Consider the following 55,363-nt stretch of genomic DNA (forward strand, 5'->3'; position numbering starts at 1 on the left):
TGCTGGACCTGCGCCGGATTCAGCTTGATTCCAGCGCCGCCGACTTCCGCATATAGCCCGATTTTTTCTGTTTCTGCCTGCGATTTTCCCTCCGGACCGGATGATGCGCCAGGGGTCTGGCTCCCGGTACCGTCCAGTCCATTAACCCAGTCCACACCCACCGCGTCGAGTACCGCCCACAATTCCTCATCACTTGCGTCGGGTCGCGCCAAACGCAGGTTGGAGGCAATAGTTCCGGTAAACACGTGCTGTTCTTGCGTGACCAAAGCGACTTGCTGATGCAGCTCGCTTTCGGGCAAGTCCACCAGCCGCACTCCCCCAACTGTCACGGACCCGCTGGTGGGCGGGTGAATGCCCGCCAGCATACGCCCAAAAGTGGACTTGCCGGCACCCGATGGTCCGACAATCGCCAACGTTTCACCACTGCGAAGTTCCAGAGACACTTCGTGCAGCACATTATGCCCCGCGTGGTAGGCGTAGCAAACGTCCCGGGCCACTATCGCGGGCGCACCGGCGGGCGCGTGGGCACTGGCTTCCCGGTCCGGCTCGACTTGTGCGACACCAAAAATTCGCGCCAGCGAAGTGTAAGCTTCCATGGAAACGTCTACCCAAAAAGTCGCCTCCCACACCGGTCCACGCACCTGATAGGCATAGAGCGCAATCGTAGAAACAGCCCCGATAGTCAAGGCTCCGCTGGGCACCAACCAGGCTCCCAGCAACACGATAACTATCAAGGGAGACAGCGTGGCGCACACAATTCCCAAGAACAACCAGGAACGCATCCAGGTACTGTAGCGCTCCTGACGCCAGATTTCGCGAATAATGACATCGAGCTGAGCAATCCGTTTCCCCGACAGCCCCAGAGCGTCCACCGTATCCGCCTGATCCAGAGTTTCCGCTACCGAACCGGACAAATCCGCCCAAGACCGGGCTGAGGACCGATAGGCGGGAACGGTCCGCGGTAAATACCACGCCATCAGCGGCCACACCCCTAGCGGTCCAATGAGCAGCACAAATGCCAATTGCGGGGAGGCCAGAAACGCCGCCACAAACGTCACCACCAACGTTGTGGTAATCATCAGAATCGCCGCGATACCCTGGCGAATCATGAATTGCAGGCGTTCAACGTCTCGCGTGGTGCGCCCCACCAAGTCCCCGGTGCCCGCACTTTCCACGGTCGACAGCGGCAGGTGAATGACAGAATCGACCAGACCATCACGCAGGTGGGCAAAAATCCGTTCGCCCATCACCCGGGCGCGATATTCTGCCAAGAACGAACATATCGCCGCCACCGCGACCACTACCAGGGCAATCACTATTTGTTGACCGACCCAGTCGCGGCTGGCTGCCCCGGCTTGAATACGATCAATGACGCGCCCCAGCAGCCACGGGAGGGTCACTCCCGCCAGGGACGACAACAGCTGCAACCCCACAACTGACCCAATTGCGCCTCGATAGTCGTGAATCAGGTCTTTGACCCCACGCACCACCCGTTTTCTGCTGGCCAAGGGCAGTTTCATGACGGCTCACCACCACTGAGCACCGAGCGGTTGATGATAGCCAGGTACGAAGCGACTGCGGGATCCCCCGACCGAGCTCTTTCCCGAAGTTCCCGGTGCGAGCCACGGACGATTTCCCGCCCCGCCTCGTCGAGCACAATGACTTCATCACAATGCTCCAGCACCAGCACTGACACCGAGACAATGACGGTGGTTTTCCCGTGCCGCGCTTGTGCCAAACGCTGAGCTACCCGCGATTCCGTGTGCGAATCGACCGCGGAAGTCGGCTCAATAGTCACCAGCACCGCCGGATCTGCAGCTACCGCGCGAGCTAAGGCGACGCGTTGGCGCTGACCACCGGACAGAGTGCGCCCTTTTTCTGCCACTGCCCCGTCCAGACCGCCATTCACAGATTCCACCACATCATCGGCATCTGCCACGTGCAGCGCTGCCAACCATCGCGAATCGTGCTCATCATCTTCGGGAAAGATGAGCGAGTCCTCCTGCCGGGTCGCGTTTTCGATGACGTCACGCCATACGAGTTCGCGCACCCCCTTTTCGCGAGGTAACGGCGAGTTGACCCCTCGCACCTGATCCCGCAAAGTTCCGGCAAAAAGCTGCGGGTCGGTGTCTGACAGTAGGATGGCGCTGCGCACGAGGTCGAGGGGGAACGTCCTCACGTCGGTTCCATCAATCAAAAGGGTCGGTTGCGCGCTGTCTTCTTGGCGTGCCAACCGCCGGGCGGTCGCCGCGCTGGTGTCCGGATTGGCGCAGACCAGACCGGTAATCAAACCCGGCTTCACCGTCACCTCACTAACTGTGTCGGTGAGATAGGACAAGGCAAAATCCTTTTCCTGCCACTGCGCTGGCGATGAGGCAGTTTGGGGCGATGTATCTCCGGAAACATCCACCAAATCCTCGCTCACCAGGGAGGCAACGCCTTGAATTCGCGCGAGTTTGCGAACCCCGACCCAAGCTCTGGTGAATTCTTCCAACGACCGGGTGGCGACCACGATGGGGTTGCGCAAAAATTGTGAGAACCCAAAGAAAGCAACCAAACTGCCTACTGACAGTTCATTGTGAAAGTACAGAATCGCCCCGATACCCACCACCAGAGCGGTAAACAGCATGGGTATGACCGAACGCAACACGCCCAGCAACGCCGCGGGCAGGGCAACCCGAATCCCCGCGTCACGCACCCGAGACGATTGTTTCTGGTAGTGACTTCCGAACACGTCCTCACCGCCGATGCCGCGCAGGACCCGCAGCCCCGCCACCGCATCAGCCGAGATTTCCGTCAGTTTGCCCTGCTCATCGCGGTTCTCGGTTTGTCGCCGCTGCAGCGGTTTGCTCAACAGTCCTATCAGCAGCGATACGATGGGTAACCCGATTAGTACCATCCAAGCCAGCGGCGGTGAAGTGCGAAACATAATGACCAGAATCATGACGGCAGAGAGAATAGCGCCCACCATTTCGGGGAACCACAGTGCCGCACGGCCAATCCGGTCCACATCTGTCAGCATCGAAGTGACTACATCACCAGATTCCAGTTCCCGGTTCACAGCGCGCCCATCTAGGGCTAACTTTCGACCGGCTACCCGCGCGGGAGTCGCCACCGCGGTCATCTGGACTGCAATCTCCGTGAGCTGTCCCGCCATTTGGGTCACCGCCACGCCCAGGATAACCAGGCCGAGAACCACCAACCGAGTCCAGATTTCCCTGGTCAAGCCATGTTCTAGACCTGTATCCAGCACCTTTCCCAGTGCCCAAGGCACACTGACCGACAGCGCATAGTTCAGTCCTGCCACCAGGGAACCAAGCGTGAGCACGCCGAACATAGAACCAACGAGTTTGCGGGCATAGCGGTGAGGATTAGCGGGGTAAACGTCAGGTTCGCCCTGGGGGCTGCCCAGCGGCCAGCGCCATGTGCGAGGGGTTCTCAGCAAGGGCGGCAACGCGACGTGTTCTTCGGCAGCATGACGCTGCAAAATAACGCGTGCGCGGGCAGTATCTTCCATTTACGCAGTCTCTTCGGTGCCGCTGCCAGGGTACGTAATTGAGCTCAGGGCATCGAGAATTTTGGGGAAATCCTGGTGCAAGGTGGTCCAGGCAATGCTGGCGTCTAATTCGTCTACAGTTTGCATCAACCGGTATCGCAGCTCGCAGAGGATTGCCCACGGGATTTCCGGGTTGACTTCCTTTACATCGGAATGAATTTTTGCTGCCGATTCCACCAGTACCGAGATAGAGTGATACGCCGCGAAACGTGACTGCACCCCCGCCGGGGTCTTGGCAAAATACGCCTTTGGGTCACCGGTGGCGATGCCCATGCCTACGTCCAAAGTCCGAGACATGTCATCCACACGCCACCGGGCAGCCGAGACATCGTAAGGGAAGAAAGACTTGTGGAATCCCCACTTTTGAAAATAGGGATATTCTTCAATCTCACGAGGCGAAAAAACATTCCCGGACCGGTATAAATCCACCAGTAAAGGCTCGAACTTAGTTTTTTCATCAAGCCGCGTAACTTCGCGAGGAACTCGGTCGACCTTGGCATTGCCCAATCCGGTATCAATAGACAGGTAGACCGTGGTGCTCAGCTCGTTCTCGAGTTCATTTTGCAAGCCAACCAAATCCAGCATTCCTAGGGGATTCGTGGTGCTAACCAAGAAATCAATCGGGGTAAACGCATCATCTTGACCGGTAGAGACAGGTCCAAACAAGAAAATCTCATCATAGCCGTGCCGCGAAAAAATCCCGCGCACCACATGGCGTTTCATGCCCATCAGGGTGTGTGCCGGGACGCTTACCGCTTTAGCCAAAGCGGTTTCCTCGGCTTCAGAAATACGCCGCTTATGGTTTTCAAAAGCGCTGATATGGGATTGTGGAACTCCGGACATGCCTGCCAGCTCCGCCTGAGTCAAGCCCAGCACGTTGCGGCGCAGCCGCAAAAAAGCGCCGGGTCGGAAATCGCGTAGCGCCATAAATTTCTGTTCCATGCGATAATTATACTCCTGAGGTGTATATAAGGGAATAGTTTTGTTAGCGGAAAAACACCGCTAACGTGTGCCCTCGAGAAATCAGAGATAACGTGCCAGGAAATCGCGGGTTCGTTCCCGTTGCGGATGTTGGAACAGCTGTTCCGGAGCGCCTTGTTCCGCGATGACACCGTCAGCCATGAACACCACGTTCTTGCTGACAGTACGGGCAAACGCCATCTCATGCGTCACCACCAGCATCGTCATGCCTTCCTGAGCCAGCTGTTTCATCACCGCAATGACTTCGCCGACCATTTCCGGATCCAGAGCTGAAGTCGGTTCGTCAAACAACAGCACCTCCGGATCCATCGCCAGGGCACGAGAAATCGCCACCCGCTGCTTTTGCCCACCGGACAACTGCCGCGGTTTCGCGTTTAAGAACGGACTCATCCCGACTTTATCCAGGTAGTGCAACGCTTTTTCTCGCGACTCCTCCCGAGAACGACCCAAGACTTTCATCTGACCAATCATGCAGTTCTTAAGCACCGTCATGTTGTTGAACAGGTTGAAAGATTGAAACACCATCCCCACTTTGGATCGATACTTCGCCTTTTTCATGGAATGGTCGAGGATGTCCGTCCCGTGGTACAGAATCTCGCCCGAAGTGGGAGTTTCCAACAAGTTGATGCAGCGCAGCAAAGTCGATTTCCCAGAACCTGACGCTCCGATAATGGATGCCACGTCACCAGGACGCACCGAAAAATTAATATCTTTGAGCACCTCGTGAGTGCCAAAAGACTTCGAGAGGTGGCGTACCGTGATGATTTCGTCACTGGTGTTGTCAGTCGTGTTCACTTCACTCATGAGTGCTGTCCTCCCTCGGTACCTGCTGGTTTACCTGTTGCTGGTTTCTTGGCAGGCTTGACTTTTCGTGCCTGACGTTTGGCAGGGTCACGGAAAGTGTAGTTTCCAGCAGCCATCACCAGCTGATCTTCGTTCATTAACTCGTAATCGCGCTGTTCCTGTCCCTCCGCACCGGGCAAGAGTTCGTAGGCATCGTCTCCGTCAATCTTCTTTTCCAGCTTCCGCAACAGGAAGGAGGACAGCAGAGTCAACGTCAAATATCCCACCATCTCGATAGTAGCGGAAGGGAAGTACTTGAAAACAGCACCCGACACCATCTTGTGCACCGAGAAAAACTCCGAGAAACCGATGATAAACATGACCGAAGTGTCTTTGATGTTGATGATGAAATTGTTGCCGATTTGTGGCAGCAAGTTCCGCAACGCCTGGGGCAAGATGACATAGAGCATGGTCTGGAAGTGAGTCATGCCTATCGCCCTGGCTCCTTCGGTTTGTCCCGGATCCACGCTGATGATGCCACCGCGCACGGATTCGGCGATGTAAGCACCGGTATTGATGGAAACAACAAAAATCGAGACGCCCCACATGGATTGGAACTGCAACGCATTATTCGTGAAGTAGGGCAGACCGTAGTAAATGAATACCGCCTGCAAAATCATCGGGGTACCCCGGAATACTTCCACATAGACGCGGATGATTCCCCGAATAATCGCCAAAACAACTCGCTTGAGCAAGGGATCGGTAGAAGGGTGGGGAATCGTATTCAAGATTCCGCAGGCAAACCCAATCACGCAGCCCAGTAAGGTGGCGATAATCGCCAGCAGTACCGTGTTGACGATACCCGTCAAGTACACGCCACCGTACTTATTCAGCAGGGTTACTATGTCCTGCCACAGTGTCCACAGCATTTTCTCTCCTGACGTGTTTCAGTACCGCGGGGGATTAATCCTCTTGGGGCTGAATCTTCACCGCGTCTGCCATCAGGGCATCGAAGTCTTTGGCAGTCTTGCCCGACAGAGCTTTGTTGATGGCGTTCTTTAGGGCAGTGTTGCCTTTTTTGACGGAGATACCGATGTTAACGTCCTCATCCGAAACTTGGAAGTCATCACCGTCATCAGGGAAGTCCAGAATCTTCATATCCGGGTATGCCGCGATAGCACCTTGACCGGTGGGCATATCGGTAACCACGTAATCGACTTTGCCGGTTTCCAAAGCCACCAGCATCGCAGGCGCAGATTCTGCGGGGGCTTGCCGCTTGGCATCTTTAATTTGGGGAATCAAGGTGTCGTACCAAACAGTGCCAGTTTGGCTGGTGGTCCGACCTCCCGCGAGGTCAGCTAAACCTTTCGCGTTGGCAAACTTGGAATTCGCTTTGGTCAGCACGACGATGCGGGCGTACAGGTACGGTCCGGCAAAGTCCACAGTTTCTTCGCGCTCTTTAGTCATGGACTGACCCGCAATCGCGGCGTCGATTTCACCGGATTGCACCGCTGGAATCAGGGAATCCCACTCCAGCTGTTTAATTTCGAGTTTCCAGCCGTTGGCGTCTGCAATCTGTTTGGCAGTCATCACGTCGTAGCCATTAGCGTACAAAGCGGAATCTTTGATGGGCACCGCATCGTTGGATTTATCGGGTTGTGCCCAGTTATAGGGAGCGTAAGCAGCTTCCATACCGACGGTGAATACTCCGTCTTCCAAACCGGGAATTGCGGTGTCTCCACCAGATGCAGCTGGGGAACCAGCTCCACAGGCGGCGAGGGAAAAGGCCGCAGCTAACAGTGCTGCACCACTCAGTATCTTGTTCATCATTAGTCCTTTCAATCGTTGCAAACAACTTTCGAAAGCTCGAACATGACACCAAAAATGGGGTCATGCTCCATGACCCCATACATTTGCGCGTATGCGTCATGACAGCTCTCCGCGATAGCGACAGTCGAACGGATATTTTCCGTTCGCCCGGATGTGAATCTTTGGGAACGATTCACATCCTCGGCAACCTCCCCTTTCGCTTCCGGGCATCCCTATGGGATTTCCCCGCCCTGTCGGAAGTTAATGATGTTGGTTGCGCCTCCGTCATGCTTTATCGCTCTCCAGTCTAAGGCTCCGGAGCGAAAGGTGCAAAAAAGTTAGTAAAATTCGAAGTTCCGCTACCGTTAGCGTCTCTCTCAGGCTCGATTGAGCGGTTCGGCGTCCTCGACCGATGCACAAGTTCGGTGCGACCGGTCGCCGGTAGGTTACTGCCGGGTGATGTTGAGTTTATCTGTTGAACACCTTTCGGTGATAATTGACACGTGAACGCTTCCCTGATTCTTTCCACTCTCGCCCAAGCATTGGTGCTCTTTGCGGTCACTAACATCGACCACTTGATACTGCTGACTTTATGGTTTGTCCACGGTCATCAGCGCCCCGGCACAACGTTGCGTATCTGCGCAGGTCAATACCTCGGTTTCAGCGCTATTTTGGCAGCCACCGTGATCCTGAATCTGATATCCGGTTTCGTCATTCCCGAAGCTCAGTTGCATCTGTTGGGTCTGATACCGCTGATTCTGGGAGTTAAAGCTGGCATTGGGGAAATTTTGGAACGCCGGGAGTCGAACGATTCCAGGGACGCACAGTCAGCCGAATCAAGGCTGGAAGGCAAACCTGTCAGTGTTGGCGCGGTCGCCCTGGTCACCATCGCGAACGGAGGCGACGAAATCGGTGTTTATCTGCCGGTTTTTGCCTTGTCGGCCTGGTGGCAAGTCGCTATGTTCTGCGCGGTGTTTCTGGTGCTGGCTGGTGCGCTGTTGGCTCTGGCGTGGTTCATTACCGGACGTTTAGGGCTCGCGGAGGTTCTGGAACGATTCGAGGCGGTGCTCTTTCCGAGTGTGCTTATCCTGCTCGGGGTGCTCATCCTCGCCGGATGGCTCTAGGCGGCACATGTTTATCCGTCCAGCTTTGTGTCCCCAGCGCAAACCACTTCCAGCACCTCTTTTATCCACAGAGATGCGGAAGCAAATGTTTCTGCCGCTGGACAATGCCATAAAAATTGAAAAGGTGCAAACGAATCGATGGCGCCAACTGATAGTGGAATCGTGTGACAGCTTGATTCCATCATACGTGGCGCGGCTCGGCAAGCGTCAGCGGCGGATGTTCAGCGCGATACGCGTTTACGGGGGCATCCGGATCGGGGTAACCCATCGCTAACCCGGTGATTAGCCCGTAATCTTTGGGGATATGAAACTCCTTATCAACTGGCTTCCGCCAGGTTGCGAGAGTTCCAATCGCGACGGTGCCGAGCCCCCGATTTGCAGCTGCCAGCATGAGGGTAGACAGCATCAGCCCGGTATCTTGAGCGGAAAAGGGCAGTAACGCACGGTGTACGAACACGAAGATTCCCACCGGGGCCTGGAACATTTCGAGGTTTTGGCGCAGCTGCTGGACTCTGCCGGTTTCGTCCCCGCGTTCAATCCCCAGGTGTGTATAGTAGCGTTTTCCGTTCGCTACCTGACGTTGTCGCAGCTCAGGAGGGTATTTGCCCCAGGTTTTAAAGTCGGCTTGGGGCAATTTTCCCTCCCATAGCGCTCGCAGGTAAGCACCGAGTCGACCGCGCAGCATTCCTAATCCAGTTTCCGCATGACTGGCATAGTCCGCGCGGATGCGTTCCAGACGCTCCCCCGTAGCTACTGCCAACACGTATCCGCGTGTATTTGACCAGGAGGCACAGTGGCGGGCGTCATTCAAAACGGCTTGTAAAACCTCAGGCTCGACGGGCTTATCAAGATAAGCCCGCACACTGTAGCGAGCTTGCAGCAGTTCAGAAAAATCCACGTTTGGTAGTCTATCCAGAAAACTACACCAGCTCTATAGATAAGGCTTACCTAAGTATGTTTTACTCAGAGTCCCAACCATGCCCCCTGGGGTCTGTTGGCGTAAATCTCACGATAGAAATCTTGGCGTTCCAACTTCGCAGCAGCAGCCTCATCCAACAGAACCTTAACATTGTTGTGCAACTGCAGAGCTGAACCCGTACAAGAGATAGAAACCGGACCTTCCACCATGTCCCGAACCGCGGCAGCCTTATTCGCACCAGTAGCCAGAAGCACAATTTTTCGGGCTCGCAAAATGGTGCCAACGCCCTGCGTTAACGCGTGAGTAGGAACCTTGTCGATGTCGCCGGAAAAGAACCGGGCATTATCGCGGCGAGTTTGGGCAGTCAGCACCGCGGGATGCGTCAAGGAATTCAGAGACGTACCCGGCTCATTGAAGGCAATATGACCATCCACCCCGATACCCAATATCTGTATATCAATTCCTCCGGCGTCTACAATGGCTTGTTCGTAGCGACGACACTCCTCTAACAAGTCAGCAGCCAAGCCGTCCTCCCCATATACCTGATTAGGGTCTATATCTGTGATGCTAGCAAACTCGCGGCGAATAAAATTGTGATAAGCCTCGGGATGATCTTGAGGCAGCCCCACATACTCATCTAGCTGGAAAGCCTTAGCGTGACGCAGGGATAAACTTCCCGTCTGCACTCGAAGCGACAGCTCCTGATAAATCGGCAGCGGACTAGAACCAGTCGCCACCCCCAGTACCGCAGCAGGATTGTCCGCATAAACCTCGCAGATTGCCTCCGCCGCAACGACTGCCAATTCCGCCGCGGTTGGTTTAATGATGATTTCCATAATGATTACCTTCCGTTGCTCCCCGCTATCCCGCTAAGTCTCCCATGACGTCTCACCGCACCTGCTGACCACGGCGAAACACCTGCTGCACCTGCAGAGAGCTCGACTCAACCACCAAATCCGCATAGGCTCCCGGCGCCACTATCCCGATGTCCGTCCTGCCCAACACCGCCGCAGGTCGAGCCGTGGCAGCATGCAGCGCCAACCAAATATCCACTCCTGCGGTATAGGTCGCAAAACGAACTGCCCGCGACATAGTCAGGGTTGAGCCAGCAATAGATCCGTTCGATTTCAACCGCGCCACCGCGTCACGCACTTCTACCTCCAGGGGTCCCAGCAGGTAATCCCCGTCAGGTGCGCCCGCGGCCGCCATCGCATCAGTAACCAATACCGTGTCGCGCCCTTTGGCAGCAAACACAAATTGCACGGTGGCAGCATGGGAATGCACCCCATCAGCGATGAGCTCTACCGGTAATCCCGGTGTTTCCAAAGCCGCCACAATCGGACCGGGCTGGCGATGATGAATCGGCCTCATCGCGTTAAACAAGTGGGTGACATTTTGTGCGCCACTGGCGAGGGCAACTTTCATCATGTCATAGTCAGCGTTCATATGCCCAGGGGCAGCAATAATTCCCTGCGACACCAACCAGCGCACGGCTTGTAACCCGCCACGACGCTCGATAGCGAGAGTGACCATCTTAACCGGACCGGCTTGGCAGAGGCGCTGTACTTCGTCCAAAGCCGGGTCGCGCAGCAGCTGGGGGTCATGGGCGCCCTTGTATTCCTCTGCCATCCACGGCCCCTCCAGGTGAACACCCAAAATTTCGCCGGCATCATAGAGCGGAGTCAACTCCCGAATCTGGGATTCCAAGTGGTCCAAAGTGTCCGTGACCAGGCTCGCCATGATAGAGGTCGTGCCCTCATAAAGGTGGGTAGCAATGACGGTACGGGCTGCCGCAACTCCGTTCGTGAAAGCCTCTCCCCCGCCACCGTGCGAATGAATGTCTACGAATCCAGGAGCAAGGATTGCCGACCCAAAGTCTACGTCAGCCCGGACTTGCGCGACCGCCGGTCCGCTGAAAACCTCCACGATACGGTCATTTTCCACCCGCACTGCACCGGGTCCCAACACTTGGTTGCCATCGAATAGCGTGTCTGCGCGGTAAATCGTCATGTTGTTCCACTTTCCTCTCAGTTTGTCCTCATGGTGAGCTATGCTCTGTCTCGCCTGCCTTCCCTACGAATCAGGACAGGCAGCGACCCCAGCCACAACTGACTGAACCACCGCGGCAATGACGTCAGAGCGTCGCATCGGCTCTCCCAGAGGATATTCACCAACGTTACCTAGGGCATAATCTTCATGTCCACCTCTTGCAACACATGGACGTGGTGAGTACGGAAGAACAGATTTAATCCTGAACTTTCAGACCACACAATCAATAATCGACATTTTTGCAACATCGCAGCACCTCATGTTGGATTCAAGCGCACGGGATACTCCCGCAGGGTCCAGGGAGGGCATAATTAAGCTATGAAAGCAATCATGACTGTAACCGGGCTTGATCACACCGGGATTATCGCGGCGGTGGCGACTGCCTGCGCTGCCCAGAAAGCCAATATCACCAACGTATCCCAGACGCTGATGGGGTCGTACTTTACGATGATTATGCAGCTGGAACTGGATGACATCCCCACCTCTTTGACTAATTTGCAAGAGGCCATGCACACGGTGGAACAGGCTCAAAACTTGGAAATCCGGGTGCAAGCCGAGGCCATCTTTAACGCGATGCACACCCTGTAATTGCTACCATCCCACCCCGAATCCCGTACCTGCCCCGGAAGATGACCGGGAACCCTTCTGACCCCCTATTGGAGCAAAACAAATGAGCTTAGACACCGAGCGACAAATCATGGAAACCATCCAGATGATTTCCGAGGACAAACTGGACGTGCGCACCGTCACGATGGGGCTGTCGCTGCTGGATTGCGCCGATTCTGACGTGCAGCGCGCCTGTGCCCGTATCGAGGATCGCATCGTACAAGCCGCATCGCGCCTGGTGGCAACCGCTGGAGAGGTGTCGCGGGAGTTCGGGGTGCCGATTATCAACAAGCGGATTTCAGTCACGCCGATTTCCCTGGTGGCAGCCGCTTGCCGTACCTCGAATCCGCTGCCTTTTGCCCAAGCGTTGGATCGCGCCGGCAAAGCCGTCGGGGTCGACTTTGTGGGCGGGTATTCCGCGTTGGTGGATGCCGGTGCGACGCAGAGTGACCTGGCGCTGATTGATTCCATCCCCGAGGCTCTGGCCAGCACGGACATCGTGTGTTCGTCGGTCAATATCGGTTCTACCCGCACGGGTATCAATATGTCGGCAGCGCGGCGGATGGGTCAGGTGGTCGTGGATACGGCACAAGCGACCGGCGCGGCTGACGGGATTGGGGCGGCAAAGTTGGTCGTGTTCGCCAATGCGGTGGGTGACAATCCGTTCATGGCAGGGGCGTTCCACGGGGTCAGCCAGCCCGATACGGTCATTTCCGTAGGGATTTCGGGACCGGGAGTGGTGCAGCGCGCCTTGCAGACGGTGCGGGGGCGCCCTTTCGAGGAATGCGCCGAAGCCATCAAGAAATCGGCATTTAAGATTACCCGGATGGGTCAGCTGGTGGGGCAGACCGTGGCGCAGCGTCTGTCTGTGCCTTTTGGAATCGTGGATTTGTCACTGGCTCCCACGGCGGAAGTCGGCGATTCCGTGGCGGCAATTTTGGAAGAAATGGGCGTCTCCGCGGTGGGCGCGCCGGGCACTACCGCCGCCCTGTTCCTGCTCAATGACGCGGTGAAAAAGGGCGGGCTGATGGCATGCTCGATGGTGGGCGGCTTGTCGGGGTCTTTCATTCCTGTCTCAGAGGACATGAACATGATTAACGGGGTGCAGCGCGGCTCCATCACAATGGCAAAGCTCGAAGCCATGACGGCGATTTGTTCGGTGGGCTTGGATATGATTGCAATTCCCGGCGATACTTCCCCTGCTACAATTACCGGTTTAATCGCTGATGAAGCCGCGATTGGTATCGCTTCGGGCAAGACTACTGCGGTACGGGTCATCCCGGTTCCGGGCAAGAGCGTGGGTGACAGCGCCAACTTCGGAGGTCTGTTGGGGTGGGCGCCGGTGATGGGAGTTTCCCAATTTTCTTCCGCTGACTTTGCGGCTCGGGGCGGGCGGATTCCCGCACCGGTGCATTCCTTTAGGAACTGATTTCCACCGGTTTTCAGGAAATTATGCCCCTGCACGGGGCTTACTTCCGTGCGTAATAAAATTTGAACTGACCGGTCAGTTCAGCTGCCTATGCGCCCGTCATGAAAACACCGCAGCACGCTCGCGCTCCCCGCGAAACCCCACCGGAAAAGTCGCGTTCGCCCCTCGTGAATGGTGATTTTGCTGATGACCTCGCGGGCTTTCGCGCGCGCCCGGTCGGTATCAGCTCCGACAGCCAGGGCCACCGCCATGCGTCTGCCGACGTGAGCCTCTGGTTTTCCAAAAATTCTCAGCTGCGCATCCGTGCTCGTCCACAAAGCCGCGTCCACCCCGGTGAAACACGGCGATGCGGATTCAACTGCAGATTTCAAGGGCGCAGATGCGCCCGCGGCGACCTCAGGGAACATGGACGTGTCCACAGGCAGCCCCAAAATCGCCCTGGTGTGCAGATCAAACTCGTTTTGCGGCTGGGTAATCATAGTGACCATGCCGGTGTCGTGAGGGCGCGGGGAAAGCTCCGAGAAGTACACGTCCTCTCCTTTGACAAACATCTCGACCCCAAAAATGCCCAGCATCGGGTTTTCGCCGTCTGCGTTTGCTGACTTGCCGCTCGCCGCGGCCTCCCGTGCGGTATCCTCCGCCAACGCATCGAGGACTTTTTTGGCAATGTCCTGGGCTTTCTTGAGGACTTCCGGGTTCATCGCCTGGGGCTGCCAGGATTCCACGTAATCTCCCGCGGACTGGCGGTGTCCGATGGGTGCGCAAAAACTGGTGCGGACTTGCATCGGTTCGCTCGGATCCCGGTGGCGTACACTCAACAGGGTGATTTCATAATCAAAAGCGATTTCGCCCTCGACAATGACCCTTCCAGTATCGGCGCGGGCCCCGGAACAGGCTTCTCTCCACGCGGCGGGCAAATCCTCGGCGCGTTCGACACGAGACTGACCGTGCCCCGATGAGGACATAGTGGGCTTTACGAAACAGGGAAACCCGACCTTTGCGGCTCCTTCTTGCAGTGCCGCCAACGAGTCAGCGAAGGCAAAAGGTGAGGTCGGGACTTGCGCCGTCGTGGCTGCCAAAGTGCGGATGCCCTGGCGGTCAAAAGTCAGTTCCACCACTCGTGCGGAGGGAGCTACCCGTGTTCCCTGCCTCGCCGCCGCTACCAATGCACTGGAGGCGAGTTTTTCAACCTCGGGAACAATCAGGTCAGGACGCTCCGACTCAATCACAGCGGCAAGGGCGGTGGTATCGGTCATATCTAACACGCGCTTTGCGGTAGCAACCTGCATCGCTGGCGCCCCCGCGTAAGAATCGCAAGCGATGACGTGGCAGCCCAGCCTTTGCAGGGAAATCGTCAGTTCTTTGCCCAGCTCACCCGAGCCAAGCAGCAAGATGCGTACTGGAAAAGTCAGGGGGAAATCACTCATGAAGCCATCCTAGCTTTCCCCACCGTAATTATTTACTGACCTTTTGCCGGCTCACTGCAGTGTTATTTCTTTTTCCCGGTAACACCCATATAAATCCCGATGAGAATCATGGCCACGATAACAGACACAATCCACTGAATCCACTGCACCCCACCATTGGCATTTTGGTAGCCAAACATGCGCACCAGCCAACCGCCGATACCCGCGCCAAGCGCCCCGAGGATGATGGTCCACAAGATACCGATGGGCTGCTTTCCGCGCTTAAAGAGTCTCGCCAAAGCACCAATCACCGCGCCGGTCACAATCATTCCAATGAGCTGTCCCATCAATATTTTCCTTTCATTTCGCCGATTCAGACATAGAATCGACCTATTCAGGCTATCAGCTCGCTCCATAAACCGCAGAACAGCGATTTTGCACGCACCTTCCAACCCAGCACGATGGCAAGACCTCCGCTCACCCCAGCCAATCCCGAGACGGCAGAAATTCCCTGTTTCACCACCCTTTCGACTACGATAAGGAAAAACCTTGGCATAATCACGCCTCACCGGATTTTGAGCTAGATAAGGAAACCTCGTGACAACTCCTCACTCCTCTTCCGAGTCAACCGCGCCCAGCAGCACCGTACCGCCTGTGCCCGGTCACCACGGCGCCCAGACCGTGCACCGCTTCGCTACCCACTGGGGATTCATCCTAGCTTCGGTCGGTTCCGCTGTGGGTATGGCTAATGTGTGGGGCTTCCCCTATAAGCTCGGCAATAATGGCGGGGGCGCTTTCCTGCTTATCTATATTTTCTTTGTCTTGCTGTTCACCTACGTGGGTCTGCCCGCTGAGTTTGCTAACGGGAGGCGTGCTCGTACCGGAACGTTGGGTACTTACCGGTCCGCTTGGGCCACTCGTGGGGACCGGGCAGCCCAGGTCGGAAGTGCGTTGGGCTGGTTACCTTTGGTTGGCTCGCTGTGTATTGCAATCGGTTACGCCGTCATTGTGGCATACGTGTGCAAAGCTCTGTTTGATTCCCTGACTGGAAATCTGATGCAGACTAATACCGAAAAATGGTTTGAGAGTTTTTCAGGAACTGGCTTTTCGGTCGTGCCGTTCCACATCATCGTTGTGGTAGGTACACTGGTTACCCTGTTTCTCGGCGCGAAAAGCATCGAGAAAACCAACCGCATTATGATGCCAGTTTTCTTTGTAATCTTTGTGATTCTGGCGATTCGTGTGGCGCTGATGCCTGGCGTTGTCGAAGGGTATATCTTTATGTTCACCCCGCGCTGGGAGGCGCTCATTAACCCTATCGTGTGGGTGTGGGCGATGGGACAAGCGTTCTTTTCCCTCTCCATTACCGGTAGCGGCATGATTGTTTACGGCGCCTACCTGCCTGATGACGAGGACGTGGTGAAAGTTTCGCAGCGTACCGGTTTCTTTGATACTCTCGCGGCTGTAGTGGCAGCACTGGTCATCATTCCCGCATGTTTTGCCTTTAACACCGACGTGGGTGCCGGACCAGGGCTGCTGTTCGTGACCCTGCCCGCCATCATGCAAGATATTCCGCTCGGTCAATTGTTCGCGGTGATTCTGTATGTTGCCATGATTTTTGCCGGGGTTAGCTCACTGCAGAATATGTTTGAAGTCGTGGGTGAATCACTGCTGCACCGTTTCCCACGCCTGAACCGCGTGGCGGTACTGGTTGTCTTGTGCGTGCTCGCTCTCGGGGTGGGCTTGGGCATGGAGGCGATTAGCTCCTGGGGTCCGTGGATGGATTTGGTGTCGATTTACATCATTCCCCTCGGGGCAAGCTTGGGCGCAATCACCTGGTTCTGGGTCATGAAAAAGGACGATTTGTTGGAAGCGATTAATCGAGGCGCCGCGCGACCTCGAGGGACTTTCTGGCTATCGGTGGGGCGCTTCATCTACGTACCGGTGGCAGTGATTTTGTGCGCCATCGCCCTCATCGGCAAAGTCGCGTTCTAGAGATGTTAGCTTTTGGGAATATTCTGTCCGCCGCGTTCGCGATGGACAGAATATCGCTCTCACCAATTTAGACGCCACATTTTATTGATTGTCGTCGCCCTAAATTTAGGTTTATAAGCGCCACAAGTTTGGGGTTATAGCGTTCAAATTTTCTCTATTAAGCCAGGTGGTGCGGGATTTAGTGCCAGTTATCGCGGTGCAGCTGGGCGCGTGACGCCGGTTCCAACTGGACGGTGGTGTGGAAAATCGAGATGCCGTGATGATTCTGCAGGCAGTTCTCAATTTCGCTCAAAATCTCGAGACTATGTCCATCATGGAAACATTCATCAGCCAACACTACGTGAGCGCTCAACACCGGCAAATCCGAGGAAACTGCAGAAGCGTGCAGGTCATGTACGGCTAAGACATGCGGCAGCTCCAACAGGTGTGCCCGGACTTGATCCAAATCCAAATCCGGAGGAGTGGATTCCAACAAGATTGCCCCCGCCGGACGCAAAATCATGATGGCACGAGGCACGATGAGCGCAGCAATTACCAGCGCCGTCACGGAATCAATCTGGATCCACCCGGTCAAGCGCATCACCACCGCGCTGATGATAACCGCTACGGAACCGAGAGAATCATTCAAGACCTCCAAGAACGCAGCGCGCAGATTCAGGTTATTTTGCCGAGAACTCAACAGGATAGTCAGGCTGATGAGGTTACCCAACAGACCAATAATACCCACTGCCAGCAGCGCCTGAGCTTCGATGGTTTCGGGGTGTATCAGGCGTTTAATGGCTTCGATAGACGCAAACACGCCGATGCAAATCAGCAGCAGAGACTGCAATGCAGCGGAAATAACCTCCGCGCGCCGCCACCCCCACGTGAGCCGATCCGTCGCTGGACGATGCTGCAAACTGGCTGCCACCAGCGCAAAAGTTAGACCCGCACAGTCGGTGAGCATATGCCCCAAATCCACCAGCAGGGTCAAGCTGCCGGTCAGGGCTGCGCCCACAATCTCTGCCAGCAACACCGTGAAAGTCACTGCCAGAGCTGCCCGGAGCTGCCCGCGACCGGCCTCGTGAGAGTGTGTATGAGTGTGAGCATGAGTGTGGGCATGGGGGTGGGAATGCCCCGCTGAATGCCCGTCAGAACCGCACGACTCGTGAGGGTTGTGCGAATCCTGACCTTCCTGATGATGACTCATGAACTACCGTCCTGTGTGTATCTGCGTGAGCAATAACTTCTTACTTAGTCTAACCTAAGTCACAGGGTTTGCTTTTCGGTGTTCATGTTAAAAAGGCTGGCGCCAAAGCCCGGGTGAGTCTGGTCTTGTGGACAGTCACCCGGCGCTTTGGCACCAAGCTAAAGGAAGGCGTCAAAATTTAGTTTTCCTGGCGGCGGCGAGCCAACACCAGCAACCACGCTCCAGCAAAAGCCGTGAGCCCAGCCACCAGGGACACAGTCTGGGCAGCCTGACCGGTACGCGCCAACGCCGGGGTCGGGCTATCCGTACCCGCCAAGACCGGCGCCGCAGGCGTCGACGTCTGCATGGCTACCGGCGAGTTTGCCGCGCTGGGAGCGTGAGGACTCTCCGTCACACCCGCCACCAGCGGAGTCAGTAGCGAGGCTCCGCTCTCTGCCGGGTTCATCGGATCTTGGGGAGTCTCAGTCATGCCAGCCACCAGAGGTGCGGGAAGGGTGGTCGTGCTCGAGGTCGGGGGCACCAGTGCAGGCAGCGGAGGCGTCACCACACTGGGGACGGAAGGAATCACACTTGGGACAGAAGGCACCACACGCGACTCAGTCGGAATCCCCCCGCGCACAGGCGGCACCGACTCTATCTGAGCCGGGGAGCTGTCTGCTAAGCAGTTCATGGATTCGTAGCCGGGGATGGTCGCGTCGGCCTCTACCGAGGAAACCACATTACCCCTAGCGTTTTTCAGCACGAAATTCTGGGTAACGTTCTGATCCTCTTGCTTGAGAGCCACCGTCGGGACAGTAACGTTCATAGTTTCAAAATCAACATTTGACACAGTCTTCGGGAAACCGGGCAGTTCCGGGTCGGCCTCAAAAGTGTATTCCGGAGAGAAGAAGGTCGCCTCTTTCGTTGCCTGGCTCAACAAGTTACCGGACTCATCACGCAAAACCGCCCGCGCAGTCTTATGACCGTAATCCATCGAACAAGTAAAAACAGGCTGAGCATAGAACATACTAGACAGGTAAAGAGGCAGAGAATCACTGTTGGTTGAAGCGAATTTGCAGTCCGCACCATCAGACTCAATGCTGCGGACGACATGCTGCGGCGTTTTTGGGTTATAGACAGATAGCCGCACATTGCCGGTAAAACTCCCGTTGCCGCCACCCTTAACACGAACCTGGTAAGTCGGGGTAGCTTCTTTCGACCCGCAACTCAGGCCGGAATCCGGAGCCTGCGCAGCCTCCAAACTCGGAGAATCCATCCTGGCTTTCGTAAGATTAATGTTAAACAAGGCAATCTTCAGTGGTTTCACCGTAGGCGCAGCTGCGGAAACACTACTCACCGAAGCCGGCGCTATATCGCTAACTTGAAGGGAAGACCCCTCCGCAGCACTATCCTGAGACCACACTTTTGTAGCAGGTTCGCGGGTCTCCTGAGTCTCGAGTGCTCCTTGAGGCTCTGCGGCGCTAGAAGTCAGTGCAACTGGCGCAGCCTCCTGGTCCAAACTTAACTCATCCGCGAAAGCAGCCGGGGCAGAGGCAACCCCTCCTTCGACCACCAAGCTGGCAAACGATACCATAGCAAATAAACGATTTCTCAACATGGGCAAATTCTTCACAACAATAGCCTTCCTAAAATTCGATGAAATCCGTTTCCCGCTACATATCAGTAAAAACCGCGGTAGCTTTGTGGTGATCTATGTCGAAATTTGGGCGCAGACCACCCGCGCCGTCCTGGCGCTATCTTGCGACTTCGTCAAATTCCCTGGCAGAAATGCCCCTGACTCATGCGCCTCTAAGGTTTTCCGTAACAAACCAAGCCAGAAGCTCGGCGGCACGTCAGCTTTGACCTCAACACTCGATGAATTGGTCCCAAGGAAACCCTCATTAGTGAAAGCCTGGAAATGGGCTTCCTTGTCCAGACATTTCAACGATTTCTCAGTATCAAAGCGGGCTAATCCCAGCTAGCCCGCGCCGGCAAAATGCTTTTCACACTATACAAACGACCAGTTCAATGCCGTATGGCTGGCCGAACCTCAATGTAGTCCCCCGACTTACGCATCTGACCCGTCTCAGAACACGAACGGGTCCTAACTTTGAGAATCCTGGACTCCCCCGTGGTGTCTCACAGAAGTCGTCGAATTCGTCAGAAGTTAGGATCCCTACGCTCGTAATAAAATGACGCCCGCAGTCTCAAACTTTTGCTTTGCGGTAGCCCGCGGCTCTCGCATCATCTTGAGAAGCGAAGCAAGCCTCCGGGGTGGTGCGGTCGTAGTACCTCTGACCGGGCATGTGATAAATCATGGAACTGGCGTTTCCCTTGATTGGGGCGTTTGCCGGGCAGTCCTTACCGATTGGTTGTAAGCCGCCATTGCCAGAAGGCTGGGGCTGGGGTTGTGGCTGCGGTTGGGGCTGGGCTTGAGGCTCAGGCTGGGGCTGCGAGGCAACCTGACATTGCAAATTGGAGTTGTCACTCAACGCACCAGGTCCTCCCACGAAAGTGACTGGCACTGCAGGTTGAACAGGTGAACAATTCTGTTGCGCTAACAGCAAGGGCATCTTTTGCACACCGGCCACGGGCACAATCGAGAGAGCGTCCGGGAAATTCACTCCCGATGCCAGGAAGGCATTGGCAGCAGGCTTCGCGGCAAAAATTTGGGACGCGGTCTCAAATCGATTAGCTCCGTAAATTCGGTTCGGGTTCGGCAGCCCCGCCAAGAATTCATCAGGAAGGGCACCCGGACCGCCCAGCACCATAGTGTCTGTAGCGCCCAGCTGCTGAGCCACCGACACCGCATACTGTTGCGCACCCGGACCGGTAAGCATAATCGGCACCCCCTCTTGTGCGGCCAACGCTCCCCCGGCCAGCGCATCCGCAAAACCCGTGCCAGTCGCTAAATACACCTTGTTGGCTTTCCCAAACTGCAGAGCAATTTTTTCGGCAGTCTCGTAACGGTTGGCTCCAGAAATTCGCTGCACCGCACCAAACTGTGTCAGCTGAGCCTCAACCTGTGCCGAGACCGCCCCGACACCGCCCAGAATCGTAATGCTGGGCGAACCGAGCTGCTGCAGGTAGGCCTGCTGCCCGGCAGTAATTTGTGAGCCAACCAACAAAATGGGTGCCTGCTGAACGGAGACCCAAGGCCCGGCGGCCAAAGCGTCGGGGAAATTCGTTCCCGTAGCGACAAACACGTTTTTCGCAGCGGGAAAGTACGTCTGAGCAATAGCCAGGGACGTTGCATAACGATCCGTGCCAGCAATACGGGTTCCCACGGCTGAGGCGGGAATTTGCAGAGTTAGAGCAAGAGCAGCGGCGGCAACGCCGGCGAGAGTTTTCCTAAACATGAAACGAATTCTAGGATTTACGCCTCGAAAAAAGTGCCAATCGAAGCGAGGAATCTCTATGAACAGCTCCACCCTGCTCGGCTGACCACCCGCGAAATTGGTTTCAACCAGCCTGATGAGCCTAGGTGAATTGTTACCGTTTCGACTCCACTAACAGCGTGAGTTCACTAATCTGTTGTTTCAGTTCGTTGATTTCAGCACTGGTGGCCGCCCGGTCTTGCTCATTTTTTTCATTCACCACGTCTACAACCCAAGAAGCTAAGGTCGCTGTCACGACACCAATAAGAGCAACGCCGCCTGTCATCAGGCATAACGCAACCACGCGGCCAGTGACGGAAATCGGATATAAGTCTCCGTAGCCCACTGTGGTAATCGTCTCGAAAGCCCACCAAATCGCCTGTGGAAAAGACGTAATCAACGCATCCGAGACACTACGCTCCGCATCCAGCACAGCTAGCGCCGACACGAAAATCAGCAGTGCCGTGCTTGTCACCGAGTACAGGGCTATCTTGCCGCGAAAGGTCGAACCGGCCTTGCGACCAAGTACTTTCATGAAAGTTACGAGCCGCAGCAATCGCAGTGGCCGCAAGATTGGCAGCGCCACGATGAGCAAATCAAACAGGTGCGTGATGAACCACTTGAAACGCGGCTTCGCCAAGAAAAGCCGCACCACGTAATCAGCGACAAACGCGGCCCAGACCACATTCATGATGAGCTCTGTAACGCTGGCGCCCCGGCCTTGCAGGTTACCGATAACTTCCCAGGCGTAGGCCCCCAAAAATAGGACCGCCAGAATCAACAGCGGCCAATCTGTGAAACGCTCCCATGTGTCCAACCTTTTAGATTCGCTCATAAGCACATAATAGTGCCGTTCACAAGGATGGTTTCGCGGTCTTTGGTGGGTAAAAAGACGGCTGGTCAGGTGCCGAATTTCCCAAGGATTTAGCTGGATTAAGGGTTTATCGGGGCATTGTTCTTTGGTAAAGTGTTGCTCGTTAGGGGTAGCTTAGTGAGCAAGAAATCTAAGATTTGGATTGCCAGCATCCTGGCAGTCATTTCTGTCGCCGCCGCGGTCGGCGGAATCACCATGTATCTGACTAACGAGTGGAAAGTCGTCATTGCTTTAAAAGGCGATTCCACCAGCACTGTTGAATACGGCGACACATGGAAAGACCCCGGCGCTACCGCTTATGGGACCGGCACCCTGTTCACTTTTACTCACGATGACCTCAAGCTACACCGCACCGGCAAAGTCGATACTTCCAAAATCGGCACTTATGAAATCACTTATGCAGCGAAATACCGCGGAACCGAGGGTAAAAAGACTCGCAAAGTTATCGTCCGGGATTCCCAGCCACCCGTCATCACAATCGACGGTGGGGAACAAATCAAACTCCCTTATGGCATTTCCTGGCAGGACTCCTATTCCGCGACAGATAATGCGGACGGCGATTTGACTGCAAAAGTCCAGGTAGGCGGTCAGGTCAATGTAAACGCGGCAGGGTCATACACGCTGCACTATCAAGTCTCGGACTCCAGCGGAAACCTAGGCACGGCAACACGTCAGGTCACCGTGATGCAGCCCGTTGCCCCTAACGCCGACCCGGCGGCAGGCTTGGACAAAGTTATCTATCTGACTTTCGACGATGGACCCGGTCCGGCGACGGCACACCTGTTGGATATTTTGGCTGATAAAGGCGTGAAAGCAACGTTCTTTGTAACCAATATGATGGGGCACTCTGACATGATTGGGCGCGCCTATCGAGAAGGTCACGCAATCGGAATCCACACCTATACTCACCAGTATTCCCAGATTTACTCCAGCGAGGCTGCTTATTGGGCAGACTTCGACCGCGTGGCACAGCTGATTCGCGACCAGACCGGGCAGGACACCAAGATTATGCGGTTCCCCGGAGGCAGCTCCAACACCGTGAGTCGCAGCTACACGCCCGGAATCATGAGCCGCCTGACCAAACTCATGGGTGTGAAAGGCTACACCTATTTTGATTGGAACGTAGATAGTGGGGACGCTTCGGGTCACACCAACAGTGCTTCGGTCTTTCAAAAAATTACCGCCGGAGTGCCAGGAAAATCGGTGTCAGTAGTCCTCTGCCACGACACTCATTCCACCACAGTCGACGCCATGCCACAGGTCATCGACTGGGGCAAGCAAAACGGCTACACTTTCCTGCCGCTCGCCCCCGGCAGCTATCCCGCGCACCATCGGGTCGCGAACTGAGGGCGGTCGCTGGGGTCACAAGGGCGGTCGCGCGGGTGCACAAGGGTGCTCGTGAGGGTTCACAAGGTCGGTAGCGAGGCTGGGTGGGTATGTTAGACCCGGTGGTCGTGTAACGAGCAAAAGGCCGCGCGGTGGGTGGTGGTCTCGCACAAGACAAGTGGGACGGTCAGTACGTCTGAGTGACGTATAGGTGTCTTTTATTTCTGTTTTCAACGTTGCGTGGCAGTTTATGCGTCCGCATTGGAGTACACGCGAATTCCCCATGTGGTACACTCATTGTATGAGTACCACATATGCGACCGTTGTGTGAGATAGGGGGCGCCTGGTCATTCCCTCGGCGCTGCGCCACAACCAAAAGTGGGAGCAAGGCACCCAGCTGCTGATGCTCGAAACTCCGCACGGAGTCATCGCCATGACCCGCGAACAGGCAAAACAGCTGGTAAATAAGCAAATTGGGGCGGGAAGCCTGGTTCAAGAACTCATCGCGGAACGACGCAGCGCGGCTCAGGAAGAATCTGCGTAATGTTCGTCTTAGACGCCTCGGCTCTGCTGGCATTTTTGCAAGAGGAACCCGGTTGGCAGCGCGTGGAGTAGGCACTAGACCAGGGTGTGGTGAGCGCCGCGAACTGGTCAGAGGTCATCCAAAAGCTACTCTCCCGTGGGGCGGACGTTTCCCTGCCCACGAACTTGCTGTTCTCCTACGGCCTGAAAGTGCGCGATGTCAGCGAATCTGACGCGGTGGCGGCGGCACAGTTGTGGCAGCCCGGCACGAGCGTCTCCCTGGGCGACCGCCTCTGCCGCGCCCTCGGCAAAAGACTCAACGCCACCGTCCTAACCGCCGACAAAGCCTGGGGCGAGGGCAACGGAATTGAACAGATTCGGTAGACGTGGCACTCCTGAAACAGGTGGTAATCACTGTGCACCTCTTACAGATTAATTATCTATGATCTTTTACTAGTTTATGCTCTGCTTACAGAAGACTAAAACATTGCATTATAGCTGCGCTAATGTCGTATAGTGTTTGTTTGTATTCACGTTCCCGGAAGATGTATTTAGTATTAAAAATATCAGCAAAAAAAGTATCGAGAGTAGTGAAGTAATTAATCGTCGCGACGATCTAAGAATTCAAGATATTGTTGATACTTACGAAGCATCATGTTCTTAACATATTGCTCCATGTAAACGTAATCAGGTGTGCCTGTATCGTTCACGGGAAGCATTAATTCAATACGCTTCATACGAGAAAGAGTTGCTCCATTACCACCCCAATTAAATTTTGCTTTCATCTGATTCTTAAAAAGTGGAATTAAGAACTGGGCTGACCATAAATTCAATTGAGAGCCGGTTATTATTTGAATGTTCTGACCTGTCACGAAAAGGTGAGATTGCCAAAATGCAGTTTGCGTATCTAGTCCTATTGTAATGCAGTTTGCATCGTCTGAACCGAATAAAAGATTCTTATCACTTACAAAGCGGGAAATACCGTTATTTGCATCTGTTCTTGTAACATATGGGATATTTTTTATATTACTATCGATGATTCTGATTCCATCAATGCTACTTCTGGTAGAAGCAATCTTAAATAAGCCGTGTTTGCCAAATGCTCTAAATCTATTCCACCTTTTTTCATTTAGCGCTGGAAGCTCTTTGTATTTCAACTGGGAAAGCTGCCCAGTAATATATTTCTTATAGCGTATAAGCATATCCTCTCTCAATCGAGAAGCATACTGTGCCATAAATTTGTAATCAGGTTCACCAGAATCTTCAAATGGAAGCATAACTCTATCACCATGCAAATGTTGCAGATTACGCTTGTACCCATGACCGTACTTTTCTTGAATCTTATCCTGTGTTGCAACGAAAAATAGTCCTGTATCTCGATTAAGCCAATCAGCATAACCGTAGATAACGTCGCTTGTAGATATGAATAGCTCTTCTTTATACATTGCATATCCGGCAGACCCGTCGCCATTTTTAATGAAACCAATACAATTTCCCGGTTGAATCAATTTGTGTGTAGTATTGTTATCTTCAACCACACAAAGAACACCATTTCCACGGTTAGTTGCACCTATATAATTAACTCCTTTTCGTGTTATTTTTAAATGGTTTAGACCTTTTCCTTTACCAGGAACGAACTTATTGAACAATCTTTTAATTTGTTGCGCTCTCCACTTTCTATTACTCAGTGACTGCATTTACATCGCTCTCCTTATTATCCTCAAACAGATACTCGCGGTTCTGCATGACCATCGAGAATTCAAACGTCAGGTAGTCTCCGATGACTTTCTCGAAGTCTTTGTCGGTCGGTATCTCGTCGTTAAAATAATAGAAGCTGTGTAACCACTCATCACCAGGTTCAATTGTCGATTCCACACAGAACTTTGACGGAGCCTCTACACGCCCAAACCACACATCTAGTAAGTGCTGTCGCTTATCCTTAGCAGAATCACCCTCTAGCAGTCCAACGTGAGCGCGAACTTCATAACCATCGTCGCGGAAGTCGATAAACTTACAAACTTTTCTCTTATCGTGTTTTTCATTTGCGGTAAAAATAGCAATAACCGGATTCACGCCGACACCATAGAACGTCTCCGAATTGCAGGTAATGACTCCCTCAAGCGTATGTTTATCCAGAATACTATTTTTGAATTGCTTCTCAGCTTTGCTCTTACCTGTCATTGATGACTGAGGAACAATAACAGCAGCTCTCGCTCCGACCGTCAATGAGTCCAAAAGATGCTCAATGAACGAAAGCTCATGCTGCTCCGTATCCGCCTTCGTACCCTGTGAGTAGGGTGGGTTCATCAAACCGACCGTCGCACCTTTGAGTTGCACCTGAGCTGTATTCTTACGCAAGAAATCACAGCATTCCAAATTACTGTTTCCATCTTTACGTAAAATCATATTGGCAGCTGCCACGGCGAACATATTGCTCTGAAGCTCGAAACCGTGGAGCTGTTTCTTCTTGATACTCTTTCTCTGAACGTCTGTGTCCGCCATGGAAAGCATTCTGTGCATCGCGGAAATCAAAAAACCTCCTGTTCCGCACGTAGGATCGCAGACCGTACTGAGTTGGACACAAGGGCTTGTGGGAAGCGGCTGAAGCGGATGGAGCGAAAACAGCCCGCGACTAGGGAGAACACGGTATAGGGTGAGTGGCCGGACGGTTCAAGCTGACGACGGGGTTCCAGCGCTTACCCTGCCCCGGAGACGCAGCAAGGCACCGTGAACCGTGACGGGCACGGCAGGAAGTGAAGTGCCAAAAAGTGTGGGAAACGCCGAAACGTTCTACCCTGCCCCCTTCACCGGTACTACAACCGTGTCTCTGTAGCGCGCGTCTAGACACACTGCGGGGCTCCGCAGGATAGAATGTGTAAATGAGCAAGTCAAGGAGACTTCCAAAACTTCCAAGCCTGATCGAACGGAAGCTATACAAGACAGGTCAGACTCGAGGCGCTGCGATCCAGGAGATCTACCAGAACCGGGTTCTGCGAAATAGCACTGTACTTATCCCTTGGGATTTCTGGGATGCCTGCAAAATTCCCGATGATGGCACCGAGAAGTACGAAAACGGATTTATTGTTCTCCTTGACCCCGATTGGTATTTGGCAACAGGCAATGCGGATGCGATCCTTAAAGCTGAGGGTGTCGAACTGGGAGTCAATGCAGTCCTCTACTTTCAAAAGAGGTCGCAATGGAACTCTTTGGGTCTGAAGGAAGGGGATTTACTGCCAAATGGGCTGCCGCTGGTGCCCCCAACGAGCAGAATTGCTCCGATTAACGGCACGCTCTTAGCGCGCATGCACAGCACCACTTCTGAAAAAGACAAACGTATCAGTATCGGATATAACGAAAAATCGTTGCGAGGTGCAGGCATCCGAGTGTACGAGTACGCTTCTAGGGAAACTATTAGAAGGGCTCGACTTCAGCTGGAAGCGTATTTTTGGCAATCGTCCGATTCGATCGAAGCAGTTGTCGAAGAGGGCATGAAGAAATCTGACGCAATCTTTCGTCGAGATTCAGTACTTAACTCTGCATCCGACGAAGGTCTGTTTGATACAGATTTATTGCGCAAAATGAGGATACTTGATGCTGAAAACGCAACGATTTGCCCATTGTGCCTAGAGCGGATTCCGGCCTCACTGTTTTTCAAGCGTGGTGAACAGGCTGAAGGTCGTGAGACTTGGGATATAACTGTCACTGAAGTCAGCTTGTTTCATATCGAAGAATTGCGTGTCGGAAAGTTTCAACACAAGCCTTACAACCTTGGCTGGGGTCATCACTTTTGCAACGTAGTCACAAAAGACTCAGGCATTGAAGGTACACTGGAGTGGATGGATGTTGTTGTCGATAGAAACCGCAGAAGCGGTTGGCATAGTCAGACGTCAAACAACGTCCCGGCTAGCATCTCAGATTCACGTGATGCCACCGAGCTCTTGAACGACGGTTCCTCCTGAGCGATAAACTCGAGATCCTTAATGGTTCGTTCCACCCATTTCTCCTCGAGTTCTACAACGATGGCCTTCCTTCCCAAGCCAACCGCAGCGACGGCTGTTGAACCCGACCCTGCAAAACAGTCGAGTACAACGTCATCCTCATAGCTTGACGCTTTAATCATATGCTCCAGCAATGCAGAGGGCTTTTCGGCTGGATGCTTACCACGGAAAGGTCGCACGCTCGGAAAATCCCAAACATCTATGAAGTTCACGTCGTTGGACAGGAACATTGGCCGAACCACGTCCTCGTATTTTGGCATCTCCGCAACTTTGCCAGTCGCTATAATTGCCGCGCATATTTTTTCATATTGATCATGACTAGGGATGTTTCGCCCCGCCTCCCAGTTTGCAACCGCGCCACCATGGTTAACCTTGCCGTATGCCCCAACTTCTTCAGTCAAGGCCTTCATGGTCAAGCCGGCTTGTTTCCGTTTATCTTGCAAAAATTGCCCAAGAGGTGACCGCCGATAGGCCTCCCAAGACCCGTATTGCCCGTGCTCGAACATCAGAATTCGCTCCGAGTGTGGGTACCAACTCCTCAATGCCTCCTTCTTCATTTTCCCTTTCCAGCCGTCATAGCCAGGATCGTTCGGCTTCGACCATGTAATATGCCCAATCGGTCGAAAGTACTTGGAAAACATGATTTCAAGTCTCGCCGACATCGCAGACGAGCAGAATACATAAACGGTTCCACTGGGGCGCAGGATCCTCTTCCACTGAACCGCAAATGTTTCCATCCATGCCAGGAAGTCCTCGTCCTCCCGAAAGGCTCTATCGTTAGCGATATTGGCTTTTTTTGTCGAATGATATGGCGGGTCTGTGAGAATTAGGGAAACTGAGTCATCAGGGAACTTTTCTAATACCTCGGCCGCATCTCCCTGGATGACAACAGCATGGTCAGAAATGAACCTCGCATCTTTTTCGAGAATCTCTGTTGTCTGCCTGAAACAGGATTCCCGATCAGGTAGTGGGCGAATCGTTGAAGTCATAATCAAGAAGCCTTCTTTTAGGGTATCTGTTCAGCATCAATGTCATAGCTGAACTGAAATCTAGTTAGCAAGTCTCCATCAGCGCTGTGGAGGAGATCCCGACGAGGGGTGATGGTTGCTGGTCGTACTCTCACATATGTCAGCGATGGTGCAGCCGAGTGCTTCGCAGATGCGTGCTAGGACGTCGGTGGTGACGTTGCCGTCCTTACCCAATTTCGCGATGGTGGCTGGTGATAGCCCCGTTTGGTGCCGTAGGTCTTCTCTGGTCATGTCGCGGTCGATGAGGAGTTTCCATAGTGGTTTGAAGGTGATGATCACGACTGGTCGTCTCCTGCTTCGTGCTGGTCGGTTTCGAGGTTCCAGGTGAAGCCGTAGAGGGCTTCGGCGCCTTCGTCGAGGTGGATGATTTGGTTCTCGGCGACGACTTCTTCGGCTCCGGTTCCATAGGCCTTGGTGGCGTCGAAGGAGAAGAACACCTGCTTGGGTTCACCCGCACCACTTTCTAGCGTGCCGCTGCTGGCGTAGATGGCGAGCAGTTCCCTCACGGGCGCGAAGGCGACGGGTTTAATGATCGCCGAGTCATGGATGAGGAACGGCAGCGGTGTGCTGCGCAGCACGGCGAGGTCGAACACGATAAGGTGCTTGGCCTTAGCGCCAGAGCCTGTGTCTCCGTTGTGGTCGAACGTGTAGGAGACCCCTTTCGTTGCGGCCTTGAACGTGAATAGAGGGCTCTTGCGGTGCTGCTGTGGGTAGAGAGCATCGTTGACGGTTTTCATCTGCGCGTTGATCGTGTCGGTGAGATGCCCGAGGGTGTTGGGGATCGCCTCATCGATTTCTTGTTTGAGCTGTTTGCGTTCCTTCTTCAGCTCCTGGTTGTGGTCGAAGGTGCGGATTTGCTCTTCGAGACGGTTGGTCTTGGCTTGGATCTCGGCGGACTGGTCGTAGATCTCGTCATCGAGCTGCACGGACTCGCCGAGCGCCAGGATTTGGGCTTGCAGGTTGCGGATCGCGACCTGCAGCTTGGCGGCTTGCGCCTGGTAGTGGCGTTGCTGCTCACAGAGCTGGTCTTCGAGAATGCCGGTGAGCTGGTGGTGGTAGTACTCGATGGTTTCTAAGGATTCACGGTTCGCGGTCGGGAAGAACTCGTAGAACTCTTCCAGGTCACGGGTGGTGATGCGCGTCTGCCCAGAAAGGGTGGCTTCCACGATGGCGAGTCTGCTGTTGATCGCATCGAGCTGCTGTGTGAGTGGTCGTAGCTCCGCACGTCGCTGTGCCTGCTCCTGCCTGGCTTGGCGTTCTGTTTCGAACAGGTCGAGGTCAGCGTGGGTGCGCAACTGCTTGGCTTCACTACGGGCTTCGAGGAGTTCCTTCTGAGCTGCGTCGCGTTCCTTCTTCGTAGTGAACTTGATGTAGCTGGAGTACTTACCTTTCGCCATCGCGCTGAGCGCTTCGACTTCTTTGCGCACCTGGTCGTAGCGAGATTGGATCTTGTCGATCTCCTCGTACGCGCCGAAGAGCCGAAGTAGCGCTTTTGCGCCGTCGATGTCGTTAGCTCGTACAGCTGCGGTCAAGGGGCGGTCGAGGAGCGCCATGTCGCGTTCATCGACACGGCTGAACCGCCCGACCAGTTCACGCCAGGTACCGCCGGTATCCCCGAGGCCGTACTCGTCGAGCAGGAACTGCTGGTACTCGGCCAGGGTGAGATCTTCGACCATCTCCTGCCAGTCGGGGTCGTGATAGCGGGTGATGAACCCGGGCCGGTCGGTGGCGCGGACGAAGTGGTGCTCCGTGCCGTTCAGCCTGAGGGTGAAGTGAATGGCGTGGTGGCCGACGGCTTGCGGGAGGCGTACAGCGTCGGAGTTCAGGAAGTCATTCCCAGCGTATATGAAGTCGATGATTTGGAGAAGTGTGGATTTGCCGATCGAGTTTTGTGCTTGATCGGCACCTTCGATGATGTTTACCCCGGCGTGCATGGTGATGACAGGTCGCGGCTTGCCGTTGCGGTGGAATGCGGGTGACCAGAGCCTAGTGAGCACGACTGACCACCCCCTTACTGGCATCTAGGTCGAGCACCCCGAGGGTGAGCAGGAGGGTGAGGGCGTCGATGAGGTCTTCGGTGCGTAGCTTGTCGGCGAGGCGGCGCTGCAGGTCAAGAACCGGCACAGGCTCGGCGCTGAGGGTCTTGAGAATGGTGACAAAGTCCGCGAGCACGGTCTCGTTGAACCGGTAGAGCTTGTTGGGAAGCCTGATCATGCCAGGATTGACCTCCTTGGTTTGAACAGTTCACAGATCTGGGTCAAGAACGAGACGACCACCCCGCACGCGTAATCGTCGATGTTCGTGTGCTGGTCAATCCATGCAGTGAGCCTGGTCCAGATCTCATCCTGGCTCAGGCCAGCGTCAGCCAGGACGCGCCAGGCACCCCAAATATCATCACGCATCCGTTCAAAGTCGAGCTTTCCTTCCTCTTGGAGGGCTTTCGCTGTCTCGCGCACTCTGGTTTCGTAAATGCTCATGTGGTCGCGGACGCGCCGTACCAGTTTCTTATCGGCGAGCTTGTCTTGCATCGGCATCACGTCGTAGGTGACGTCCGGGGCGAGGTCTTCGACCGGAAGGTTATGAATCGCCATGAGTAGTTCGGCGATCTTGCCGTCCAGGCCGAGCGGAACGAGCCCCTCATCGATCCGGTCGCTCAGCGACCACAGCCGGTTCTGCTGCCGTAGCCTGTCCACATCGGTCGGCGTGTGAGCGAGCCCGTATTTCTCGGCACACGGCTTGCACAGCGCGGCGAAGTCGTCTGGGCCGTACTCGTCACCGTCAGCGTCGAGGAACACCATCTCGTAGGAGTCGGCCTGTTGCCCATGCGCGATCACCCTCAGCGGAGTGCCACATTCGGTGCAGCCGCGCGAGCGAGCCACCACAAGTTTCTCGTACCTCACGCGGGCAGCTTGGATAGCGATCTGCGAGAGCACTTGCTGCTTGCCATGATCTGTGCCGGCTTTCGCATGAACGATCTCCACGAGCAGACGCGCCACGTCGGCGGGGAAATGGTCAAGACGAACATGCTCGCCGTAGGCGGTGATGTTGTCCGTGATCAGCTGCTGGGTCTCCAGCTCCAGCTCGTCTAGGACGGTCACGAAGTTCATGATGCCCCACCGGGCAGTGATCGCTTTCGCCAGCTTCTTCGTAAACGCGCTGTCCCTGGACGCCATCGACTCCAACGTCGCGTCAGACGGTAGCACTGAGGGGTCGTTCCGTGTCGTCCATTCGGCTTCGGTGACGTTGGTGAACATCGAAATCAGCTCGCGCAGGTAGGGAGCTCGTGACAAGCCTCCCGGCACGGCAGGCTGCAGCGCATCGGCCAGCTCGAAGAACTTCATCACCCTCCTACGCAAAAAGTCTCACGGTTTCTCACGACAGGTCCTCACGTTTTCTCACAGCCCGGCAGACCCCGATTCCTAGGCTGAAAACAGGTATTCGGAGTACATCACGCCGGATCGCGTTCGTGAAGAACTTCTTCACATGTTACCGCAGAAGATGGTAACAGGTCGCAACGACACGAGCGCGAACCCGTTGTGGCGTACTCCGGCGTCGACGGCTGAGTACCAGCTGCCGCACATACCTACACGTGAGGCTCTAGCGGTCGACAGCTCGGGTCTCGCCAAGGAGGCTCAGCCACACCCGTGGTCGAGGTTCCTGCAACGCCGAGCTGTGATCGAGCACGGTGGTCAACCGTCAATCGGGAGATCCGTTCGAGGCACGTCGGCGGGCATCTATACGTAGGTGCCCGCCTTCGCTATTCCTTGAGCGCCTCCCTACTGACCGGCACAACTCCATACCTCTGAACGGGCCTCCCTTCATTCCGAAGGGAGCCCACCGTGGCTATATCTACTTCTCAACCGCAACCTCGCCCGTACGCCAGCCGCTGCAAGACCGACTCGAACGGGCAGGAACATTGGCACCTCTATGTGCCGTCCGCCAAAGGCTGGGCGTGGATTGAACTGTTTGATCTGCCTGAACCCGACGAGGCGCTCAAGGAAGAAGGCTCGGACGTTTATGCGGCCAGCGTCGAGCGGGCGAACGTGCTGCGCGAGCAGATCCTTAATCCTGACTACCAAGCCGACTGGAAGATCGCGTGGGCGCAGGATGCCTATAAGCGCTTCCGTGATTACGAGAACGCGCGTAAACGGGGCGACACGAGTTATTCGGATTGGGAGATTGAACTTCCTGCCGACCGTGCCCTCTACGCCGTCAATATTGAGGATCCCGAGGAAGCCTACCTGCGAGCAGAAGCTGAAGAAGAATCACAGAGGATCCTTGCTGAAATCTTGCTTCCACTCAACCCCCGGCAACGGAAGTACGTGACGCTCTCACTCGGCGAGGGGATGTCGTACGCCGACATCGCGCGTTCTGAGCACCCCGACGCAGATCAGGTAGAGATCAACAAGCTGGCTGACGCGGTGCGTAACTCCGTCAACCGTGCTGTGAAGCGAATCCACAAGATGTTCGGCCCGACCCGTCCGGATTCACCCCGTCCCGAGGACGTATGAGTGCAAGCCCCACACGGTGGCAAGCACTGATTCGAATCCTCCAGGAAGGGGAAAACTTATGACAAAGCACAAGCTTCGCATCAACGTCACCGACGATGCGCCAGATGACTCGCTGGTTTCCGCCCGTACCGTCAGCCTGCGTGAACGACTCTTGGCCAGGATCCTCGGCCGTAGGCAACGCGTCACTGTCCTCGTGCCTGGTCGTCAGGTTGGCAGCGTCGAAATTATCGAACCTGATGACGACCTCATGGTCTTGGCTGACGCTCTCAACGGGCGCGCGGGAGGTGAGGGGCGATGATGGATTTCCAGACCCGTAACAACCTGATCAATGCATGGAACCAGGCCGCCGCCTATGCGTGTGATCAGGCGCAAGCCCTCGAAGATGACTGGTATGAGCAGGTTGAAGACCATGCCGGAATGATCGGTGACCGCCCGATACCAGCCGCACGACTAGTTGGCACACCAGAACCAAGCCGTTCCCCAGCGCACGAAGAAAAACCAGCCACATCTCCAGTTACGGAGCCTGAACCTGCGGTGACGTTGGAGGACGTGCGCGGCGTCCTTGCGCAACTTTCAGCGCAAGGGCATACGGCGAAGGTGCGTGAGCTGATCGTCGAGGCCGGTGCCGACAAGCTCTCAGCGGTGGATCCAGCAAAGTTTGGCTGGTTGCTCGATCGGGCGAAGGAGATCGCTGATGGCACCGTCTGATCACGCACTCCTCTCAGCTTCTGGTGCTCACAGGTGGCTTAACTGTCCGCCCTCGGCGCGTCTGGAATCCGATGAGCCGGAGTCGACGTCGGCGGCTGCCGAGCAAGGCACCGCCGCCCATGCACTGGCTGAGCACAAACTCCGCCGAGCACTCAAGCAGCGCTCGAAACGTCCGGTCTCGGCCTGGATTGATGACGAGATGGAAACCTTGACTGACGACTACATCGCTTACGTCCAAGAACATATCTCGTTAGCAGAGCAATCCTGTGGTGATCCGCAGGTGCTGATCGAGCAACGCCTGGACTTCTCCCATATTGTTCCTGGCGGTTTTGGCACCGGGGATTGCGTCATCATCGCCGAACCCGTACTCCAGATCATTGATCTTAAGTACGGGCAAGGCGTCCTCGTCGAGGCCGCGAACAATCCGCAGTTGATGTTGTATGCGCTCGGAGCCCTTCACGCCTTCGGGAGCCTGTATGACATCGAGACGGTGGCGGTGACGATCTATCAGCCGCGCCGGGGCAACGTCGACACCTGGGAAATTTCTGTTGCCGAGCTCGAACAGTGGGCTGAGACCGAGGTGAAACCGAAGGCTGAGCTGGCCTCGGCTGGCGAGGGCGAGTTTTGTCCGGGCTCGTGGTGTCAGTTTTGCAAGATCGCACCCACGTGTCGGGCACGAGCCGAAGCCAACCTTCAACTTGCCAAGCTGGAGTTCGCCCCACCAGCAGAACTGTCGGACGTAGAGATTGCTGACGTGCTCACACGGATTCCGCAGCTCAAAACCTGGGCGGCGGATGTCGAAGCCTACGCGCTCTCAAAGGCCGTCAACCAGGGCGTGGTCTTTGAGGGGTTCAAGCTTGTAGCCGGACGGTCGGTACGCAAATACAGCTCCGAAACCGACGTCGCTGCAGCGGCTGAAGCGGCTGGATATAGGGACATCTATGACCGCAAGCTCATCACTCTTACAGCAATGGAAAAGCTGATGGGTAAACCCACCTTCAACGAGATCCTCGGCGACCTCGTGACCAAACCTGCAGGCAAACCCACCCTGGTTCCTGTATCCGACAAGCGGCCAGCGCTTGACCTGGTGAGTGCGGCCAGCGATTTTCAACCAAACAAGTAACGAACAGAAAGAAGAACAAGATTATGACTACTCAGAATCCGACCCGTATTGTGACCGGCGAAGTCCGCCTATCCTACGCACACGTGTGGGAGCCGAACTCCATCCAAGGCGGCAAACCCAAGTACTCCGTCTCCCTGATCATCCCCAAGACTGATACCGCCACGATCACTGCGATCGAGAAGGCCGTGGACGCAGCCATCGAAGCAGGTATCGGGAAGTTTGGGGGCAAGCGACCCAACAAGGCCGCCCTCAAGCTGCCGCTGCGTGATGGGGATATTGAGCGTGACGACGAAGCCTACAAGGGCGCCTACTTCCTCAACGCGAACTCTCTGACGGCTCCGCAGATCGTCGATCAGAGCGTCGCGCCGATTCTTGATCGTGCCGAGGTCTACTCGGGCTGCTACGCCCGCGTGTCCCTGTCCTTCTATGCGTTTAACACGAACGGCAACCGTGGCATCGCCTGCGGACTGGGGAACATTCAAAAGACCCGTGACGGCGAGAGCCTTGGCGGCGGGCGCGTGAGCGCTGAGACTGACTTCGGTTCCTTCGCGGCTGATGACGACTTCCTGAACTAACCAACTCCAATCGTGGAGGGAACCAGCGTTCATTGTTGGTTCCCTCCACATTTTCCTCTGACGTGAAAGGAACCCCGTCATGCGAACACTCTTCTGCGATATCGAATCTTTCAGCCCCGCCCAACTCGCCAAGACAGGCGTCTACCTGTATGCCGAACACCCCGACTTCGACCTGCTCCTCTTCGGATATTCGATCGACGGTGGCCCAGTCAAAGTGGTGGATCTCGCAGGCGGACAATCAATGCCCGACGAGGTGCTGGCAGCACTGGTAGATTCATCCGTGGTCAAGTGGGCGCATAACGCCGCCTTCGAACGTGTCTGCTTGTCAGCGTGGCTACGAGCGCATCATTCGGAGCTTCTCGGTGAGGGGTTTCTTGACCCAAGGCAGTGGCGGTGCACTATGATCTGGTCGGCCTACCTTGGTCTGCCGATGAGCCTCGACGCAGTGGCCGCCGTCCTCAAACTCGACGTCCAAAAAGACACAGTAGGCAAGAAGCTGATCAAGCAGTTCTGCACACCCGCCACACCCTCAGTCCTGAACGGCGGCAAACGCAGGAATCCACCATCGGCTGATCCGACCGGGTGGGCGCGGTTTATCGACTACAATCGTCGTGACGTTGAAGTTGAGCTCGCTATCCACGACAGACTGGCGTTTTTTCCGATGCCAGAGGCCGAATGGGACACCTACGCTCTTGACCAATGCATTAATGATGCTGGGATTCTTCTCGACCACACGCTCGTGGACAACGCCGTTGCCGTGGATGAACATCACCGTAACGCGTCGCTTGCGCGTGCGCAGAAGCTCACGGGGTTGGACAATCTCAATTCGCCGATCCAGCTCAAACAATGGCTTGTCACCAGAGGTTGCGAACTCGAATCGCTAGCGAAAGCCGAGGTCGATGCCGCCCTCGATACCGCGACTGGCGTGGTGAAGGAAGTCCTCGAACTGCGCGGTGATCTGGCGAAATCTTCGGTGAAGAAATACCAGGCGATGCACAACGTCGCAGGCGCTGATGGTCGTGCGCGCGGGCTGATCCAGTTTTACGGCGCAGGACGCACCGGACGTTTCGCCGGACGCCTCGTCCAAGTCCAAAACCTGCCCAGGAATTACCTGCCTGATCTTGACCAAGCCCGCTCGCTCGTCCAAACAGGCAACCTCGACGCACTTGAGCTACTCTACGAGTCCGTGCCCGACACCCTCAGCCAACTCATCCGCACCGCGTTTATCCCTTCACCTGGGCACAGGTTTATCGTTGCGGACTTTTCTGCAATCGAGGCGCGCGTTATCGCATGGCTTGCAGGAGAAACAACTACCCTGGCCGCCTTCCGTGAGGGCAAAGACCTCTACTGCGAAACCGCATCGCGTATGTTCGACGTCCCGGTCGAAAAACACGGCATTAATGGCGAGCTTCGGCAGAAGGGGAAGATCGCGGTGCTCGCCTGTGGTTATGGCGGCTCCGTCGGAGCGCTCAAAGCCATGGGAGCCTTCACCATGGGCTTAGCCGAGCACGAACTCAAACCAATCGTGGACGCATGGCGGCAAGCCAACCCACACATCGTCCAACTCTGGGCAGACGTTGAACAAGCCGCTATCGCCGCGATCTCGTCGCGCCAGCCGATCCGGCTGCGCAACCTGCGCTTTAGCGTTGAGTCCGGGATTCTCTTCATCGAACTACCCTCGGGTAGACGGCTTGCCTATGTGCAGCCGCGTCTGGGTGAGAATCGTTGGGGCGGTACGTCCATCACCTACACCGGAACCACCACAGCACGCCGCTGGGGACAGTTAGAAACCTACGGCGGGAAGCTGGTCGAGAACATCGTCCAGGCGATCGCTCGTGACCTGCTCGTGGTTGGCATGCACGCAGTCGCCAAGGCGGGGCATCGGATTGTGATGCATGTTCATGACGAGATCGTCATCGATGAACCCACAAACTTGGACTTCGCCGTCGCCGATGCGTGCAAGCTCATGTCCACGCTCCCGGCCTGGGCTGAAGGCCTGCCGCTGGATGCGGACGGGTACGAGTGTAATTACTATCGCAAGGACTAAATATTTGGATCTTCCCGCTTGATTGGCTCAGGGGTCAACCCGAGGTACTGGTTCGATGGGTTGAGCATGCTTGCGAGGTTTGCGAGTGATCCGTCTTCTAGAAGCGCCGGGTTCTTAACCATCTTGAGAATTAGAGCTTGTAGCTGCTCAGAAGGAATCTGCGAAAGCGCTTGTTCAATTTCTGCGTAATCTTCAACATCCACAATTCGCGCGGATTTGACCATGCGTAGCTGTTCGTCGCTATACGCCTTTGCTGCAAGCCCTGCGATAATCCGCGCCATTGCCTCTTGACGGGACATCACCTGTCTTTGATCTCGTTCAATGGCGGCATGCTCGTCGCATGCTGGATCGAGCACCTGTGTCTCGGGCTCATCAGACTTCTTCTTTCGTCCGATGTTGCGGATCCGTTTCGCTTGACGGTTGACAGCAGGTCGCGCTGTTTCTTGCCACCACTGTTTGACGTGAGGAGCCGCCTTGGCTATCCCTGCCACCGTAACTGCGACAAGAAGTGTACCGATTGCTTCGGCGAGCTCATTGGATTCTTCAGATTCGCGGCGATAGTCAGAGGTGACAAACGTGTTCTCATACGAGTATTCGTCTGCCGAATTCAAGCGATCTTCATCGGGTACGAAGCGGGCGTGACCGGACAATACTCGATCTTCGTTGTAGAGGTTCTGATGAAGCGAACCATCGTCCCTGTGTCCAGGGTTGCCAACCGTCTCGTCCCACTCGTAGTAGCCGTAGATCCTTCCCATAACGCAATTCTAGTTTCGTATCGAACGAGAAACACTTCTATCACCAAGCGAGTTGGCGTGCAGGAATCATGATGGAACTAGCCAGCGCCGCTTCTACTCGTCACTGAGAAGCACGTTTGGATCGGTTGTCATGAACTCTCGAAGATACGCAGTGATCTGCTGATTCGCAGCATTCGGTGCTGGGTCGTTGTCGAGGTCGCGCAGATATTCCATGAAGGCGAACAGGCGCATGTTTTTCACCATCGCCCACACCGTTGCTTTATCAATCTCACTCATACCATCCATGTTCACTCCCGCAGCACTGTTTGTCTGCGGGGTATACGTGGCATCTCGTGTGAAGCAATTTCCATGGCACCCGTCCGGATTGGGTGGTGCTCGAGGGCGTATGTGCGAGAGCCCCAAAGCTCAGTGACCACAAACCCGCCCAGGGGTAACTCCTTGAAGGTTTGCGGCCTACCACTGAGAGCTTCTCGCACCAACCGGCGCACATTCGTCTATTTGGCTCTCAGAACAGGAGCCTGTCATGGGCAAAACCATCCAAACCTTCACCAACGACCGTTTCGGGCAGGTACGCAGCTTCACCGCTAATGATCAGACATGGTTCATCGCCACCGATATCTGCCAGGCCCTAGATCTCACGAACCCCTCGGTTGCCGTTTCGCGTCTCGATGCCGATGAGAAGGCTAAGTTCAACTTAGGGTTCTCTGGCGGTGCTACATGGTGCGTCAACGAGCCCGGCCTCTACGCGCTGATCATGGCATCACGCAAATCAGAAGCGAAAGCGTTCAAGCGTTGGGTCACCCACGAGGTGCTGCCGTCAATCCGTCGCTATGGCCTGTATGCCACCGACGAGCTGGTCACTAATCCCGAAGCGCTCCTCAAAGTGCTCGATGCGTACGTCGCTGAACGCCGCAAAACCGCAGAGCTCACGTTGCAGAATCTTGCTCAAGCCCAAGCCCTGGCTGAAGCGAAGCCGAAACTGTCCTACTACGACATGGTTCTCGAAGCTAAGGACGCTTTGCCGATCACGGTGATCGCGAAGGACTATGGGCTTTCTGGTCGCAAGCTCAACCAGCTCCTTCACGAACTCGGTATTCAGTACAAGCAATCGGGGGTGTGGCTGCTCTACGCACGGCACGCAGGCAACGGTTACACCGACACCAAAACCCACGTCATTGACGACGGCAACCGCACCCGGATTCACACCTACTGGACACAAAAGGGCCGCCTGTTCATTTACGAGGTTCTCAAGAACCAGCTCGGCATCCTCCCAGTGATTGAGCGTGAAGGTCAGGTGCAAGCATGACCGCCACGACACTCGATATCGGATTCTCGAAGAAGAACACCGAAGGCTATCTGGACCTGACGAGCTACCACGCGCTCAAGAAGTTCCAGCGTGAACAGTTCGGCTACCGGCCCTTGGTTTATATCTGCTCGCCATACTCAGGCGACACGGAAGCGAACGTTGAGCTCGCCCGCCAATTCTGTTCCTTCGCAGTGAGCGCGGGCAAGATTCCGTTCGCTCCACACCTGCACTATCCCCAGTTTATGGATGACGCCGATCCTGATCAGCGTGAGATGGCGATGTTTTTCAACCGTGTGCTACTCGCCAAGTGCGAAGCCCTGTGGGCATACGTGGGTCACGTTAGCCCTGGTATGCGCCTAGAAATCGGCTGGGCACGCGACCTCGACCTACCCATCAAGTATTTCGATTCTGATTTCAAGGAGGTCACCCCATGACCACGCCGATCACTTTGTTCGCCACCACTTTTGCTGGCGTGCAGAACAACAACCACTACCCTAACCCACATCAGGTCACTGACGCGGCCTCGCTATCGGTAGTCACAGGTTTTGATCATGTGGCAGCCACCTATGTGAATGACCGCCGCTCCAGCGCAGCCTTCATCTCCTCGAATTGCGTGGTGATGGATATCGACAACGACCACACCGAAACCCAAACCGAGTGGATCACACCAGAGAAGCTTGGCGAGGTGATGGCTGGGGTCGAGTTCATGACCGCCACCTCGCGTAATCACATGAAGCCGAAAGGCGTGCTCTCCGCCCGGCCGCGTTTCCACGTCTACTTCCCAATCCACGAAGTACACGACGCAGACGAATACGCAAGATTGAAGCATCGCCTCGCTAGCCGGTTTGGTTTCTTTGACCGCAACGCTCTGGACGCAGGAAGGTTCATCTACGGCACCCCTAACCCACAAGTTACGGTGCATGAGGGCGACCAGCTCCTCGATGCATGGTTGGATGCGGCTGACGAACAGGATGTGTTTGCTGCCTTCGATCAAAGCACTCTCGTGATTGGTGAAGGCTCCCGTAATGCCACCTTGTCGCGCTTCGCAGGCAGGGTGCTCATCCGCTACGGGCAGACCGACCAGGCGCGTGACTTGTTCGACCGCAAAGCATCGCTGTGCGAACCACCGCTCAGCGATTCGGAGTTGGCGACGATTTGGAACTCGGCGTGCAGGTTCGCAACGAAAGTTGCAGCCAACCCCGACTACCTGCCACCCGAAGCATACGCGCAGTTGACGAGTTTGAAGCCGGAGGATTTCACTGATGTCGGCCAAGCCATGGTCCTCGCCAGTGAATATGCGAATCGGATCTGTTACTCGCCAGCAACAGCGTGGATGGTTTACGAAGACGGGGTGTGGGAGGAAAACGAACCCAAAGTCCAACACGTCGTCCAAGAACTCACCACCCGCCAGTTAGAGCAAGTCGATGCTGAGCTCGAGGCCATCAGTCAACGCGCCAGCGAGCTCGGGGTGACAGCCATGCTCATGGCCATGACGAAAACCAAAGCGCTGGGAATGTTCAACCCTAAGCAGGCGCAGGCGTATCGGGAACTGACAGCTGCCCAAGAGTGGCAGAAGTTCATCTACAAATGCCGCTCCGACCGCACGATCCAAGCCGTCATGCGCCAAGCAAGACCCCTCACGCTCATCAACCCAGAGATTCTCGACGCTGACGCGTATTTGCTCAACACCCCAACTGGGACGTGGGATCTGCGTGACGGGAGTAGGCGTGATCATGACCCTGCGGACATGTTGACCAAGCAAACCGCCACCGACCCCAGCGATATTGGCGCGCAGGTGTGGCGTGATTCCCTCGAGCTGACCTTCGGCGGCGACCAAGAACTCATCGCCTACGTCCAACGCGTCTGCGGGCTGGCCGCGATTGGCAAGGTGCTCATCGAAGCCCTCATCATCGCCTACGGGGATGGCAACAACGGTAAGTCGACGTTTTGGAACACTATCGCCCGCGTCCTTGGCTCCTATTCGGAGACCATCTCGGCAGAGGTGTTGATTGCGGGCAAAAAGAACAACGCCAAACACGAAATGGCTGAAACAAGGGCCCGCCGCCTCCTGATCGCAGGTGAGAACGACGAAGGCGTGCGCCTTTCAACCTCCTCGACGGACAAGATCGCGGCGGAGAAGAAATACAAAGACCCCTTCTCCTTCACCCCCTCCCACACCCTCGTGCTCTACACGAACCACCTGCCCAAAGTCGGGGCGACGGATACCGGTATCTGGAGGCGGCTTGTCGTCATCCCCTTCACCCAAACCATCCAGCCCAGTGTGGATGTGAAGAACTATGCAGACCACCTCTTCGAACAAGCAGGCGGCGCAGTCCTCGCCTGGATCATGGAAGGCGCACGCCTGATCCACGCCGAGAACTATCGGCTCGTCCCACCCGCCTGCGTAGTAGAAGCGTCGGAGAAGTATCGGGCGGCCAACGACTGGTTCGCCCACTTCCTCGACGAATGCTGCGAGCTCGACCCAGGTCTTGAAGAGAAGTCTGGGGCGCTCTATTCCTCCTACAGGGCTTGGGCGCTTAGCCGTAGCGAGTACGTGCGCTCAACGAGTGATTTCTATGCGGCCGTGGAGAAAAACGGCTTCACCTCGCGTCGAAACAATCGCGGAAAACTCATCCGAGGACTTCGCTTGCTTGACGAATTCGAGCTCAACTAACGACGGGTGTGTTGGTCGTGTACGTCGGTACTAGCCCTTTATATAGAAGCCAAAAAAATACTTCTATATAGAGGTTTAGAACTAGACCTACATGACCAACACAACCCTTGACAACTCAAGGAAAAGTCATGAATGAAAGAACAATCGAAGCGAAGCTCAAGAAAGCCGTTGAAGACATCGGTGGCTTGTGCTGGAAGCTCGTCTGCCCTGGAACCATCGGCGTACCCGACCGGATATGCCTGATGAGAAACCGGGCTGTCTTCGTCGAATTGAAAGTACCAGGACAGAACCCCAGGCCAATCCAATTACGTCGGATGAATCAACTCCGCTACCAAGGCTTCACCGCATTGGTCGTTGATTCGGTTGACGACATACAGGAGGTGCTTGATGCACTATCAGCCGCATAACTACCAGCGGCAGGCGACCCAATACATCATCGACCACCCCGAAGCAGCGATCCTCCTTGGGATGGGTTTAGGTAAATCGGTGATCACGTTGACCGCGATCTGGCAGCTCATGCTCGACTACTTCACGATCAGCCGCGTATTGGTAATCGCTCCGTTGCGTGTTGCCCGGGATACGTGGTCCGCCGAGATAGCCAAGTGGGATCACCTTGATGGGCTCGCCGTCGCGGTTGCTGTTGGCACCAAACAAGACCGGCTGGCGGCGTTAGCCAAGTCTGCGATGGTGACCATCATCAACCGTGAAAACATCCCATGGCTCGTGAACCAACTCAACGGTAGCTGGCCGTTCGACATGGTCGTCATCGACGAACTCTCCAGCTTCAAAAACCATCGCGCAAAACGGTTCACGGCATTGGTGAAAATGCGACCCTTCGTCAAGCGCTGGGTCGGCCTGACCGGAACGCCAGCGTCGAACGGGCTGATGGACGTGTGGGCGCAATTCCGACTCCTCGATGGAGGCGAAAGGCTCGGTCGTTTCATTACTCGTTACCGCGAGCGTTGGTTCGTGCCTGACAAAAGGAACGGGATGCAGGTGTTCACCTACAAGCCCCGCGCGGGTGCTGAGGATGAGATCTACGGGGCGATTGGTGACATGACGTTGTCGATGCGAACCACCGACCACTTGCAGCTACCAGAGCTGACGGTGACGACCACGTCCGTGAAGTTGGAGCCGAAAGAGCGCAAGGTCTACGAACAGTTGAAAGCCGACCTCGTTCTCCAACTTGGTGACGAGACGATTGATGCCGCGAATGCTGCTGCGTTGTCGGGCAAGTTGCTGCAGTTGGCGTCGGGCGCGATCTACACCGGCGATGGCGACTGGGCTTCTGTGCATGATCGGAAGCTTGACGCTCTAGAAGACCTTGTTGAGGCAACCAACGGCAACCCACTGCTCGTGGCCTACTGGTTTACCCATGACCGCGAGCGCATCACTGCCCGCTTCCCGCAGGCTCGCGAACTTAAAACGAGCGCGGATATCGAGGCATGGAACAAAGGTGAGATCACGTTCGGGCTGATTCACCCGGCATCGGCTGGTCACGGTCTGAACCTCCAGGCCGGTGGGCATCTGCTGGTGTGGTTTTCGCTCACCTGGTCTTTGGAGCTTTACCAGCAGACGAACGCCAGGCTTTATCGGCAAGGGCAATCCGAACCTGTGACGATCACGCATCTTGTTGCTGAAGGGACGCTCGATGAAGCCGTCTTGCGTGCGCTTGATGTGAAGGATGCTACGCAGGCTGCGTTGATCAACGCGGTCGCACAAGAAATCCACACAACCACTAGGAAGGAACTTTTATGCATGTGATGACCAAATACCTCGACACTCGTAAGGCAGCGATTGCTGCGTTGCAGGATTATGCGGTGATGGAACAGATTATCGACACCACCGACGACGCCATCAAAACCGCCTATGCTGATGCAGCCAGCCCCGCATCCCCACGTATGGATGGCACACCGCCCTCGGGTGATCTGCACGCGTCGGAGAACAGGATCGTTGCAACGATCGAGCGTATCGACACTTATAAGGCTCGGTATGCGCAGGCGCGCCAGTACATGGACTGGTTCTTGCCCGCATGGGAGATCCTCTCCGAGGATGACCGGTTAGTGTTGGAAGCATTCTTCCTCGGCGAGGGTACACAAGATGATGCAGTTCAGCAGGTCTGTAACCACTTCTACATCGAGCGCACGACCGCCTACCAGAAGAAGTCGCGCGCGCTGGCTCGTCTTGCGACCGCTCTGTATGGTCGTTTGTGAGGGTTTTGCACCCTCGCGCCAAAAGGTGTCAGGAACAGCGGATGCATTTGCCTCTTTTCCTTTGAGATGATGTAGGTGGTTGAAAACTAGGTGAAGCCCCAAGAACCCACACGGGAACTTGGGGCTTCACCACATCCAGTGGGAAGGAGCAACGCGATGCCAGTCAAACCAGCTCGCCCGTGCTGTCACCCTGGTTGCCCTGAGCTCACCCGTGAACGCTACTGCGAGCAGCACGCGAAGGCGGAAGACGCCCGGTATCGGAAGTATCAGCGTGATCCGAAGATCAACCGCCGCTACGGCGCGCGTTGGCGCAAGATCCGCGCCGCCTACGTCACCGCCCATCCACTGTGTGAGGACTGCCTAGAGGCTGGGCGATACACGCCGGTGCAGGAAGTCCACCACGTTATCCCGCTTGAACACGGCGGCACCCACGACTTTGAGAACCTCCGTTCGCTGTGCAAGCCCTGCCACTCCAGACAGACCGCGCTCGATGACGACCGATGGCGGCAACAACCTCGGGTCTACACCTACTGACGAGCCCACACGTTGCCCGCTGGAGCGACGATCATCTGGAACCTCAAAGATGCCTACCCGCCTGGCGTTTGCCGAACACGAGCCAACGTCGAAAGCCTGGCGAGGGGTAGGGGGCTCTCGATCTCTACAGCTCTTGGGAAGGTCAGCGGGCGGGGCCAACCGTACGCAAAAAGACCGATTCAAACAGGGTATTAACCCGCAAGCCCTCCATCACCGGGCTAATCACCTGGAAGGAGGCGAGATTTCATGGCGAAAGACGGTACGAACCGTGGTGGGCGCCGCGTGAGGGCTGGCGCGAAACCAGACCCGCTGAGTGAGAAACTCGCTAAGGGTATGATTGCGACTCGCCTTGAAGATCCGCTAGCGAGCCCTTTCGATTTCGAGGGCGCAAATGTTGGCGAGGGCGCGGTGCTTGCTGGTGAGGTAATGCCGGAGCCTTCCGAGTACCTGTCGGAGGTTCAGCGCGATGGCAAACCCTTGGGTGCTGATTTGGTGTATCGGGAGACGTGGCGCTGGCTTGATGAGCGTGGCTGCACCAGGTTTGTTTCTAAGCGCCTGGTCGAGGCCTACGCGCAGGCTTTCGCCCGGTATGTGCAGTGTGAGCAGGCGATCTCCAAGTTCGGTTTGCTCGGCAAGCACCCAACCACGGGGGCTGCTATCGCTTCCCCGTTCGTTGCGATGAGCCAGTCTTTTGGTAAGCAGGCAAACGTGTATTGGTATGAGATTTTTGAGATTGTGCGAGCTAACTGCACTAGTGACTATTCGGGTACGACCCCGGGTGATGAGGTTATGGAGCAGTTGTTGAAAGCACGCTCGTAGATGCGTCCTAGTGTTTTTGAGCTTATTTGGGGCGTTTTCTTGCGCTGAAGCCTGCCCCTAGCGCGCTCCCAACTCCTACGCCGATAGCTAACCCCAAGGCAATATTGTTCATAATGAACCCAAGGGCAGTGCCAGCCATCATCCCGGCAATCATTCCGTAAGCCACGGCCTTACCATCGCCGCCGGAAGGTTCTGGCTGATTAGGTTTACTCGTTTCGTCTTGCACGTATTCCAGTATCACACATGACTCGGGTTTTCCTCGTTTTCTTCGCTCCCTGCTCCTGGCTGACAGGGTGGAGAGTTTTTGTTTCTTTTGATTTTTCTACTGAAAGGGCATTCCTATGACTAAGGTTCTAAGCGCTGAAGCAGTGTGTATCGGTCACCCCGATAAACTGTGCGACCTGATCGCCGACACCATTCTCGACGACATCCTCTACGAGGATCCTGCTGCCCGCGTTGCAGTAGAAGTGATGGCATCTGGTCACAGGATCATTGTGACTGGCGAGATAACTTCGAAGGTTCGTCCGCGTATTCGTGAGTCGGTGCGTTATGCGTTGGTGAAGGCGGGGTATGTGCCGTGGAAGTTCCCCGTTTTCGTCTGGACTCGCAGGCAGTCTCCAGACATCAACGCAGGAGTCACCCGATCGCTCGAAGCTCGTTTCGGTGACGACACTGAGTTCGCCCTCCAAGGAGCAGGTGACCAAGGAACCGTTTATGGATACGCCACGGCGGAAACCCCGGAGCGTTTGCCGTTGCCGCTGGTGCTCTCACACGAGATTTGCGCCCGCCTCGATAAGGCGCGCAAGGACGGCACGATCACCGGGATCAAGTCCGATGGTAAGGCGCAGGTGACAGTTCGTTACGACGCTGCTGGTAAGCCCGTGGCGGTTGAGACCGTGGTGGTGTCGATCCAACACGAGAAGATCAAGGATCTGGATGAGCTTGCAGCTGAGGTCAAAACACTGATCGTCGCACCCGCGTGTAAGCCGTACCGGCCGATTAGCGCTGATACCGAGATTCTGGTGAATCCCTCGGGCTTGTTTACGGTTGGTGGGCCGAAGGCGGACACTGGACTGACGGGCCGCAAGTTGATGGTTGACACTTACGGCGGTCTCGCCCCTCACGGTGGTGGAGCGTTCTCTGGTAAGGACGCCTCGAAGGTGGACCGCTCGGGTGCATATATGGCGCGCCTGATCGCCAAGACTATCGTCGACGCTCGTCTGGCTCATGAGTGTCAGGTGGCGATCAGTTATGCGATTGGGAAGGCTGACCCGGTCGCCTTCACCATCGACACCCTCGGGACAGGCGAATACTCTGACGAGATCCTCACTGCTGCTGCACGCGAGGTGTTCTCGCTGCGCCCTGGAGCAATCATCGATGCTTTGAATCTTCGCAAGCCTGGTTTTACACAGTATTCAACCTATGGGCACTTCGGCCATGTCGGTCTGCGTTGGGAGAACTCGTTCGCTCACGTTAATGCTTTAGGGAAGGCGGTGAAGAAGCATGCTCATGAAAACAATGCCAATAGCTGAGCTGAAGCCCGCTGACTACAATCCGCGTAAAGACCTCCAGCCCGGCGATCCCGAATACGAGAAGCTCAAGCGCTCGCTCACCGAGTTTGGCTACGTCGAACCCGTCATCTGGAACAAGACCACCGGCAACATCGTGGGTGGGCATCAGCGCTTGAAGGTGCTCGAAGAACTCGGCCACAACACCGTGGATGTGATCGTCGTGGAGTTGGATGAGACGCGCGAGAAAGCCCTCAACATCGCGTTGAATAAGATCAGCGGCGAATGGGATAACGATAAACTTGCCCTCCTCATCGCTGACCTTGACGCTTCGGATTTCGACGCTGAACTGACTGGCTTTGACGATGCTGAGATCGCGCAGCTTATCGGCTCCCTCGACGAGGGTGAGGTGGAGGATGATGATTTCGACCTCACCGCCGCACTCGAAGCAGCCGCATTTGTCCAGCGTGGGGATGTGTGGACGGTCGGTCGCCACCGCCTCGTGTGCGGGGATGCCACCAGTGCCGACGACATCGCCACACTGATGGATGGTAAGCGCGCGAATCTTGTGTTGACCGATCCGCCATATAACGTTGCCTTCGAATCAGGCTCGGGCTTGTCCATCAAGAACGACAAGATGGATGGCGAGAAGTTCTACGACTTCCTGCTATCGGCGTTTACGAACATGGCGGGCGTGTGTGAGAAAGGCGCATCCGCGTATGTGTTCCACGCTGACACTGAAGGGTTGAATTTCCGTCGCGCCTTCGCAGAGGCCGGATTCTATCTTTCGGGGTGTTGCATCTGGGTCAAAGACTCTCTGGTTCTTGGTCGCTCGCCCTACCAGTGGCAGCACGAGCCAGTGCTCTACGGGTGGGTGAAGACAGGTAAGCATCGCTGGTATGCGGATCGCAAACAAACCACGATCTGGAATTTCGCTAAGCCCCGCCGCAACGCCGATCATCCGACCAGCAAGCCGCTGGATTTGTTGGCGTATCCGATCGGAAACTCCACCCAGGCGAACGCGATCGTGCTCGACACCTTCGCAGGCTCAGGCTCAACCTTGATGGCGTGCGAGGCAACCGACCGCATCTGCTATTGCATGGAGCTCGACGAGAAATACGCCTCCGTGATTTTGCGCCGCTATGCCGAACACACCGGGGACGCGGCAGGGATCACCTGTTTGCGTGAGGGCAAAGAATACGCGTATTTGGATTTGGTGCGCGATGTTGATCGGGGTGAATCGTGAGTGCTTTGACGTTGGGGTCCTTGTTTGATGGTTCGGGCGGTTTCCCTTTAGCTGCCAAAATGGTTGGTATCAAACCGATGTGGGCATCTGAGGTAGACCCCTTCGCTTTCCGGGTAACTAAGAAAAATCTGCCTGAAGTTCGCCATGTTGGCGATATTAATTTGTTAGATGGTGGCCGGTTACAGCCGGTGGATGTGATCACGTTTGGTTCACCTTGTCAGGATTTATCTATCGCAGGTAAGCGGAGCGGGATTGATGGGTCTCGCTCCTCACTGTTTTACCAAGCTGTGCGAATTATTGAAGAAATGAGGCAAGCAACTCATGGTGCCTACCCAAGATATGCTGTGTGGGAAAACGTGCCGGGCGTATTCTCCTCAAACCACGGAGCCGACTTCGCCGCGGTCTTGCAAGCGTTTATCGAGGTATCCTGCCAGCAAACGCCACGCATTCCTGTTCCTGAAACCAGCTGGGCAACCAGCGGATACGTCTTGGCAGATGGGGCATCACTTGCATGGCGAGTGCTCGATGCTCAATTTTTCGGAGTGCCCCAACGTCGTCGTCGTATCTTCCTTGTCGCAGATTTTGCAGGACAATCCGCACCCGAGATTCTATTTGAGTCCCAAAGCAGCACAAGGAATCCTGACGCGAGCAAAGAAGAAAAACAAAACCCTGCCCGAACAATTAGCCCAAGCACTACAGGCAACCAGTGCGGGGCGTTAACTCTTCGTATGCGTGCCGGTAAGCCAGGCGGTGGTAAAGGGCCGTTGATTCAGCATGACCTTTCAGGCACATTAGGAACTGGTGCTGACCAAGTCTTATTTGAACCTAGCATGCAGGTGATGCTTGATTACCATCCCAATGATTCACGCATCGAAATTGGCGACCAGGTAACAAGTCAAACCTTAACTTCACGAATGGGAACAGGAGGTGGAAATGTTCCACTCCTACTCGACCAACCTGTATACGGTATAAATTCCGTCCACGACAATCGTAAATATGGTGGTGAATGCGGTTACGAAACCACTGTGGCAAAAACTCTTGATTTAGCTGGCGGTAATCCCGCATGCAATCAAGGCGGAATGGTCATTCTCGAACCGATCGATGCTTCTTCGAAATCTGATCATTTCACGAGGACAACCACAAATGTTGCAGGTGCACTTTTGGCAAGTGATTCACACCAGCCACCTATTGTCGCTAATACGATGCTTCGCCCACGCAAACTCACACCCCTCGAATGTTCTCGTCTACAAGGCTTCCCGGACTATTGGTGTGACAACCTCACAAACCTCGACCCAGACGAAGACGAAATCAGGTACTGGGAGGGCGTGTGGAAGAACTGGAACCTAGGACGGGGCGTGAAACCGAAAACTCGCAGCCAAATCACTACTTGGCTGAAAACCGCGCCAACTGATTCAGCACAGTACAAACTGTGGGGAAATGGGGTGGCATTACCAGTAGTGAAATACGTCCTAAACAGACTACAAAAAGCAGCCAATACGACTGGATAAGCGCTCGCACCTATGGCTGTATGTACATGACCAAACAAGAACCCTAACTGGGGAAACACGAATTGGAGGATGGTCATGAGCGAACTACATATTGAACTAACCGAAATGCTAGAAGCAGGCGTCGACCTGTGGAACCGTGCTGAAGCATTCGGGTACGCCTGCGAACACGACTTCGAGCTAGCCGCAACCTGCATCAACGACTACCCAGATGACTATCTCGGTTTCATCGCATCTTGGTTCGACCAAGAGGTGGCAGCATGACCCAGATTCCCTTCTCCCCGAACAAGAGCGGGCGCAAGAAACTCGCCGACACCATCGCCACCCATCTCGGCGCGAACCCTGTGTATGCGGGTACGCCTTCTTTCGACTACCTGATCGGGCAAGCCCGGCTAGATCGGGACTGGGTGCTCCACCTCCCAGAGAACATCGACACCGACGCCCTCAGTAAGGCAGCGATTACGGCTGGTTTTGCGCCCACAGGCAAAGACTACGGGCTGACGCTCGCATTCCCCACGACTGGCTGGGATGAGGCCACAGCCGCGAAGCTCGAAGCCCTGCTCGCCGCCAAGGGAGAACTCATCGCCAAGGCACTCGATATTCCAGCCACGCCCATGAAGATGGACGAGGTGGAAGGAACGGTTGAGTTTGCTTGGTTCGAACAACTTCCCGAGTCGGAGGTGATTGAAGCGGTCAGCGTGCTTATCCAGCTGATGATCGAGCACGCCAAGACCGCCACCCGTATCTCGCCCAAGCCGCCAGCGTCGGGTAACGATAAGTATGCGATGCGCAGCTGGCTCCTACGGCTCGGAATGATTGGCAAGGGATACAAGAACGCTCGCCGCGTTCTGCTCGCGAACCTGGAGGGCAACGCGGCGTGGAAAACCACACCCTCACCGGAGGACGCGTCATGAGCGCCAACCTGGAGAGGCGGCGGGTTCGCCTGATCGCAACCACCGACCCCTACACGCACCTCACCCCAGGCGAGGAAGGAACAATCATGGTCGTTGACGATGCGGGAACAGTTCACGTGGCGTGGGACAACGGCTCCACACTCGGCCTCATCCCAGGCGAAGACAGGTGGGAATACTTACCCTAAACGCAGTGATGCAGACCGCTATTTTTCGTTGATATTGAGCCGAAAATGACTGGATAACCGCGCACACCTATGGCTGTATGTACATGACCGAACAAGAGGACAAGGAGAAGGTCATGAACAACGAAAAGGCCACGATGGAGCAGCTGCAGATGGCGACCGACAGCTACGGTACGGTGATCGCCTACGGGGATTTCGTCCTCGCCTCTGCCTACCGGCACCTGGGCAAAGGCCAGATTGGCAACGACGCCCGCGTCTACAAGCTCGCCGAGGCGCCCATCCCCGGCTGGGGGTCGGACGCCCGAGGCTTCATTGAATGTGAACTCGACCTTGTCGCCGAAGCCGACAATCTCTTTGAGGACGCCGGGCATGCCATCGCCTGGGCCTTCGCCCACACCAACTAACCCAGCCAGTGCAGGAAGGAGCCTGATCGGCGTGATGCGCACTCTCGACACCTACACGCCGACCCGGTTCATGGCTGACGGTTCACGATATGACAAGCGGAAGGCCGACTATGCGGTCGCCTTCATTCAAGCGCTCAAGCACACGAAGGGCCGCTGGTCAGGACAGCCCTTCCAGCTGATTGATTGGCAGGAACAGATCATCCGCGACCTGTTCGGCACCGTCAAAGCCGACGGCTACCGCCAGTTCACCACCGCCTACGTCGAGATACCCAAGAAGCAGGGCAAGCAGGTGTCGTTGGACACGCTGATTCCTACTCCGTCGGGGTTTACGACGATGGGCGCGATCCGTGTGGGCGACATCGTATTTGACGAACATGGCGAAACCTGCCGGGTGGTCGCGAAGTCCGACGTGGACTATACGGAGCAGGCGTACCGGATCACGTTCAAAGATGGCGAGGTGATCGAAGCGGGCGAAAACCACCAGTGGGCTGGCCACTACACGCACGGCACACCACGGGAAGCGGTGATGACTACCGGCGAGCTGTACCGGCTGCCGCGTGACGGCGGCTCAATCCGCTTCCGCATCCCGGTCGCCGACGCCCTCGACCTGCCAGAGGCCGTGCTGCCGGTCGACCCGTACGTGATGGGCTACTGGCTGGGCAACGGCACCGCCACGAAACCGTATCTGACGATCCAGTCGTGCGACGTGGTAGGCGTCCTGGAGCATGTGTGGGCGTGGAACACGATCTCGACCCGCTACCCGAACACCGGCGACTCGGTGTGTGTCCGCATCCCCGAACTCGAAACCATCCTGGTTGATTCCTACCGTGACAAGGTCATCCCCGCCCAGTATCTGCGGGCATCACGGCGTCAACGGCTCGAGTTGCTGCAAGGGCTGATGGATTCCGACGGGTCCATCTCCACCCGCAAGGGTCAGGCGATCTACACCTCAACCGAACCGGCACTGGCCGAGTCCGTCTCTGAACTGCTGTGGAGCCTGGGCGTCAAGAACGCCATCACCACCGCCGCCTCCACGCAGCGCACCGATTGGAGCCAGCCGTCCAGCGTGTGTGGACGAGTCGAGACCGGTGAAACCTTGTACTACGTGAAGTTCACCGCCTTCGACGACATGCCAGTCGCAGGTTTGGAACGCAAGCAGGAGCGGGCAATCCCGCGTAACCCGAACACTCGCTCGCACTACCGCTACATCGACTCCATCGAGCCGATCCGCAACCGGGGCATGCAATGCATCCAAGTCGACTCGCCCTCCCACCAGTACCTAATCGGCCGCTCAATGCTGCCCACCCACAACAGCGAGCTCGCCGCTGCGGTCGCGCTGCTGCTGACATGCGGGGATGGTGAAGAACGCGCCGAAGTGTACGGCTGCGCCGCCGACCGTCAGCAGGCTTCGATTGTGTTTGAGGTTGCGGCGGACATGGTGCGCATGAGTCCAGCGCTGTCCAAGCGTGTCAAGATTCTTGCCTCGCAGAAGCGGATTATTTACAAGCCCACCAACAGCTTCTACCAAGTCCTCTCGGCTGAGGCGTATTCGAAGCACGGGTTCAATATCTCCGGTGTTGTCTTCGACGAACTGCATACCCAACCGGGCCGTGCCTTGTTCGACGTCATGACCAAGGGTTCGGGTGATGCTCGCACCCAGCCGTTGTACTTCCTCATCACCACCGCAGGAACCGACACGCATAGCATTTGTTATGAGCAGCATGAGAAAGCCGAAGACATCTTCGCAGGCAAAAAGATTGACCCGACGTTCTACCCGGTGATTTACGGGGCCGGCCGTGAGGACGACTGGACCGACGAGGCCGTGTGGCATAAGGCTAATCCGAGCTTGGGGATCACGGTGCCGATTGAGAAGGTTCGTCAAGCCTGCAACTCGGCCAGGCAGAATCCGACAGAAGAGAACACGTTCCGGCAGCTGCGCTTGAACCAGTGGGTGAAGCAGTCGGTGCGGTGGATGCCCCTGCACGTGTGGAACAACAACTCGGCTCCCGTCGACCTTGCCGACCTGGAAGGCCGGGTCTGTTACGGCGGCCTCGACCTCGCCTCCACGACGGACATCACCGCGTTCGTCCTCGTATTCCCACCAGAGACCGGCGACGAGCCGTATGTGATCGCGCCGTGGTTCTGGATACCCGATGACAACCTCAAGCTCCGAGTAGCTCGCGACCACGTGCCCTACGACCTCTGGCAGCAACAAGGCTTCCTGCAGACAACCGAGGGCAACGTCGTCCACTATGGGGCGATTGAGGCGTTCATCGAAGAACTCGGCACCCGGTTCGATATTCGGGAGATCGCGTTCGACCGGTGGGGTGCCGTCCAAATGTCACAGAACTTAGAGGATGCCGGGTTCACGGTCGTGCCGTTCGGGCAGGGTTTCAAAGACATGTCCCCACCATCCAAAGAACTGATGAAACTCGCCCTTGAGGGCAAGCTCGCCCATGGTGGACACCCAGTCCTGTCCTGGATGGTTGACAACATTCACGTCCGCCAAGACTCGGCCGGCAATATCAAGCCCGACAAGCAAAAGTCCACGGAGAAGATCGACGGCGTGGTCGCCACCATCATGGCGCTCGACCGAGCCATCCGAAACGGCAGTGACCACCACGCCGGTTCCGTCTACGACGAGCGCGGACTATTGCTTATCTGAATTTGGTTGTACACGCACGCACATGAGATCGTTGCCCTTCTTCAGTCCCAAGCTGCCTAGGGGAAGGGTATAAGATCGTTGCCATCATTCAGTCCCCAGCTGCCTATGGGATGCGGAGGATACGGCGCAGGTTCAGCAGGTTCAGTGTCAGGGATTTTCTTGAACTTGAGACGACGGATGAGGATGCCATCAGTAACGTGGTGATTGCGCGGACAATTAATAAAATCCGTGAACCATTTCTGGCCTTGTTCTACCCATGCGTGTTTGGCTGGAGATCCCCAGGCGCAAATGATTCGGACATTCTGTGATGAGGTTCTTGAGGACTCTAGGATTGTTTCAAGGGTCTCTTTGAAAATCTGTTCGAGATTTGGTCCTGTCCAGTCATTGATGCGTTGCTGAACTGCATCGCTATCCTTGTCGATAATGGGTACAAGGTTCATCATCGTAAGACGCTGCGTGTTTTTCAGCTTGGCGCTGCGGAGCCACCCTCCCACTATAAGTGCCGTCTGGTCCGTTGCCGGCACCCACCCACTCTCGGTTTGGACCCGTCCTGAAAAAGCACGTGCGTTCGAGGGATTCATCCCGATCACGACAACATGATCGCCCTTAGGTATTTCTGGGCGATAGTGCGTTAATAGCAACCGAAGTTCATTTGGCTTCGCGGGTTCAGATGATGCTGGAACGATCTCAAGACTCGGGCTGGACTCGTTGTTAACGCGCGCAA

Annotated in this window: 58 protein-coding genes and 1 riboswitch (2 of these 59 running past the window's edge); of the genes, 31 read left to right on the forward strand and 27 right to left on the reverse strand. The window is 55.8% G+C overall.

The annotated features are described in order from the left end of the window. The 6 genes from HMPREF0574_RS02705 to HMPREF0574_RS02730 all read right to left on the reverse strand — a co-directional run. On the reverse strand, positions 1–1,520 hold the 5' portion of the coding sequence (locus HMPREF0574_RS02705; protein ID WP_004007148.1) for an ABC transporter ATP-binding protein. 286 nt of this gene lie to the left of the window's left edge; only the first 1,520 of its 1,806 coding nucleotides appear in the window; it begins with the start codon at positions 1,518–1,520; the stop codon falls past the left edge of the window. After that, positions 1,517–3,517: an ABC transporter transmembrane domain-containing protein gene (locus HMPREF0574_RS02710; protein ID WP_004007149.1), complete on the reverse strand. Its 2,001-nt coding sequence runs from the start codon at positions 3,515–3,517 to the stop codon at positions 1,517–1,519. The genes HMPREF0574_RS02705 and HMPREF0574_RS02710 overlap by 4 nt, the downstream gene beginning before the upstream one ends. Next, positions 3,518–4,498, reverse strand: coding sequence for a helix-turn-helix domain-containing protein (locus HMPREF0574_RS02715; protein ID WP_004007150.1), 981 nt, complete (start codon positions 4,496–4,498; stop codon positions 3,518–3,520). A gap of 81 nt (positions 4,499–4,579) precedes the next feature. Further along, positions 4,580–5,341, reverse strand: a complete 762-nt coding sequence (locus HMPREF0574_RS02720) for an amino acid ABC transporter ATP-binding protein (protein WP_004007151.1) — start codon at positions 5,339–5,341, stop codon at positions 4,580–4,582. Then, entirely contained in the window at positions 5,338–6,249 is a 912-nt protein-coding gene (locus tag HMPREF0574_RS02725) for an amino acid ABC transporter permease (RefSeq protein WP_004007152.1), read from the reverse strand. Before HMPREF0574_RS02725 ends, HMPREF0574_RS02720 begins: the two co-directional genes overlap by 4 nt. 34 nt (positions 6,250–6,283) lie before the next feature. Beyond that, positions 6,284–7,147: a transporter substrate-binding domain-containing protein gene (locus HMPREF0574_RS02730; RefSeq protein ID WP_245527342.1), complete on the reverse strand. Its 864-nt coding sequence runs from the start codon at positions 7,145–7,147 to the stop codon at positions 6,284–6,286. 97 nt (positions 7,148–7,244) lie between these two features. Beyond that, positions 7,245–7,422: riboswitch (Lysine riboswitch) on the reverse strand. Between the two features lie 210 nt (positions 7,423–7,632). Here HMPREF0574_RS02730 and HMPREF0574_RS02735 point away from each other — a divergent pair. Next, on the forward strand, positions 7,633–8,253 hold the full coding sequence (locus HMPREF0574_RS02735) for a cadmium resistance transporter (protein WP_004007155.1): 621 nt from the start codon (positions 7,633–7,635) through the stop codon (positions 8,251–8,253). 181 nt (positions 8,254–8,434) lie between these two features. Here HMPREF0574_RS02735 and HMPREF0574_RS02740 read toward each other — a convergent pair whose 3' ends face one another. The 3 genes from HMPREF0574_RS02740 to nagA all read right to left on the reverse strand — a co-directional run bounded on the left by HMPREF0574_RS02740 (position 8,435) and on the right by nagA (position 11,182). Then, positions 8,435–9,151: a nitroreductase gene (locus tag HMPREF0574_RS02740; RefSeq protein ID WP_004007156.1), complete on the reverse strand. Its 717-nt coding sequence runs from the start codon at positions 9,149–9,151 to the stop codon at positions 8,435–8,437. A gap of 65 nt (positions 9,152–9,216) precedes the next feature. After that, a complete protein-coding gene (nagB, locus tag HMPREF0574_RS02745; protein ID WP_004007157.1) occupies positions 9,217–10,008 on the reverse strand; it encodes a glucosamine-6-phosphate deaminase in 792 nt (263 codons plus the stop codon). A 52-nt stretch (positions 10,009–10,060) separates the two neighbouring features. Further along, positions 10,061–11,182 carry an N-acetylglucosamine-6-phosphate deacetylase gene (gene nagA / locus HMPREF0574_RS02750; RefSeq protein WP_004007158.1) on the reverse strand — a complete coding sequence of 374 codons (1,122 nt, stop codon included), beginning with the start codon at positions 11,180–11,182 and terminating at the stop codon, positions 10,061–10,063. Positions 11,183–11,539: 357 nt separating this feature from the next. On the opposite strand from nagA, the gene HMPREF0574_RS02755 reads away from it, so the two are divergent. Further along, on the forward strand, positions 11,540–11,809 hold the full coding sequence (locus HMPREF0574_RS02755) for an ACT domain-containing protein (protein WP_004007159.1): 270 nt from the start codon (positions 11,540–11,542) through the stop codon (positions 11,807–11,809). Between the two features lie 82 nt (positions 11,810–11,891). Next, on the forward strand, positions 11,892–13,256 hold the full coding sequence (locus HMPREF0574_RS02760; RefSeq protein ID WP_004007160.1) for a PFL family protein: 1,365 nt from the start codon (positions 11,892–11,894) through the stop codon (positions 13,254–13,256). A gap of 80 nt (positions 13,257–13,336) precedes the next feature. On the opposite strand, the gene purT is transcribed toward HMPREF0574_RS02760, so the two are convergent. From purT to HMPREF0574_RS09650, 3 genes are all read right to left on the reverse strand, one after another. Continuing rightward, positions 13,337–14,683: a formate-dependent phosphoribosylglycinamide formyltransferase gene (gene purT, locus HMPREF0574_RS02765; RefSeq protein WP_004007161.1), complete on the reverse strand. Its 1,347-nt coding sequence runs from the start codon at positions 14,681–14,683 to the stop codon at positions 13,337–13,339. Between the two features lie 62 nt (positions 14,684–14,745). Beyond that, positions 14,746–15,009 carry a GlsB/YeaQ/YmgE family stress response membrane protein gene (locus HMPREF0574_RS02770; protein WP_004007162.1) on the reverse strand — a complete coding sequence of 88 codons (264 nt, stop codon included), beginning with the start codon at positions 15,007–15,009 and terminating at the stop codon, positions 14,746–14,748. 47 nt (positions 15,010–15,056) lie between these two features. Then, a complete protein-coding gene (locus tag HMPREF0574_RS09650; protein ID WP_004007163.1) occupies positions 15,057–15,218 on the reverse strand; it encodes a hypothetical protein in 162 nt (53 codons plus the stop codon). A gap of 41 nt (positions 15,219–15,259) precedes the next feature. Between HMPREF0574_RS09650 and HMPREF0574_RS02775 the strand changes: the two genes are divergently transcribed. Then, entirely contained in the window at positions 15,260–16,657 is a 1,398-nt protein-coding gene (locus HMPREF0574_RS02775) for a sodium-dependent transporter (RefSeq protein ID WP_004007164.1), read from the forward strand. A gap of 178 nt (positions 16,658–16,835) precedes the next feature. Here the strand turns inward: HMPREF0574_RS02775 and HMPREF0574_RS02780 are convergent, their stop codons facing one another. Then, a complete protein-coding gene (locus HMPREF0574_RS02780; protein ID WP_004007165.1) occupies positions 16,836–17,846 on the reverse strand; it encodes a cation diffusion facilitator family transporter in 1,011 nt (336 codons plus the stop codon). 178 nt (positions 17,847–18,024) lie between these two features. After that, entirely contained in the window at positions 18,025–19,443 is a 1,419-nt protein-coding gene (locus tag HMPREF0574_RS02785; RefSeq protein ID WP_004007166.1) for an LPXTG cell wall anchor domain-containing protein, read from the reverse strand. On the opposite strand from HMPREF0574_RS02785, the gene HMPREF0574_RS02790 reads away from it, so the two are divergent. Next, a complete protein-coding gene (locus HMPREF0574_RS02790; RefSeq protein WP_004007167.1) occupies positions 19,442–19,807 on the forward strand; it encodes a hypothetical protein in 366 nt (121 codons plus the stop codon). The genes HMPREF0574_RS02785 and HMPREF0574_RS02790 overlap by 2 nt on opposite strands. A 225-nt stretch (positions 19,808–20,032) precedes the next feature. Here the strand turns inward: HMPREF0574_RS02790 and HMPREF0574_RS02795 are convergent, their stop codons facing one another. Then, positions 20,033–21,184, reverse strand: coding sequence for a cell wall-binding repeat-containing protein (locus tag HMPREF0574_RS02795; RefSeq protein WP_004007168.1), 1,152 nt, complete (start codon positions 21,182–21,184; stop codon positions 20,033–20,035). 133 nt (positions 21,185–21,317) lie between these two features. Beyond that, positions 21,318–22,037, reverse strand: a complete 720-nt coding sequence (locus HMPREF0574_RS02800; RefSeq protein ID WP_004007169.1) for an ion channel — start codon at positions 22,035–22,037, stop codon at positions 21,318–21,320. A gap of 156 nt (positions 22,038–22,193) precedes the next feature. Between HMPREF0574_RS02800 and HMPREF0574_RS02805 the strand changes: the two genes are divergently transcribed. The 3 genes from HMPREF0574_RS02805 to HMPREF0574_RS02815 all read left to right on the forward strand — a co-directional run bounded on the left by HMPREF0574_RS02805 (position 22,194) and on the right by HMPREF0574_RS02815 (position 24,308). Beyond that, positions 22,194–23,423 carry a polysaccharide deacetylase family protein gene (locus tag HMPREF0574_RS02805; protein ID WP_236585842.1) on the forward strand — a complete coding sequence of 410 codons (1,230 nt, stop codon included), beginning with the start codon at positions 22,194–22,196 and terminating at the stop codon, positions 23,421–23,423. A gap of 382 nt (positions 23,424–23,805) precedes the next feature. Beyond that, entirely contained in the window at positions 23,806–23,946 is a 141-nt protein-coding gene (locus HMPREF0574_RS02810) for a hypothetical protein (protein WP_004007171.1), read from the forward strand. An 89-nt stretch (positions 23,947–24,035) separates the two neighbouring features. Continuing rightward, complete coding sequence (locus HMPREF0574_RS02815; protein WP_236585841.1) at positions 24,036–24,308, forward strand: PIN domain-containing protein; 273 nt, start codon at positions 24,036–24,038, stop codon at positions 24,306–24,308. A gap of 215 nt (positions 24,309–24,523) precedes the next feature. Here the strand turns inward: HMPREF0574_RS02815 and HMPREF0574_RS02820 are convergent, their stop codons facing one another. Both HMPREF0574_RS02820 and HMPREF0574_RS02825 read right to left on the reverse strand, forming a co-directional pair. Further along, a complete protein-coding gene (locus HMPREF0574_RS02820; RefSeq protein WP_036324853.1) occupies positions 24,524–25,621 on the reverse strand; it encodes a restriction endonuclease subunit S in 1,098 nt (365 codons plus the stop codon). Next, a complete protein-coding gene (locus HMPREF0574_RS02825; RefSeq protein ID WP_256594132.1) occupies positions 25,605–26,549 on the reverse strand; it encodes an HsdM family class I SAM-dependent methyltransferase in 945 nt (314 codons plus the stop codon). Before HMPREF0574_RS02825 ends, HMPREF0574_RS02820 begins: the two co-directional genes overlap by 17 nt. A 254-nt stretch (positions 26,550–26,803) precedes the next feature. Between HMPREF0574_RS02825 and HMPREF0574_RS02830 the strand changes: the two genes are divergently transcribed. Next, on the forward strand, positions 26,804–27,883 hold the full coding sequence (locus HMPREF0574_RS02830; protein ID WP_004007175.1) for a BstXI family restriction endonuclease: 1,080 nt from the start codon (positions 26,804–26,806) through the stop codon (positions 27,881–27,883). Here the strand turns inward: HMPREF0574_RS02830 and HMPREF0574_RS02835 are convergent. The 5 genes from HMPREF0574_RS02835 to HMPREF0574_RS02855 all read right to left on the reverse strand — a co-directional run bounded on the left by HMPREF0574_RS02835 (position 27,805) and on the right by HMPREF0574_RS02855 (position 32,291). Next, complete coding sequence (locus HMPREF0574_RS02835) at positions 27,805–28,911, reverse strand: DNA methyltransferase (protein WP_004007176.1); 1,107 nt, start codon at positions 28,909–28,911, stop codon at positions 27,805–27,807. The genes HMPREF0574_RS02830 and HMPREF0574_RS02835 overlap by 79 nt on opposite strands. 78 nt (positions 28,912–28,989) lie before the next feature. Then, positions 28,990–29,229, reverse strand: coding sequence for a helix-turn-helix domain-containing protein (locus HMPREF0574_RS02840; RefSeq protein ID WP_050748346.1), 240 nt, complete (start codon positions 29,227–29,229; stop codon positions 28,990–28,992). Next, complete coding sequence (locus tag HMPREF0574_RS02845; protein ID WP_201625886.1) at positions 29,226–30,947, reverse strand: DUF2326 domain-containing protein; 1,722 nt, start codon at positions 30,945–30,947, stop codon at positions 29,226–29,228. The genes HMPREF0574_RS02840 and HMPREF0574_RS02845 overlap by 4 nt, the downstream gene beginning before the upstream one ends. Continuing rightward, complete coding sequence (locus tag HMPREF0574_RS02850) at positions 30,937–31,164, reverse strand: ABC-three component system middle component 7 (RefSeq protein WP_004007178.1); 228 nt, start codon at positions 31,162–31,164, stop codon at positions 30,937–30,939. The genes HMPREF0574_RS02845 and HMPREF0574_RS02850 overlap by 11 nt, the downstream gene beginning before the upstream one ends. Then, the gene (locus HMPREF0574_RS02855; protein WP_004007179.1) at positions 31,161–32,291 is read right to left on the reverse strand and encodes an ABC-three component system protein; all 1,131 of its coding nucleotides are present in this window, start codon (positions 32,289–32,291) and stop codon (positions 31,161–31,163) included. Before HMPREF0574_RS02855 ends, HMPREF0574_RS02850 begins: the two co-directional genes overlap by 4 nt. 498 nt (positions 32,292–32,789) lie before the next feature. On the opposite strand from HMPREF0574_RS02855, the gene HMPREF0574_RS02860 reads away from it, so the two are divergent. From HMPREF0574_RS02860 to HMPREF0574_RS02885, 6 genes are all read left to right on the forward strand, one after another. Further along, positions 32,790–33,461: an RNA polymerase sigma factor gene (locus HMPREF0574_RS02860; RefSeq protein ID WP_201625884.1), complete on the forward strand. Its 672-nt coding sequence runs from the start codon at positions 32,790–32,792 to the stop codon at positions 33,459–33,461. A gap of 58 nt (positions 33,462–33,519) precedes the next feature. After that, the gene (locus HMPREF0574_RS02865) at positions 33,520–33,759 is read left to right on the forward strand and encodes a hypothetical protein (RefSeq protein WP_004007181.1); all 240 of its coding nucleotides are present in this window, start codon (positions 33,520–33,522) and stop codon (positions 33,757–33,759) included. Then, on the forward strand, positions 33,756–34,169 hold the full coding sequence (locus HMPREF0574_RS02870; protein ID WP_004007182.1) for a hypothetical protein: 414 nt from the start codon (positions 33,756–33,758) through the stop codon (positions 34,167–34,169). The genes HMPREF0574_RS02865 and HMPREF0574_RS02870 overlap by 4 nt, the downstream gene beginning before the upstream one ends. Then, positions 34,156–35,292, forward strand: coding sequence for a DUF2800 domain-containing protein (locus HMPREF0574_RS02875; RefSeq protein ID WP_004007183.1), 1,137 nt, complete (start codon positions 34,156–34,158; stop codon positions 35,290–35,292). The genes HMPREF0574_RS02870 and HMPREF0574_RS02875 overlap by 14 nt, the downstream gene beginning before the upstream one ends. Before the next feature lie 23 nt (positions 35,293–35,315). Continuing rightward, a complete protein-coding gene (locus HMPREF0574_RS02880) occupies positions 35,316–35,867 on the forward strand; it encodes a DUF2815 family protein (RefSeq protein ID WP_004007184.1) in 552 nt (183 codons plus the stop codon). Positions 35,868–35,946: 79 nt separating this feature from the next. Then, the gene (locus HMPREF0574_RS02885) at positions 35,947–37,914 is read left to right on the forward strand and encodes a DNA polymerase (RefSeq protein WP_004007185.1); all 1,968 of its coding nucleotides are present in this window, start codon (positions 35,947–35,949) and stop codon (positions 37,912–37,914) included. On the opposite strand, the gene HMPREF0574_RS02890 is transcribed toward HMPREF0574_RS02885, so the two are convergent. Continuing rightward, the gene (locus HMPREF0574_RS02890; RefSeq protein WP_004007186.1) at positions 37,911–38,669 is read right to left on the reverse strand and encodes a hypothetical protein; all 759 of its coding nucleotides are present in this window, start codon (positions 38,667–38,669) and stop codon (positions 37,911–37,913) included. The two genes, HMPREF0574_RS02885 and HMPREF0574_RS02890, sit on opposite strands and share 4 nt — an antisense overlap. Before the next feature lie 93 nt (positions 38,670–38,762). Beyond that, the gene (locus tag HMPREF0574_RS02895; RefSeq protein ID WP_139041185.1) at positions 38,763–38,945 is read right to left on the reverse strand and encodes a hypothetical protein; all 183 of its coding nucleotides are present in this window, start codon (positions 38,943–38,945) and stop codon (positions 38,763–38,765) included. Positions 38,946–39,192: 247 nt separating this feature from the next. Here HMPREF0574_RS02895 and HMPREF0574_RS02900 point away from each other — a divergent pair, with 247 nt between their 5' ends. The 8 genes from HMPREF0574_RS02900 (at position 39,193) to HMPREF0574_RS02935 (ending at position 46,215) form a co-directional block, all read left to right on the forward strand. Next, entirely contained in the window at positions 39,193–39,975 is a 783-nt protein-coding gene (locus HMPREF0574_RS02900) for a phage antirepressor (RefSeq protein WP_004007188.1), read from the forward strand. Next, positions 39,972–40,409, forward strand: a complete 438-nt coding sequence (locus HMPREF0574_RS02905; protein WP_004007189.1) for a DUF7768 domain-containing protein — start codon at positions 39,972–39,974, stop codon at positions 40,407–40,409. Before HMPREF0574_RS02900 ends, HMPREF0574_RS02905 begins: the two co-directional genes overlap by 4 nt. Further along, positions 40,406–42,649, forward strand: a complete 2,244-nt coding sequence (locus tag HMPREF0574_RS02910; protein ID WP_004007190.1) for a phage/plasmid primase, P4 family — start codon at positions 40,406–40,408, stop codon at positions 42,647–42,649. The genes HMPREF0574_RS02905 and HMPREF0574_RS02910 overlap by 4 nt, the downstream gene beginning before the upstream one ends. Before the next feature lie 128 nt (positions 42,650–42,777). Further along, complete coding sequence (locus HMPREF0574_RS02915) at positions 42,778–43,056, forward strand: VRR-NUC domain-containing protein (protein WP_004007191.1); 279 nt, start codon at positions 42,778–42,780, stop codon at positions 43,054–43,056. After that, the gene (locus HMPREF0574_RS02920) at positions 43,037–44,413 is read left to right on the forward strand and encodes a DEAD/DEAH box helicase (RefSeq protein ID WP_004007192.1); all 1,377 of its coding nucleotides are present in this window, start codon (positions 43,037–43,039) and stop codon (positions 44,411–44,413) included. Before HMPREF0574_RS02915 ends, HMPREF0574_RS02920 begins: the two co-directional genes overlap by 20 nt. Next, a complete protein-coding gene (locus HMPREF0574_RS02925) occupies positions 44,404–44,862 on the forward strand; it encodes a hypothetical protein (protein WP_004007193.1) in 459 nt (152 codons plus the stop codon). Before HMPREF0574_RS02920 ends, HMPREF0574_RS02925 begins: the two co-directional genes overlap by 10 nt. A 156-nt stretch (positions 44,863–45,018) precedes the next feature. Then, positions 45,019–45,396, forward strand: a complete 378-nt coding sequence (locus tag HMPREF0574_RS02930; RefSeq protein WP_036324858.1) for an HNH endonuclease — start codon at positions 45,019–45,021, stop codon at positions 45,394–45,396. Between the two features lie 246 nt (positions 45,397–45,642). Next, positions 45,643–46,215 (forward strand): P27 family phage terminase small subunit, encoded by a 573-nt coding sequence (locus HMPREF0574_RS02935; RefSeq protein ID WP_004007195.1) that lies wholly within the window; start codon positions 45,643–45,645, stop codon positions 46,213–46,215. Between the two features lie 22 nt (positions 46,216–46,237). On the opposite strand, the gene HMPREF0574_RS02940 is transcribed toward HMPREF0574_RS02935, so the two are convergent. After that, positions 46,238–46,441, reverse strand: a complete 204-nt coding sequence (locus tag HMPREF0574_RS02940) for a hypothetical protein (protein ID WP_236585839.1) — start codon at positions 46,439–46,441, stop codon at positions 46,238–46,240. Positions 46,442–46,556: 115 nt separating this feature from the next. On the opposite strand from HMPREF0574_RS02940, the gene metK reads away from it, so the two are divergent. The 8 genes from metK (at position 46,557) to HMPREF0574_RS09800 (ending at position 54,639) form a co-directional block, all read left to right on the forward strand. Beyond that, the gene (gene metK, locus HMPREF0574_RS02945; protein ID WP_004007197.1) at positions 46,557–47,747 is read left to right on the forward strand and encodes a methionine adenosyltransferase; all 1,191 of its coding nucleotides are present in this window, start codon (positions 46,557–46,559) and stop codon (positions 47,745–47,747) included. Next, a complete protein-coding gene (locus tag HMPREF0574_RS02950) occupies positions 47,719–48,969 on the forward strand; it encodes a site-specific DNA-methyltransferase (protein WP_036324248.1) in 1,251 nt (416 codons plus the stop codon). Before metK ends, HMPREF0574_RS02950 begins: the two co-directional genes overlap by 29 nt. Next, entirely contained in the window at positions 48,966–50,477 is a 1,512-nt protein-coding gene (locus HMPREF0574_RS02955; RefSeq protein ID WP_004007199.1) for a DNA cytosine methyltransferase, read from the forward strand. The genes HMPREF0574_RS02950 and HMPREF0574_RS02955 overlap by 4 nt, the downstream gene beginning before the upstream one ends. Positions 50,478–50,552: 75 nt before the next feature. Continuing rightward, positions 50,553–50,738, forward strand: a complete 186-nt coding sequence (locus tag HMPREF0574_RS02960; RefSeq protein ID WP_236585838.1) for a cell division protein — start codon at positions 50,553–50,555, stop codon at positions 50,736–50,738. After that, the gene (locus tag HMPREF0574_RS02965) at positions 50,735–51,388 is read left to right on the forward strand and encodes a hypothetical protein (RefSeq protein ID WP_004007201.1); all 654 of its coding nucleotides are present in this window, start codon (positions 50,735–50,737) and stop codon (positions 51,386–51,388) included. Before HMPREF0574_RS02960 ends, HMPREF0574_RS02965 begins: the two co-directional genes overlap by 4 nt. Continuing rightward, positions 51,385–51,573, forward strand: a complete 189-nt coding sequence (locus tag HMPREF0574_RS02970; RefSeq protein WP_004007202.1) for a DUF4314 domain-containing protein — start codon at positions 51,385–51,387, stop codon at positions 51,571–51,573. Before HMPREF0574_RS02965 ends, HMPREF0574_RS02970 begins: the two co-directional genes overlap by 4 nt. Before the next feature lie 77 nt (positions 51,574–51,650). Further along, on the forward strand, positions 51,651–51,974 hold the full coding sequence (locus HMPREF0574_RS02975) for an Nmad4 family putative nucleotide modification protein (protein WP_004007203.1): 324 nt from the start codon (positions 51,651–51,653) through the stop codon (positions 51,972–51,974). A gap of 34 nt (positions 51,975–52,008) precedes the next feature. Further along, entirely contained in the window at positions 52,009–54,639 is a 2,631-nt protein-coding gene (locus tag HMPREF0574_RS09800) for a terminase TerL endonuclease subunit (RefSeq protein WP_004007204.1), read from the forward strand. Between the two features lie 56 nt (positions 54,640–54,695). On the opposite strand, the gene HMPREF0574_RS02985 is transcribed toward HMPREF0574_RS09800, so the two are convergent. Continuing rightward, positions 54,696–55,363: the 3' portion of a DUF1643 domain-containing protein gene (locus HMPREF0574_RS02985; protein WP_004007205.1), read on the reverse strand. The gene runs 85 nt beyond the window's last position; the window shows 668 of its 753 coding nt (coding positions 86–753); the start codon falls outside the window, past its right edge; it ends in the stop codon at positions 54,696–54,698.

Source organism: Mobiluncus curtisii subsp. curtisii ATCC 35241 (assembly GCF_000146285.1).
Taxonomy (GTDB): Bacteria; Actinomycetota; Actinomycetes; order Actinomycetales; family Actinomycetaceae; genus Mobiluncus; species Mobiluncus curtisii.

Excerpts from the sequence above, each read along its gene's own strand:
- HMPREF0574_RS02850 (WP_004007178.1), bottom strand. The coding sequence starts at position 31,164 with ATGATCAGGCTTCCCAACAAGCTCTACCGGTTCAACGAGACCGTGCTC.
- HMPREF0574_RS09650 (WP_004007163.1), bottom strand. The coding sequence starts at position 15,218 with ATGCCAAGGTTTTTCCTTATCGTAGTCGAAAGGGTGGTGAAACAGGGA.
- HMPREF0574_RS02755 (WP_004007159.1), top strand. The coding sequence starts at position 11,540 with ATGAAAGCAATCATGACTGTAACCGGGCTTGATCACACCGGGATTATC.
- HMPREF0574_RS09800 (WP_004007204.1), top strand. The coding sequence starts at position 52,009 with ATGCGCACTCTCGACACCTACACGCCGACCCGGTTCATGGCTGACGGT.
- HMPREF0574_RS02790 (WP_004007167.1), top strand. The coding sequence starts at position 19,442 with ATGGGCAAATTCTTCACAACAATAGCCTTCCTAAAATTCGATGAAATC.
- nagA (WP_004007158.1), bottom strand. The coding sequence starts at position 11,182 with ATGACGATTTACCGCGCAGACACGCTATTCGATGGCAACCAAGTGTTG.
- HMPREF0574_RS02785 (WP_004007166.1), bottom strand. The coding sequence starts at position 19,443 with ATGTTGAGAAATCGTTTATTTGCTATGGTATCGTTTGCCAGCTTGGTG.
- HMPREF0574_RS02910 (WP_004007190.1), top strand. The coding sequence starts at position 40,406 with ATGACCACGCCGATCACTTTGTTCGCCACCACTTTTGCTGGCGTGCAG.
- HMPREF0574_RS02970 (WP_004007202.1), top strand. The coding sequence starts at position 51,385 with ATGAGCGCCAACCTGGAGAGGCGGCGGGTTCGCCTGATCGCAACCACC.
- HMPREF0574_RS02905 (WP_004007189.1), top strand. The coding sequence starts at position 39,972 with ATGACCGCCACGACACTCGATATCGGATTCTCGAAGAAGAACACCGAA.
- HMPREF0574_RS02720 (WP_004007151.1), bottom strand. The coding sequence starts at position 5,341 with ATGAGTGAAGTGAACACGACTGACAACACCAGTGACGAAATCATCACG.
- HMPREF0574_RS02930 (WP_036324858.1), top strand. The coding sequence starts at position 45,019 with ATGCCAGTCAAACCAGCTCGCCCGTGCTGTCACCCTGGTTGCCCTGAG.
- HMPREF0574_RS02880 (WP_004007184.1), top strand. The coding sequence starts at position 35,316 with ATGACTACTCAGAATCCGACCCGTATTGTGACCGGCGAAGTCCGCCTA.
- HMPREF0574_RS02820 (WP_036324853.1), bottom strand. The coding sequence starts at position 25,621 with ATGCAGTCACTGAGTAATAGAAAGTGGAGAGCGCAACAAATTAAAAGA.
- nagB (WP_004007157.1), bottom strand. The coding sequence starts at position 10,008 with ATGGAAATCATCATTAAACCAACCGCGGCGGAATTGGCAGTCGTTGCG.
- HMPREF0574_RS02900 (WP_004007188.1), top strand. The coding sequence starts at position 39,193 with ATGGGCAAAACCATCCAAACCTTCACCAACGACCGTTTCGGGCAGGTA.
- HMPREF0574_RS02810 (WP_004007171.1), top strand. The coding sequence starts at position 23,806 with ATGCTCGAAACTCCGCACGGAGTCATCGCCATGACCCGCGAACAGGCA.
- HMPREF0574_RS02920 (WP_004007192.1), top strand. The coding sequence starts at position 43,037 with ATGCACTATCAGCCGCATAACTACCAGCGGCAGGCGACCCAATACATC.
- HMPREF0574_RS02935 (WP_004007195.1), top strand. The coding sequence starts at position 45,643 with ATGGCGAAAGACGGTACGAACCGTGGTGGGCGCCGCGTGAGGGCTGGC.
- HMPREF0574_RS02895 (WP_139041185.1), bottom strand. The coding sequence starts at position 38,945 with ATGAGTGAGATTGATAAAGCAACGGTGTGGGCGATGGTGAAAAACATG.
- HMPREF0574_RS02830 (WP_004007175.1), top strand. The coding sequence starts at position 26,804 with ATGAGCAAGTCAAGGAGACTTCCAAAACTTCCAAGCCTGATCGAACGG.
- HMPREF0574_RS02960 (WP_236585838.1), top strand. The coding sequence starts at position 50,553 with ATGAGCGAACTACATATTGAACTAACCGAAATGCTAGAAGCAGGCGTC.
- HMPREF0574_RS02865 (WP_004007181.1), top strand. The coding sequence starts at position 33,520 with ATGACAAAGCACAAGCTTCGCATCAACGTCACCGACGATGCGCCAGAT.
- HMPREF0574_RS02715 (WP_004007150.1), bottom strand. The coding sequence starts at position 4,498 with ATGGAACAGAAATTTATGGCGCTACGCGATTTCCGACCCGGCGCTTTT.
- HMPREF0574_RS02885 (WP_004007185.1), top strand. The coding sequence starts at position 35,947 with ATGCGAACACTCTTCTGCGATATCGAATCTTTCAGCCCCGCCCAACTC.
- purT (WP_004007161.1), bottom strand. The coding sequence starts at position 14,683 with ATGAGTGATTTCCCCCTGACTTTTCCAGTACGCATCTTGCTGCTTGGC.
- HMPREF0574_RS02795 (WP_004007168.1), bottom strand. The coding sequence starts at position 21,184 with ATGTTTAGGAAAACTCTCGCCGGCGTTGCCGCCGCTGCTCTTGCTCTA.
- HMPREF0574_RS02925 (WP_004007193.1), top strand. The coding sequence starts at position 44,404 with ATGCATGTGATGACCAAATACCTCGACACTCGTAAGGCAGCGATTGCT.
- HMPREF0574_RS02780 (WP_004007165.1), bottom strand. The coding sequence starts at position 17,846 with ATGAGTCATCATCAGGAAGGTCAGGATTCGCACAACCCTCACGAGTCG.
- HMPREF0574_RS02890 (WP_004007186.1), bottom strand. The coding sequence starts at position 38,669 with ATGGGAAGGATCTACGGCTACTACGAGTGGGACGAGACGGTTGGCAAC.
- HMPREF0574_RS02870 (WP_004007182.1), top strand. The coding sequence starts at position 33,756 with ATGATGGATTTCCAGACCCGTAACAACCTGATCAATGCATGGAACCAG.
- HMPREF0574_RS02725 (WP_004007152.1), bottom strand. The coding sequence starts at position 6,249 with ATGCTGTGGACACTGTGGCAGGACATAGTAACCCTGCTGAATAAGTAC.
- HMPREF0574_RS02965 (WP_004007201.1), top strand. The coding sequence starts at position 50,735 with ATGACCCAGATTCCCTTCTCCCCGAACAAGAGCGGGCGCAAGAAACTC.
- HMPREF0574_RS02950 (WP_036324248.1), top strand. The coding sequence starts at position 47,719 with ATGCTCATGAAAACAATGCCAATAGCTGAGCTGAAGCCCGCTGACTAC.
- HMPREF0574_RS02915 (WP_004007191.1), top strand. The coding sequence starts at position 42,778 with ATGAATGAAAGAACAATCGAAGCGAAGCTCAAGAAAGCCGTTGAAGAC.
- metK (WP_004007197.1), top strand. The coding sequence starts at position 46,557 with ATGACTAAGGTTCTAAGCGCTGAAGCAGTGTGTATCGGTCACCCCGAT.
- HMPREF0574_RS02800 (WP_004007169.1), bottom strand. The coding sequence starts at position 22,037 with ATGAGCGAATCTAAAAGGTTGGACACATGGGAGCGTTTCACAGATTGG.
- HMPREF0574_RS02760 (WP_004007160.1), top strand. The coding sequence starts at position 11,892 with ATGAGCTTAGACACCGAGCGACAAATCATGGAAACCATCCAGATGATT.
- HMPREF0574_RS02730 (WP_245527342.1), bottom strand. The coding sequence starts at position 7,147 with ATGAACAAGATACTGAGTGGTGCAGCACTGTTAGCTGCGGCCTTTTCC.
- HMPREF0574_RS02855 (WP_004007179.1), bottom strand. The coding sequence starts at position 32,291 with ATGAAGTTCTTCGAGCTGGCCGATGCGCTGCAGCCTGCCGTGCCGGGA.
- HMPREF0574_RS02975 (WP_004007203.1), top strand. The coding sequence starts at position 51,651 with ATGTACATGACCGAACAAGAGGACAAGGAGAAGGTCATGAACAACGAA.
- HMPREF0574_RS02710 (WP_004007149.1), bottom strand. The coding sequence starts at position 3,517 with ATGGAAGATACTGCCCGCGCACGCGTTATTTTGCAGCGTCATGCTGCC.
- HMPREF0574_RS02835 (WP_004007176.1), bottom strand. The coding sequence starts at position 28,911 with ATGACTTCAACGATTCGCCCACTACCTGATCGGGAATCCTGTTTCAGG.
- HMPREF0574_RS02875 (WP_004007183.1), top strand. The coding sequence starts at position 34,156 with ATGGCACCGTCTGATCACGCACTCCTCTCAGCTTCTGGTGCTCACAGG.
- HMPREF0574_RS02770 (WP_004007162.1), bottom strand. The coding sequence starts at position 15,009 with ATGGGACAGCTCATTGGAATGATTGTGACCGGCGCGGTGATTGGTGCT.